Source organism: Pseudomonas sp. LRF_L74 (assembly GCF_965644255.1).
Lineage (GTDB): Bacteria > Pseudomonadota > Gammaproteobacteria > Pseudomonadales > Pseudomonadaceae > Aquipseudomonas.
The window spans coordinates 628755-685129 of sequence record NZ_CBFFRH010000002.1 but is presented as its reverse complement, the minus strand read 5'-3'; the positions used below and the strand labels follow the sequence as shown (position 1 = coordinate 685129).

General features: G+C 59.6%; 55 protein-coding genes and 2 pseudogenes (2 of these 57 cut by a window edge). 42 read left to right on the top strand and 15 right to left on the bottom strand.

Features of this window, described 5'->3' with window-relative positions; translation table 11 throughout:
- Together clpA and clpS are read right to left on the bottom strand one after the other, a co-directional pair.
- A protein-coding gene (clpA, locus tag ACSZPK_RS08025; RefSeq protein ID WP_437880905.1) for an ATP-dependent Clp protease ATP-binding subunit ClpA crosses the window boundary here: on the bottom strand, positions 1-202 show its start. Its footprint begins 2069 nt before the window's first position; the window shows 202 of its 2271 coding nt (coding positions 1-202); it begins with the start codon at positions 200-202; its stop codon lies off the left edge, out of view.
- A 28-nt stretch (positions 203-230) separates the two neighbouring features.
- On the bottom strand, positions 231-593 hold the full coding sequence (gene clpS, locus ACSZPK_RS08020) for an ATP-dependent Clp protease adapter ClpS (protein WP_437880904.1): 363 nt from the start codon (positions 591-593) through the stop codon (positions 231-233).
- A 231-nt stretch (positions 594-824) separates the two neighbouring features.
- Between clpS and cspD the strand changes: the two genes are divergently transcribed.
- From cspD to ACSZPK_RS07925, 19 genes are all read left to right on the top strand, one after another.
- On the top strand, positions 825-1094 hold the full coding sequence (gene cspD / locus ACSZPK_RS08015; RefSeq protein ID WP_437880903.1) for a cold shock domain-containing protein CspD: 270 nt from the start codon (positions 825-827) through the stop codon (positions 1092-1094).
- 474 nt (positions 1095-1568) lie between these two features.
- Positions 1569-3797, top strand: a complete 2229-nt coding sequence (locus ACSZPK_RS08010) for an NADP-dependent isocitrate dehydrogenase (RefSeq protein WP_437880902.1) — start codon at positions 1569-1571, stop codon at positions 3795-3797.
- 69 nt (positions 3798-3866) lie between these two features.
- Complete coding sequence (locus ACSZPK_RS08005) at positions 3867-4319, top strand: NUDIX hydrolase (RefSeq protein WP_437880901.1); 453 nt, start codon at positions 3867-3869, stop codon at positions 4317-4319.
- 73 nt (positions 4320-4392) lie between these two features.
- Entirely contained in the window at positions 4393-5511 is a 1119-nt protein-coding gene (mnmA, locus tag ACSZPK_RS08000; protein ID WP_437880900.1) for a tRNA 2-thiouridine(34) synthase MnmA, read from the top strand.
- On the top strand, positions 5508-6128 hold the full coding sequence (hflD, locus tag ACSZPK_RS07995) for a high frequency lysogenization protein HflD (RefSeq protein WP_437880899.1): 621 nt from the start codon (positions 5508-5510) through the stop codon (positions 6126-6128). Before mnmA ends, hflD begins: the two co-directional genes overlap by 4 nt.
- A 466-nt stretch (positions 6129-6594) precedes the next feature.
- The gene (gene purB / locus ACSZPK_RS07990) at positions 6595-7965 is read left to right on the top strand and encodes an adenylosuccinate lyase (protein ID WP_437880898.1); all 1371 of its coding nucleotides are present in this window, start codon (positions 6595-6597) and stop codon (positions 7963-7965) included.
- 78 nt (positions 7966-8043) lie between these two features.
- On the top strand, positions 8044-9210 hold the full coding sequence (locus ACSZPK_RS07985; protein WP_437880897.1) for a JmjC domain-containing protein: 1167 nt from the start codon (positions 8044-8046) through the stop codon (positions 9208-9210).
- Positions 9203-9628 (top strand): GNAT family N-acetyltransferase, encoded by a 426-nt coding sequence (locus ACSZPK_RS07980; protein WP_437880896.1) that lies wholly within the window; start codon positions 9203-9205, stop codon positions 9626-9628. Before ACSZPK_RS07985 ends, ACSZPK_RS07980 begins: the two co-directional genes overlap by 8 nt.
- 55 nt (positions 9629-9683) lie before the next feature.
- Positions 9684-10298, top strand: a complete 615-nt coding sequence (locus tag ACSZPK_RS07975; protein ID WP_437880895.1) for a histone acetyltransferase HPA2 — start codon at positions 9684-9686, stop codon at positions 10296-10298.
- A complete protein-coding gene (locus ACSZPK_RS07970) occupies positions 10295-11101 on the top strand; it encodes a secretin N-terminal domain-containing protein (protein WP_437880894.1) in 807 nt (268 codons plus the stop codon). Before ACSZPK_RS07975 ends, ACSZPK_RS07970 begins: the two co-directional genes overlap by 4 nt.
- A 470-nt stretch (positions 11102-11571) precedes the next feature.
- Positions 11572-13167: an isocitrate lyase gene (locus ACSZPK_RS07965; protein WP_437880893.1), complete on the top strand. Its 1596-nt coding sequence runs from the start codon at positions 11572-11574 to the stop codon at positions 13165-13167.
- A 446-nt stretch (positions 13168-13613) separates the two neighbouring features.
- The gene (locus tag ACSZPK_RS07960; RefSeq protein ID WP_437880892.1) at positions 13614-14522 is read left to right on the top strand and encodes a LysR family transcriptional regulator; all 909 of its coding nucleotides are present in this window, start codon (positions 13614-13616) and stop codon (positions 14520-14522) included.
- A 179-nt stretch (positions 14523-14701) separates the two neighbouring features.
- A complete protein-coding gene (locus ACSZPK_RS07955) occupies positions 14702-16357 on the top strand; it encodes a thiamine pyrophosphate-dependent enzyme (RefSeq protein WP_437880891.1) in 1656 nt (551 codons plus the stop codon).
- A 32-nt stretch (positions 16358-16389) separates the two neighbouring features.
- Entirely contained in the window at positions 16390-17328 is a 939-nt protein-coding gene (locus ACSZPK_RS07950; protein ID WP_437880890.1) for a hydroxymethylglutaryl-CoA lyase, read from the top strand.
- Positions 17329-17357: 29 nt separating this feature from the next.
- Positions 17358-18536 (top strand): CaiB/BaiF CoA transferase family protein, encoded by a 1179-nt coding sequence (locus ACSZPK_RS07945; protein WP_437880889.1) that lies wholly within the window; start codon positions 17358-17360, stop codon positions 18534-18536.
- A 53-nt stretch (positions 18537-18589) separates the two neighbouring features.
- Entirely contained in the window at positions 18590-19888 is a 1299-nt protein-coding gene (locus ACSZPK_RS07940) for an OprD family porin (RefSeq protein WP_437880888.1), read from the top strand.
- 69 nt (positions 19889-19957) lie between these two features.
- Positions 19958-20947 carry a TRAP transporter substrate-binding protein DctP gene (dctP, locus tag ACSZPK_RS07935; protein ID WP_437880887.1) on the top strand — a complete coding sequence of 330 codons (990 nt, stop codon included), beginning with the start codon at positions 19958-19960 and terminating at the stop codon, positions 20945-20947.
- Positions 20948-21023: 76 nt separating this feature from the next.
- Positions 21024-21596 (top strand): TRAP transporter small permease, encoded by a 573-nt coding sequence (locus tag ACSZPK_RS07930; RefSeq protein WP_437880886.1) that lies wholly within the window; start codon positions 21024-21026, stop codon positions 21594-21596.
- Entirely contained in the window at positions 21596-22873 is a 1278-nt protein-coding gene (locus ACSZPK_RS07925) for a TRAP transporter large permease (RefSeq protein WP_437880885.1), read from the top strand. The genes ACSZPK_RS07930 and ACSZPK_RS07925 overlap by 1 nt, the downstream gene beginning before the upstream one ends.
- Positions 22874-23176: 303 nt before the next feature.
- On the opposite strand, the gene ACSZPK_RS07920 is transcribed toward ACSZPK_RS07925, so the two are convergent.
- A complete protein-coding gene (locus tag ACSZPK_RS07920) occupies positions 23177-24349 on the bottom strand; it encodes a hypothetical protein (RefSeq protein ID WP_437881020.1) in 1173 nt (390 codons plus the stop codon).
- A gap of 172 nt (positions 24350-24521) precedes the next feature.
- On the opposite strand from ACSZPK_RS07920, the pseudogene ACSZPK_RS07915 reads away from it, so the two are divergent.
- Together ACSZPK_RS07915 and ACSZPK_RS07910 are read left to right on the top strand one after the other, a co-directional pair.
- A pseudogene (locus tag ACSZPK_RS07915) lies at positions 24522-24732 on the top strand (site-specific integrase); the annotation flags it as partial.
- Positions 24733-25077: 345 nt separating this feature from the next.
- On the top strand, positions 25078-25344 hold the full coding sequence (locus tag ACSZPK_RS07910) for a hypothetical protein (RefSeq protein ID WP_437880884.1): 267 nt from the start codon (positions 25078-25080) through the stop codon (positions 25342-25344).
- Between the two features lie 46 nt (positions 25345-25390).
- Here the strand turns inward: ACSZPK_RS07910 and ACSZPK_RS07905 are convergent, their stop codons facing one another.
- Positions 25391-25897 carry a DUF2514 family protein gene (locus ACSZPK_RS07905; protein ID WP_437880883.1) on the bottom strand — a complete coding sequence of 169 codons (507 nt, stop codon included), beginning with the start codon at positions 25895-25897 and terminating at the stop codon, positions 25391-25393.
- Positions 25894-26277: pseudogene (locus ACSZPK_RS07900) on the bottom strand (lysozyme). Before ACSZPK_RS07900 ends, ACSZPK_RS07905 begins: the two are co-directional and overlap by 4 nt.
- Positions 26278-26418: 141 nt before the next feature.
- Between ACSZPK_RS07900 and ACSZPK_RS07895 the strand changes: the two are divergent.
- Positions 26419-26886, top strand: a complete 468-nt coding sequence (locus tag ACSZPK_RS07895; RefSeq protein ID WP_437880882.1) for a hypothetical protein — start codon at positions 26419-26421, stop codon at positions 26884-26886.
- Between the two features lie 29 nt (positions 26887-26915).
- On the opposite strand, the gene ACSZPK_RS07890 is transcribed toward ACSZPK_RS07895, so the two are convergent.
- The 3 genes from ACSZPK_RS07890 to ACSZPK_RS07880 form a co-directional block, all read right to left on the bottom strand.
- On the bottom strand, positions 26916-28220 hold the full coding sequence (locus tag ACSZPK_RS07890) for a tail fiber domain-containing protein (RefSeq protein WP_437880881.1): 1305 nt from the start codon (positions 28218-28220) through the stop codon (positions 26916-26918).
- A gap of 271 nt (positions 28221-28491) precedes the next feature.
- The gene (locus tag ACSZPK_RS07885) at positions 28492-28923 is read right to left on the bottom strand and encodes a hypothetical protein (RefSeq protein WP_437880880.1); all 432 of its coding nucleotides are present in this window, start codon (positions 28921-28923) and stop codon (positions 28492-28494) included.
- A 303-nt stretch (positions 28924-29226) separates the two neighbouring features.
- Positions 29227-31218 carry a phage tail tip fiber protein gene (locus ACSZPK_RS07880; protein ID WP_437880879.1) on the bottom strand — a complete coding sequence of 664 codons (1992 nt, stop codon included), beginning with the start codon at positions 31216-31218 and terminating at the stop codon, positions 29227-29229.
- 65 nt (positions 31219-31283) lie between these two features.
- Between ACSZPK_RS07880 and ACSZPK_RS07875 the strand changes: the two genes are divergently transcribed.
- Both ACSZPK_RS07875 and ACSZPK_RS07870 read left to right on the top strand, forming a co-directional pair.
- The gene (locus ACSZPK_RS07875; RefSeq protein WP_437880878.1) at positions 31284-31919 is read left to right on the top strand and encodes a PD-(D/E)XK nuclease family protein; all 636 of its coding nucleotides are present in this window, start codon (positions 31284-31286) and stop codon (positions 31917-31919) included.
- A 5-nt stretch (positions 31920-31924) separates the two neighbouring features.
- The gene (locus tag ACSZPK_RS07870) at positions 31925-33670 is read left to right on the top strand and encodes an AAA family ATPase (protein WP_437880877.1); all 1746 of its coding nucleotides are present in this window, start codon (positions 31925-31927) and stop codon (positions 33668-33670) included.
- A 146-nt stretch (positions 33671-33816) separates the two neighbouring features.
- Here ACSZPK_RS07870 and ACSZPK_RS07865 read toward each other — a convergent pair whose 3' ends face one another.
- The gene (locus ACSZPK_RS07865; protein ID WP_437880876.1) at positions 33817-34602 is read right to left on the bottom strand and encodes a hypothetical protein; all 786 of its coding nucleotides are present in this window, start codon (positions 34600-34602) and stop codon (positions 33817-33819) included.
- 82 nt (positions 34603-34684) lie between these two features.
- Between ACSZPK_RS07865 and ACSZPK_RS07860 the strand changes: the two genes are divergently transcribed.
- Complete coding sequence (locus ACSZPK_RS07860; RefSeq protein WP_437880875.1) at positions 34685-35800, top strand: DNA-methyltransferase; 1116 nt, start codon at positions 34685-34687, stop codon at positions 35798-35800.
- Positions 35801-35811: 11 nt separating this feature from the next.
- Here ACSZPK_RS07860 and ACSZPK_RS07855 read toward each other — a convergent pair whose 3' ends face one another.
- Positions 35812-36489 (bottom strand): hypothetical protein, encoded by a 678-nt coding sequence (locus ACSZPK_RS07855; RefSeq protein WP_437880874.1) that lies wholly within the window; start codon positions 36487-36489, stop codon positions 35812-35814.
- Positions 36490-36622: 133 nt separating this feature from the next.
- Between ACSZPK_RS07855 and ACSZPK_RS07850 the strand changes: the two genes are divergently transcribed.
- The 3 genes from ACSZPK_RS07850 to ACSZPK_RS07840 are packed head-to-tail and all read left to right on the top strand — an operon-like array spanning position 36623 to position 37780.
- Positions 36623-37342 carry an HNH endonuclease signature motif containing protein gene (locus ACSZPK_RS07850; RefSeq protein ID WP_437880873.1) on the top strand — a complete coding sequence of 240 codons (720 nt, stop codon included), beginning with the start codon at positions 36623-36625 and terminating at the stop codon, positions 37340-37342.
- Complete coding sequence (locus tag ACSZPK_RS07845) at positions 37314-37538, top strand: hypothetical protein (RefSeq protein WP_437880872.1); 225 nt, start codon at positions 37314-37316, stop codon at positions 37536-37538. Before ACSZPK_RS07850 ends, ACSZPK_RS07845 begins: the two co-directional genes overlap by 29 nt.
- Complete coding sequence (locus tag ACSZPK_RS07840; RefSeq protein ID WP_437880871.1) at positions 37535-37780, top strand: hypothetical protein; 246 nt, start codon at positions 37535-37537, stop codon at positions 37778-37780. The genes ACSZPK_RS07845 and ACSZPK_RS07840 overlap by 4 nt, the downstream gene beginning before the upstream one ends.
- Here ACSZPK_RS07840 and ACSZPK_RS07835 read toward each other — a convergent pair.
- Complete coding sequence (locus tag ACSZPK_RS07835) at positions 37762-37989, bottom strand: hypothetical protein (protein ID WP_437880870.1); 228 nt, start codon at positions 37987-37989, stop codon at positions 37762-37764. The genes ACSZPK_RS07840 and ACSZPK_RS07835 overlap by 19 nt on opposite strands.
- 92 nt (positions 37990-38081) lie before the next feature.
- On the opposite strand from ACSZPK_RS07835, the gene ACSZPK_RS07830 reads away from it, so the two are divergent.
- Entirely contained in the window at positions 38082-38321 is a 240-nt protein-coding gene (locus ACSZPK_RS07830; RefSeq protein ID WP_437880869.1) for a hypothetical protein, read from the top strand.
- Complete coding sequence (locus tag ACSZPK_RS07825) at positions 38318-39280, top strand: hypothetical protein (protein WP_437880868.1); 963 nt, start codon at positions 38318-38320, stop codon at positions 39278-39280. The genes ACSZPK_RS07830 and ACSZPK_RS07825 overlap by 4 nt, the downstream gene beginning before the upstream one ends.
- A 39-nt stretch (positions 39281-39319) precedes the next feature.
- On the opposite strand, the gene ACSZPK_RS07820 is transcribed toward ACSZPK_RS07825, so the two are convergent.
- Entirely contained in the window at positions 39320-40117 is a 798-nt protein-coding gene (locus tag ACSZPK_RS07820; RefSeq protein ID WP_437880867.1) for a hypothetical protein, read from the bottom strand.
- Positions 40118-40172: 55 nt separating this feature from the next.
- Here ACSZPK_RS07820 and ACSZPK_RS07815 point away from each other — a divergent pair, with 55 nt between their 5' ends.
- The 4 genes from ACSZPK_RS07815 (at position 40173) to ACSZPK_RS07800 (ending at position 44191) form a co-directional block, all read left to right on the top strand.
- The gene (locus ACSZPK_RS07815) at positions 40173-40823 is read left to right on the top strand and encodes a hypothetical protein (RefSeq protein WP_437880866.1); all 651 of its coding nucleotides are present in this window, start codon (positions 40173-40175) and stop codon (positions 40821-40823) included.
- Between the two features lie 76 nt (positions 40824-40899).
- Positions 40900-41163 (top strand): hypothetical protein, encoded by a 264-nt coding sequence (locus ACSZPK_RS07810; protein WP_437880865.1) that lies wholly within the window; start codon positions 40900-40902, stop codon positions 41161-41163.
- A 225-nt stretch (positions 41164-41388) separates the two neighbouring features.
- A complete protein-coding gene (locus ACSZPK_RS07805; protein ID WP_437880864.1) occupies positions 41389-42570 on the top strand; it encodes a tyrosine-type recombinase/integrase in 1182 nt (393 codons plus the stop codon).
- A gap of 34 nt (positions 42571-42604) precedes the next feature.
- The gene (locus ACSZPK_RS07800) at positions 42605-44191 is read left to right on the top strand and encodes an ABC-F family ATPase (protein ID WP_437880863.1); all 1587 of its coding nucleotides are present in this window, start codon (positions 42605-42607) and stop codon (positions 44189-44191) included.
- A 48-nt stretch (positions 44192-44239) separates the two neighbouring features.
- Here the strand turns inward: ACSZPK_RS07800 and ACSZPK_RS07795 are convergent, their stop codons facing one another.
- Together ACSZPK_RS07795 and ACSZPK_RS07790 are read right to left on the bottom strand one after the other, a co-directional pair.
- Complete coding sequence (locus tag ACSZPK_RS07795; protein ID WP_437880862.1) at positions 44240-45301, bottom strand: AI-2E family transporter; 1062 nt, start codon at positions 45299-45301, stop codon at positions 44240-44242.
- A gap of 196 nt (positions 45302-45497) precedes the next feature.
- The gene (locus tag ACSZPK_RS07790; protein WP_437880861.1) at positions 45498-46706 is read right to left on the bottom strand and encodes an ammonium transporter; all 1209 of its coding nucleotides are present in this window, start codon (positions 46704-46706) and stop codon (positions 45498-45500) included.
- 341 nt (positions 46707-47047) lie between these two features.
- Between ACSZPK_RS07790 and ACSZPK_RS07785 the strand changes: the two genes are divergently transcribed.
- The 7 genes from ACSZPK_RS07785 to ACSZPK_RS07755 all read left to right on the top strand — a co-directional run bounded on the left by ACSZPK_RS07785 (position 47048) and on the right by ACSZPK_RS07755 (position 54829).
- Positions 47048-47365: a DUF883 family protein gene (locus ACSZPK_RS07785; RefSeq protein WP_437880860.1), complete on the top strand. Its 318-nt coding sequence runs from the start codon at positions 47048-47050 to the stop codon at positions 47363-47365.
- Between the two features lie 3 nt (positions 47366-47368).
- The gene (locus tag ACSZPK_RS07780) at positions 47369-47761 is read left to right on the top strand and encodes a phage holin family protein (protein WP_437880859.1); all 393 of its coding nucleotides are present in this window, start codon (positions 47369-47371) and stop codon (positions 47759-47761) included.
- Positions 47758-48075 carry a hypothetical protein gene (locus tag ACSZPK_RS07775; RefSeq protein ID WP_437880858.1) on the top strand — a complete coding sequence of 106 codons (318 nt, stop codon included), beginning with the start codon at positions 47758-47760 and terminating at the stop codon, positions 48073-48075. Before ACSZPK_RS07780 ends, ACSZPK_RS07775 begins: the two co-directional genes overlap by 4 nt.
- 79 nt (positions 48076-48154) lie before the next feature.
- A complete protein-coding gene (locus tag ACSZPK_RS07770) occupies positions 48155-49318 on the top strand; it encodes an EAL domain-containing protein (RefSeq protein ID WP_437880857.1) in 1164 nt (387 codons plus the stop codon).
- Positions 49319-49413: 95 nt separating this feature from the next.
- Positions 49414-50745, top strand: a complete 1332-nt coding sequence (locus ACSZPK_RS07765; RefSeq protein ID WP_437880856.1) for a deoxyguanosinetriphosphate triphosphohydrolase — start codon at positions 49414-49416, stop codon at positions 50743-50745.
- A gap of 4 nt (positions 50746-50749) precedes the next feature.
- On the top strand, positions 50750-51808 hold the full coding sequence (locus ACSZPK_RS07760; protein WP_437880855.1) for an FUSC family protein: 1059 nt from the start codon (positions 50750-50752) through the stop codon (positions 51806-51808).
- 36 nt (positions 51809-51844) lie between these two features.
- A complete protein-coding gene (locus ACSZPK_RS07755; RefSeq protein ID WP_437880854.1) occupies positions 51845-54829 on the top strand; it encodes an HD domain-containing phosphohydrolase in 2985 nt (994 codons plus the stop codon).
- Positions 54830-54879: 50 nt separating this feature from the next.
- Here ACSZPK_RS07755 and ACSZPK_RS07750 read toward each other — a convergent pair whose 3' ends face one another.
- Complete coding sequence (locus tag ACSZPK_RS07750) at positions 54880-55221, bottom strand: YggL family protein (protein WP_437880853.1); 342 nt, start codon at positions 55219-55221, stop codon at positions 54880-54882.
- Between the two features lie 265 nt (positions 55222-55486).
- On the opposite strand from ACSZPK_RS07750, the gene dacB reads away from it, so the two are divergent.
- Positions 55487-56375: the 5' portion of a D-alanyl-D-alanine carboxypeptidase/D-alanyl-D-alanine endopeptidase gene (dacB, locus tag ACSZPK_RS07745; RefSeq protein ID WP_437880852.1), read on the top strand. It continues 548 nt past the right edge of the window; the window shows 889 of its 1437 coding nt (coding positions 1-889); the start codon lies at positions 55487-55489; its stop codon lies beyond the right edge, outside the window.

Sequence of the window (56375 nt, the reverse complement as noted above, 5' to 3'; positions counted from 1 at the left end):
GGGGGGTGGTGGAGTCGATGAACTCCTGCAAATCGTGGCGGAGCTTGTCCAGATTCGCTCCGCAGGCACGTAGTACCGTGGCTGCCGCCTCATTGTCCAGCAGTGCGAGCAACAGATGCTCGACCGTCATGAACTCATGGCGCTTGGCGCGCGCCTCCTTGAAGGCAAGATTGAGGGTGACTTCGAGCTCTCGGTTCAACATGGCTTCACCTCTTACCAAGCGGCCGGAATTAACCGTCCTTCTCTATTTCACAGAGTAGCGGATGCTGGCTTTCCCTGGCGTACTGATTGACCTGCATGGCCTTGGTCTCGGCGATGTCTCGCGTGAACAGGCCACACACCGCCCGACCTTCCGTGTGAACGGTCAGCATCAGCTTCGTAGCCAGCTCCCGATTGTGACCAAAAAAAACTTCCAGCACTTCGACGACGAAATCCATGGGGGTGTAGTCGTCGTTATACATCAATACCTTATACATCGGTGGTGTCTGCAGGATCGGCTTGGCCTCCTGCACCGCGACACCAGAGGCATCATCCTCTCGATGGGTCGGGCGATCCTGATTGAATGTTAGACGAATCTGCTTGGTTGCATGCATACGAATGTGAATGCTTCATGATGGCTGTGCGAAGGAATGTTCAGGCAAGCTTATGACCCGCTTCTCAGCCAGTCGCCGGATTGCCTTGACTATCGGTAAAACGATGTTAAAAACATTCATACCCTGTTTCGGGGTATCGGGGTTCCACGCCCTTGCCAGCCAGTTGGTTCAACGTGGAACTGGATGTGGATGATACTCCAGTGATGGAGTCCTTTGCAGAGGGATATCAGCATGCTAAGCGGTAAGGTCAAGTGGTTCAACAACGCCAAGGGATACGGTTTCATCGTCGCCGAAGGCCGAGATGAGGACCTGTTTGCTCATTATTCGGCCATTCACATGGAGGGCTACAAGACTCTGAAGGCCGGCCAACCGGTGAGTTTCGATATTATCCAAGGGCCCAAGGGCCTTCACGCAGTGAATATCAGTCCGGTCCTGGCAAACACCAGCAACGAATCTCCAGCAACGAGCAGTACGACTCAAAGCCGCCCTGTCGAAGCCTGATGATCCCTTGCAACAAAAAAGCTGCCGATCCGACCGCTTAGGAACGATCCGAACAAGCAGCCCACCAAACGCCCCGATAAATTCGGGGCGTTTACGTTTATGGCTCCCTGAGACGCCATTCGTCAGATAATCGAACTCATCGTTGCCTGGAAAGCAGCCTTGCCCTTGATCACAGCCCACGATTCCAATCGTCCATTGGTCTATGAACGCCACCACAACGCGATACCCACAGAGAGTGGTATACTGCGCGGCGTGACTAAATAGTCATGGTGCCGAGGCGCTCGAATGAGGCAGACCCGGCATCCACGGTCGATATCCACCCATCTGGAACGACCGAAGAACGCTCTAACTGGTGCAACCAACATCATCGCGGCAAATTCTCGACCTTCGGCTCATGTCCGGCATGGGCGAAAGCGCCTACCAGCGCATATCGAGATACTGTGCACGCCCAGCAAAGAAGAGAGTTAATCCTAGATGTCTACCCGCTCGAAGATCACCTATACCTTCACCGATGAAGCGCCCGCTCTTGCCACCTACTCGCTTCTTCCCATCGTAAAAGCCTTCGCCGCCTCCGCCGACATAGACGTCGAAACCCGCGACATCTCTCTCTCCGCTCGTATCCTGGCCGGCTTCGCCGATCGCCTGGGCGACAAGAAGATCGAAGATGACCTGTCCTACCTCGCCGTTCTCGCCACCGCACCGGACGCCAACATCATCAAGCTGCCCAACATCAGCGCCTCCGTCCCCCAGCTCAAGGCCGCCATCGCCGAACTGCAGGCCCTGGGCTACGGCATCCCCGACTACCCGGAAGACCCGCATAGCGAAGAAGACAAGGAAACGCGCGCGCGCTACGCCAAGATACTGGGCAGCGCCGTAAACCCGGTTCTGCGCGAAGGCAACTCCGACCGCCGCGCCCCGGCCGCGGTCAAGGCCTATGCACGCAAGCACCCACACTCCATGGGCAAATGGAGCATGGCTTCGCAGTCCCACGCCGACTACATGCGCGGCGGCGACTTCTTCTCCAGCGAACAGTCGATCACCATGGCCAAGGCCGGTGACGTGCGCATCGAGTTCGTCGGCAAGGACGGCAAGGTCGAGGTCAAGAAACAACTCGCCCTGCAGGAAGGCGAAGTGTTCGACAGCATGTTCATGAGCTGCCGCAAGCTGCGCACCTTCTTCGAGAAGACCCTGCAGGACTGCAAGGAAACCGACGTCATGTGGTCCCTGCACGTCAAGGCGACCATGATGAAGGTCTCCCACCCGATCGTCTTCGGCCACGCCGTCAGCGTCTACTACAAGGACGTGTTCGACAAGTACGGCGAGCTGTTCAAGGAACTGGGCGTCAACCCGAACAACGGCATCAGCAGCGTCTACGACAAGATCAAGTCGCTGCCGGCCTCGCAACAGGAAGAAATCCTCCACGACATCCACGAGGTCTACGCCCATCGCCCGGAAATGGCCATGGTCGACTCGGTCAAGGGCATCACCAACCTGCACATTCCGAGCGACGTCATCGTCGACGCCTCGATGCCGGCGATGATCCGCAACTCCGGGCAGATGTGGGGCAAGGATGGCAAGCAGAAAGACACCAAGGCCGTCATGCCTGAGAGCACCTACGCGCGCATCTATCAGGAAATGATCAATTTCTGCAAAACCAACGGAGCGTTCGACCCGACCACCATGGGCAGCGTACCGAACGTCGGCCTGATGGCGCAGAAGGCTGAGGAATACGGTTCCCACGACAAGACCTTCGAAATGACCGCCGACGGCATCATGCGCGTCGTCGACGTCGCCGACGGCAGCGTGCTGATGCAGCATGAGGTCGAGGCCGGCGACATCTGGCGCGCCTGCCAGGCCAAGGACGCACCGATCCGCGACTGGGTCAAGCTGGCCGTCACCCGCGCCCGTCAGTCCAACACCCCGGCGATCTTCTGGCTGGACCCGGAGCGTGCCCACGACCGCGAGCTGCAGAAGAAGGTCGAACTGTACCTCAAGGACTACGACCTGAGCGGCCTGGACATCAGCATCACCGACTACAACTCGGCGATCCGCATCAGCATGGAACGCCTGATTCGCGGCAAGGACACCATCTCGGTGACCGGCAACGTACTACGCGACTACCTGACCGACCTGTTCCCGATCATGGAACTGGGCACCTCGGCCAAGATGCTGTCCATCGTTCCACTGATGGCCGGTGGCGGCATGTACGAAACCGGCGCCGGTGGCTCGGCACCCAAGCACGTCCAGCAACTGGTCGAAGAGAACTACCTGCGCTGGGACTCCCTCGGTGAGTTCCTCGCCCTGGCCGTTTCCCTGGAAGACACTGGAATCAAGACCGGCAACGCCAAGGCCAAGATCCTGGGCAAGACCCTCGACGAAGCCACCGGCAAGCTACTGGACAACAACAAGTCGCCCTCGCGCAAAGTCGGCGAGATCGACAACCGCGGCAGCCACTTCTACCTGGCGCTGTACTGGGCCCAAGCCCTGGCCGCGCAGAATGAAGACGCCGACCTGAAGGCACGCTTCGCCCCGCTCGCCAAGGCCCTGACCGAGCAAGAAGCGACCATCGTCAGCGAGCTGAACGCCGTACAAGGCAAGCCTGCGGACATCGGTGGCTACTACCGCTCGAACCCGGAGCTGACCAGCAATGTGATGCGCCCGAGCGCCACGTTCAACGCAGCAATCGACGGCCTGCTGAAGTAATTCGCAACACGTGAACCACAGAATCCCCGGCCCATGCCGGGGATTCTGCTTTTAAACGGGAGAAAACCCATGACGTGGCAACCCCACATTACCGTCGCCACCATTGTCGTGGATGAGGCCGGCCGCTTCCTGCTGGTCGAGGAACAGCCCGCCGGGCTTGAACACAGCGTCCTCAACCAGCCCGCCGGGCACCTGGAGGCGAATGAAAGCCTGATCGAAGCAGCCATACGCGAAACCCTGGAAGAAACCGGCTGGGAGGTCGAGCTGACCTCAGTGACAGGCATCTACCTGTACACCGCGCCAAGCAACGGCATTACCTACCAGCGCGTGTGCTTCGCCGCCCGTCCGCTTCGCCACCTGCCCGACAGCCCGCTGGACAAAGGCATCATCGGGCCGCACTGGATGAGCCGCGAAGAGCTCCAGGGGCAGCCTCATCGCTGGCGCAGTCACCTGGTCATGCGCTGTATAGACGATTATCTCGCTGGCGAGCGGCATGCGCTGAGCCTGATCCGCGACCAGTAACATCTGCCATTGGCCGCTACCCCGCAAGCACTGGTAATATCGGCCGCTTTTCCGCAGACGTACCCTGAAGCCCATGCGCGAACCAGCCAATACCCGAGTGATCGTCGGCATGTCCGGCGGCGTCGACTCATCCGTTTCCGCCGTCCTGCTGCTTGAGCAGGGTTACCAGGTGGAAGGCCTGTTCATGAAGAACTGGGAGGAAGACGACGGCACCGAATACTGCACCGCCATGGCCGACCTGGCAGATGCCCAAGCAGTTTGTGACCGGATCGGCATCAAGCTGCACACGGCCAACTTCGCCGCCGAATATTGGGACAATGTCTTCGAGCACTTCCTCGAAGAGTACAAGGCCGGGCGCACACCGAATCCGGACATCCTCTGCAACCGGGAGATCAAGTTCAAGGCTTTCCTCGACTATGCCCTGGGCCTGGGCGCCGACCTGATTGCCACCGGCCATTATGTGCGCCGCCGCGATGTAGACGGTCAAAGCGAACTGCTCAAGGGCCTGGATGCGAACAAGGACCAGAGCTATTTCCTTCATGCCGTGGGTGGTGAGCAGATCGGCCGCACCCTGTTTCCCGTCGGCGAACTGGAAAAGCCCGAAGTCCGCGCCATCGCCGAGAAACACGGCCTGGCCACGGCAAAGAAAAAAGACTCCACCGGGATTTGCTTCATTGGCGAGCGCCGCTTCAGCGATTTCCTCAAGCAGTACCTGCCCGCGCAACCCGGCGATATCGAAACCGTTGAAGGTGAAGTCATTGGCCGTCATCACGGCTTGATGTATCACACCATCGGCCAACGCCAAGGCCTCGGCATCGGCGGCCTCAAGGATGCCAGCGACGAGCCGTGGTACGTGCTGGCCAAGGACCTTGAACGCAATGTACTGCTGGTGGGCCAGGGCAACGAGCACCCCTGGCTGTTCTCCCGCGCCCTGCTCGCCTCGGAAATATTCTGGGTCAACCCGGTCGATCTCGACAGCCCGCGCCAGCTGACGGCCAAGGTCCGCTACCGGCAGAACGACCAGCGCTGCACCCTGGAACAGACCGCCGAAGGCTACCGCGCAGTATTCGACGAGCCGCAGCGGGCTGTTACGCCCGGCCAGTCCGTGGTGTTCTACGACGGCGAAATCTGCCTGGGTGGCGGCGTGATCGAAAGTGCCCAGCCTTGGTTCGAAGGAGCAGGCCTGGTATGACGCCCGTACAGGAACAGCTCATGGCCTTGGCTGCGGTCTTCGAGGCTGCCACCCTGGTCGACAAGATCGCCCGCACAGGCCAGGCCAGCGATGCCGACATCAGATGCCTGATTGGCAGTCTGTTGGTACGCGATCCGAAAAATACCCTTGAGGTGTTCGGCGGCGATGACATCAATCTGCGCGAAGGCTACAAGGCGCTCGCCGCAGCGCTGGAACGCAGCCCAGCGGCCCTGCAACGCGAGCCCCTGCGCTATACGCTGCAACTGCTCGGGCTCGAACGCCACCTGGCCAAACGGGAAGACCTGCTGCGCACCATCGGCAATCGCCTCGACCAGATCCAATCCCAGGCCGACCACTTCGGCCTGACTCACGAGAATGTCATCGCCTCGTGCGGTGGGCTGTACCAGGACACCATCAGTACCTTCCGCCAACGTATCCAGGTACATGGCGACATGCGTTTCCTGCAGCAACCCAACAACGCAGCCAAGGTGCGCGCCCTGCTACTGACCGGCATTCGCTCGGCACGCCTGTGGCGTCAGTTGGGCGGGCACCGCTGGCAACTGGTGTTCAAACGTAAAAAGCTGCTCAGCGAGCTGTATCCACTGTTACGCGGCTAAGAACCTGTTCACGATATTTTCGACCCCGTCTAAATGGCTGCATCAAGGTAATCGTGGATACAAGCCGCAGCAGGTTGAGAAAGTTCGTCATTCCCGCGAAGGCGGGACAGCGGCTCCATCGCTGAACAGCGCTTGCGCTGGCCCGCAGGGGAATAAACCAGAAGCCCCTAAGCATCTGGGCTCCCGCCTTCACGGGAGTGACGGCCAAACACACCGCGTAGGAACGGTTATCGCACGAACATATCCACCCCTCGAAGCAGACTGAAGAGTCACTTTAATGACGCTGACATCTGAGATCGTGAACAGCTTCTAAGACAAAGAGGTGCTGGAAGCCCAAACCTTCCAACCTCATCATTCAACAAACGACGAACTGCCTGCACCTTTCACCCGAAGCCTACAGCCTGAGACAGGCTGCTTCATGTATGATGTGCGCCCTTTTCGTTGACCGACTGCCCGAGACTCCTCCATGCAGCTCTCCTCGCTCACTGCGGTTTCCCCTGTAGATGGCCGCTACGCCGGCAAGACCAGCGCTCTGCGCCCGATTTTCAGCGAATACGGCCTGATCCGTTTCCGCGTACTGGTCGAGGTCCGCTGGCTCCAGCGCCTGGCCGCCCATGAAGGCGTGGCCGAAGTGCCGCCGTTCTCCGCCGAAGCCAACACCATTCTCGATGCCCTGGCCAATGACTTCGCGGTCGAGCATGCAGAGCGCGTCAAGGAAATCGAACGCACCACCAACCACGACGTCAAGGCCGTGGAGTACCTGCTCAAGGAACAGGCCGCCAAGCTGCCAGAGCTGGCCAACGTCAGCGAATTCATCCATTTCGCCTGCACCAGCGAGGACATCAACAACCTGTCCCACGCCCTGATGCTGCGCGAAGGCCGCGACGGCGTGCTGCTGCCACTGATGAGACAGATCGCTGCAGCCATCCGCGCGCTGGCGGTGAAATTCGCCGACGTGCCGATGCTCTCGCGCACCCACGGCCAGCCGGCCTCGCCGACCACGCTTGGCAAGGAACTGGCCAACGTGGTCTACCGGCTGGAGCGCCAGATCGCCCAAGTCGCGGCGGTGCCCCTGCTGGGCAAGATCAACGGCGCGGTGGGCAACTACAACGCCCACTTGTCGGCCTACCCACAGATCGATTGGGAAGCCAATGCTCGCCAGTTCATCGAGAACGACCTGGGCCTGGACTGGAACCCCTACACTACCCAGATCGAACCGCACGACTACATCGCCGAGCTGTTCGACGCCATCGCGCGCTTCAACACCATCCTCATCGACTTCGACCGCGACGTCTGGGGCTACATCTCCCTGGGCTACTTCAAGCAGAAGACCGTTGCCGGCGAAATCGGCTCCTCGACCATGCCGCACAAGGTCAACCCGATCGACTTCGAGAACTCCGAAGGCAACCTGGGTATCGCCAACGCACTGTTCCAGCACCTGGCCAGCAAGCTGCCAATCTCGCGCTGGCAGCGCGACCTGACCGACTCCACCGTGCTGCGCAACCTCGGCGTCGGTTTCGCCCATAGCGTCATCGCCTACGAGGCCAGCCTCAAGGGTATCGGCAAGCTTGAACTGAACGAGCAACGCATCGCCGCCGACCTGGATGCTTGCTGGGAAGTCCTCGCCGAGCCGATCCAGACCGTAATGCGCCGCTACGCCATCGAGAATCCCTACGAGAAGCTCAAGGAGCTGACCCGTGGCAAAGGCATCAGCCCGGAAGCCTTGCTGGCATTCATCGACGGGCTCGACATGCCGAGCGCCGCCAAGGAAGAACTCAAGCAGCTCACTCCGGCACGCTACATCGGCAATGCCGTTGCCCAGGCCAAGCGCATCTGAGTGCAGCCAGTCTTGCCAACGCCCGGCTGAGCCGGGCGTTTTTATTTTAGTTATTTATTGTCCTTCAAGGTCTTACCAATGAATCCTGATACTCCTCTGCAGCTGTTGGGCGGCCTCACTCCACGCGTATTCCTGCGCGATTACTGGCAACAGAAACCCCTCCTGATCCGCCAGGCGATCCCCGGCTTCGAGAGCCCGATCAGCGCCGACGAGCTGGCAGGCCTGTCCCTGGAAGATGAGGTTGAGTCGCGCCTGGTACTGGAACATGGCGAAAGCCCATGGGAACTTCGTCGCGGCCCCTTCGCCGAAGATGCCTTCAGCCAGCTCCCGGAGCGCGACTGGACCCTGCTGGTGCAAGCTGTCGACCAATTCGTCCCGGAAGTGGCCGAGGTACTCAAGGACTTCGGCTTCCTGCCCAGCTGGCGCATCGACGACCTGATGATCAGCTTCGCCGCACCTGGTGGCAGCGTGGGCCCGCACTTCGACAACTACGATGTGTTCCTGCTGCAGGCCGAAGGCCAGCGCCGCTGGAAGATAGGCCAGATGTGCGACACCGATAGCCCGTTGCTGCAACATGCCGACCTGCGCATCCTTGCCGACTTCGAACAGACCGACGAGTGGGTACTCGAACCCGGCGACATGCTCTATCTGCCGCCGCGCCTGGCCCACTACGGCATCGCCGAAGATGACTGCATGACGTATTCGGTAGGCTTCCGCGCCCCCAGCGCAGCCGAAGTGCTGACCCACTTCACCGACTTCCTCTCGCAGTTCCTGCCTGATGAAGAGCGCTACAGCGACGCCGGAATGCAGCCGATCAGCGATCCGCACCAGATCCAGCAGGATGCCCTGGATCGCCTGAAAGCCCTGCTCGCCGAGCACATGAACGACGAACGCCTGCTGCTTACCTGGTTCGGTCAGTTCATGACCGAGCCGCGCTACCCGGAACTGGTGGCAGGCCATGACATCGAAGAAGACGAGTTGCTGGCAGCCGTCGGCGACGGCGCCATCCTGGTACGCAGCCCAAGCGCCCGGCTGGCCTGGAGTGAGGTCGATGTAGGCCTGGTGCTGTTCGCCAGCGGCCAGAGCCGCTTGCTGCCAAGCAACCTGAAAGAACTGCTGCGCCTGATCTGCGCCGCCGAAGCGCTGCACAACGAGAACCTGCAGCCATGGCTCGCCGACGAAGACGGGCGTAAGCTGCTCAGCGAATTGATCAAGCAAGGCAGTCTGGAGTTTGCCGATGAGTGACATCGAGGTTCGCCTGGCCGACTGGCACAAGGACAATGCCGACCTGCGTCGCATTCGGGAAACGGTGTTCATTGCCGAACAGGCGGTTCCACCGGAGCTCGAATGGGACAGTGAAGATGCCGATTCCGTGCATTTCCTCGCCTGCGAAGGTGATTATGCGGTCGGCACCGCCAGGCTGGCTCCGGACGGGCAAATCGGCCGAGTATCCGTACTCAAGGACTGGCGCGGCCTGAAGATCGGTGACGCGCTGGTCCAGGCGGCTATCAGCGAAGCCGAGCAGCGTGGGCAGCGCGAACAGAAACTCAGCGCCCAGGTGCATGCCAGCGCGTTCTACGAGCGGCTTGGCTTCAGTGTCCAGGGCGGCGAATACCTCGAAGCAGGCATTCCCCATGTCCTGATGGTTCGTCACAGCCACTGACCGCATTGCGCCTTCCATTGCCGGGCGCCCGAGGCGCCTTTGCCCCGGAGCCCCAATGAACGACGACAAGCAGGAAGTCGATCTACCGGCCATCGACTTCCAATCTCCCGGCCGCTTCGCCGTGCTCAACCCAGGCAGCGAGGCCATTGCGCCACAAAACCGTGAGCCCGCCCCCTTCCAACTGGGCCGGCACCCTCACCTGGAGCGCTTCCAGAGCGCTGAGCAATGCCAGCCTCACGTCCTGGCGTTGATCCAGCAAGCTCGCCACAGCCTGTGCCTGTACAGCAGCGATCTGGAGCCCCTGCTGTACGACCACTCCAGCATCCAGGAAGCATGTACGGGCTTTCTGCTCGCCCATCCGCGCAATCGCTTACGCATCCTCGTTCGCGATGTGAGCAAGCCAGTCAAACAAGGACATCGCCTGCTGTCCCTGGCCAAGCGCATTACCAGCAACCTGCATATCCGCCGAATCAATGACGGCAGCGAGGAAGAACAATCGACCTACCTGCTGGCTGACGACTGCGGCCTGCTATTGCGCGCCAAGCCTGAAAGCTATGTCGGTTACGCGCTCTACAATGACAGCAGCCGGGCACGTCGCCAGCGAGTGGCGTTCGACCAGGCATGGGAAACCGGGCTACAAGACCCTGACTTGCGGAGCTTCCTGCTATGAAAAAGCCCTTTGCCTTTCTGCTCCTCGCCCTGCTGAGCGCACAGGCCCTGGCCGCGACCGAATTGATCCCGCTCAACTACCGCAGCGCCGACGAGATGCTGCCAATCGTCCAGTCGGCACTGGAAGGTCAAGGCAAGGCGAACGCCCATGGCAACCAGTTGATCATCAATGCAGCCCCAGAAAAGATCGCGGAAATACGCACCCTGCTGCAGCAACTCGACACTCCAGCGCGACGCCTGCTAATCAGCCTCGATACCAGCGAGTCAGGACAGACCGATAGCAGTGGCTACTCGGTCAACGGCTCCGCCCGTATCGGCAGCGTGGACATTCAGACTGGCCGCGGTGAAGTCGGCGGACGTGACCAGGTACGCATCATCAATCGCTCGACCGCCAGTCGCGATGGCGGCTTCCAGCAGATACAAGCCACCGAGGGCTATCCGGCACTCATCCAGGTCGGCCAGAGCGTACCACTGACCAGCACCAGCGTCGGCCCGTACGGCCAGGTCATCAGCAACACCGAGTATCGCAACGTCACCCAGGGCTTCTACGTCACCGCAACGCTGACAGGCCAGACCGTGCACCTCAGCGTCAGCAGTAACAACGACCGCCTGAGCCGCAGCCAACCCGGCGTGATCGACGTACAGAGCAGCGATACACGCGTCAGCGGCCTGCTAGGCCAGTGGATTCCACTCGGCGGCGTCAGCCAGCAGGTACAACGCGACCAGCGAGGCACCCTGCGCAGCTACTCGACCCAAGGCGGCAATGACATGAGCATGCGCATCAAGGTCGACGTCCTCGACTGAATAACCATCATATAAAAATGGTTTTGTAGTGCTACGAAAGTATCACTACAAAATCGTTGACGAAGCTTTTCCACCACTGCATGATGGCCTCGCTCCCGCTAACCAGGGGTCCTTGACCGGCCTCCTGATCGCTCCGTAACACCATTCGGATCGATCCGTGTTTTAACAGCCCACAAGGCGTTTCAACGAGGTTGCGACTGGAACGAAAGTTGTCCTGAGGGACGGGGAAGCCTTAGCGTAATCAGTCAGACAGCAAGTCTTGAAGCGTCTGGCCCAACGGCATCCACGAGCCGGCAAGCCATGCGTCTACGATCAAGACAGTGCGTCTCGCCCCCCCGCCTCTCGCGACACCGTCGCCTGGTCAATACTTCGAAGTTCCGTTGCGTGATGCCCGTAACAACAAGCTTGTGCACGTTGGTTCTGGGTGGGAAGTCGGTGCTAACCAATCTCATACTTTGAAGGATTGACCCATGTCCGCTTATCAAAACGACATCAAAGCCATTGCCGCCCTCAAAGAAGCCGCAGGTAGTAGCTGGAGCGCGATCAACCCTGAATCCGTTGCCCGCATGCGTGCCCAGAACCGCTTCAAGACCGGCCTGGAAATCGCCAAGTACACCGCCGCCATCATGCGCAAGGATATGGCCGAATACGACGCTGACGCCTCTGTCTACACCCAGTCCCTGGGCTGCTGGCACGGCTTCATCGGCCAGCAGAAGCTGATCTCGATCAAGAAGCACCTGAAGACCACCAACAAGCGCTACCTCTACCTGTCCGGTTGGATGGTCGCCGCCCTGCGCTCTGACTTCGGCCCGCTGCCGGATCAGTCGATGCACGAAAAAACCGCGGTTTCCGGCCTGATCGAAGAGCTCTACACCTTCCTGCGCCAGGCCGATGCCCGTGAACTGGATCTGCTGTTCACCGCCCTGGACGCTGCCCGCGCCTCTGGCGATCGTGCCAAGCAGGACGAAATCCAGGCACAGATCGACGGTTACGAGACCCATGTCGTGCCAATCATCGCCGACATCGACGCCGGCTTCGGCAACCCCGAAGCCACCTACCTGCTGGCCAAACGCATGATCGAAGCGGGTGCCTGCTGCATCCAGATCGAAAACCAGGTCTCCGACGAGAAACAGTGCGGTCACCAGGATGGCAAGGTCACCGTTCCGCACGAAGACTTCCTCGCCAAGATCAATGCCGTCCGCTACGCCTTCCTCGAACTCGGCGTCGATGACGGCGTGATCGTCGCCCGTACCGACTCCCTGGGTGCAGGCCTGACCAAGCAGATCGCCGTGACCAAGCAACCAGGCGACCTGGGCGACCAGTACAACGCCTTCCTCGATTGCGACGAAATCAGCGCTGCCGAACTGCAGAATGGCGACGTGGTGATCAATCGTGGCGGCAAGCTGCTGCGTCCGAAGCGCCTGGCCTCCAACCTGTTCCAGTTCCGCAAGGGCACTGGTGAAGACCGCTGCGTGCTGGACTGCATCACCTCGCTGCAAAATGGTGCCGACCTGCTGTGGATCGAGACCGAGAAGCCACACGTTGGCCAGATCAAGGCGATGGTCGACCGCATCCGTGAAGTCATTCCGAACGCCAAGCTGGTGTACAACAACAGCCCGTCGTTCAACTGGACCCTGAACTTCCGTCAGCAAGTGTTCGACGCGTTCGTTGCCGAGGGCAAGGATGTATCCGCCTACGACCGCGCCAAGCTGATGAGCATCGACTACGACGAGACCGAACTGGCCAAGGTCGCTGACGAGAAGATCCGTACCTTCCAGCGTGACGGCTCTGCCCATGCCGGCATCTTCCACCACCTGATCACCCTGCCGACCTACCACACCGCCGCACTGTCGACCGATAACCTTGCCAAAGGCTACTTCGCCGACCAAGGTATGCTGGCCTACGTCAAAGGCGTCCAGCGCCAGGAGCTTCGTCAGGGTATCGCCTGCGTCAAGCACCAGAACATGGCCGGCTCGGACATCGGCGACAACCACAAGGAATACTTCGCCGGTGACGCCGCACTGAAAGCCAGCGGCAAAGACAACACCATGAACCAGTTCCACTGAGAAACAGCCTGAGCCAAAGAACCCCGGCACCTGCCGGGGTTCTTTTTTTGGGTTCATCCAAGGCATTGGCGTTCGCCAGGGAATACGCAGAACCTAGGGCAAGGCAAAGAAGCGCCTTCCATCGTCTCTCGGCATCGGGTCGATGACTCCCAGTGTCGGCGCGATCTTGAAAACGTATACCTGCAAACGCTTGCCGAGCGCCCCGAGTAGCGCCCTCCTCACCCGAAAACCCTCACCGCGCGGGACAACATGCTCGATGGGCGGCTAGGGCCTGGCAAAGTAGCGCTCATCATGTGAGCACTGGCGCTCGGACTGGTGTTCAAACCGCTGATTAACATGTTATCAATCGCAGCCGTCGAGCGGCCCAGAAGAATCGGGCGTCATGAGGCATTGGCCATGAACAATCGCTGTGGCTGATCCAAGCTACCACCGTCGGAGCGAATAACATGTGGAAAATAGATCCGGTGTCCTTGCGCCTGTTCATTGCGGTCTGCGAGGAAGGTTCTATCACCAAGGCGAGTGAGCGTGAGTTCATCGTCTCCTCGGCAATAAGCAAACGAATTGCCGACATCGAATCGGCCTACGGCATAACCCTGCTCACACGCGGCCAGCGTGGCGTCTCGCCCACGGTGGCGGGCGAGACATTGTTGCGCCACGCGCGCTATCTGATGCGCAGCCTCGAACGCCTGCATGGAGACCTGCTGCAACACGCATCGGGCAATCGCGGCCGGGTGCGGATTCTGGCGAACATTTCCTCGATCGTTGAATTCCTGCCTGAAGAGCTCAGTGAGTTCATTCTGGCCAACCCGCATATCCAGGTGGATTTCGAGGAGCGCTTCAGCCCCGAGGTCATTCGTGGCGTGGCCGAAGGGCATGCCGATATCGGCGTGTTCCGCGAGTCGCAGCTCGACACGCAATCCTTGCAGTTGCTTCCCTATCGCCAGGATCACCTGGCAGTGGTGACGACCTCCGATCACCCGCTGGCCGGCCGTAGTTCCATCACCTTCGAGGAAACCCTCGATTACGAACACCTCAGCCTGTCGATCTACGCCACCATCAACAACAAGATGCAACGCCTCGCTGAACAGATGGGACGCGAGATGCGTTGCCGCACGCATGTGTCGTCCTTCGACCCGGCATTCCGCCTGGTGCATAACGGGGTCGCAATTGGCATCTTCCCCCGAGAGGCTGTCGGGCGTTACGCCAAGCTCTATGGCCTGAGCGTGATTCCTCTGCTGGATGAGTGGGCATTGGGGCGTTTTCAGATCTGCATACGCGACCACGAGTCTCTTTCGACACCAGCCAAACGGCTGCTGGAACACTTGCTCAGCCGGGTGTCGGTCGCCGCTGCCTAAGGCCGTTTTTCTGCCATCTCGTTTCGCGATGGACACCCTCTTGGATGGTTTCTTGTCAGCCTTTTCCAGGCACTCATAGACTCCCGGCACGCCCTCGAAGCACCGCTTCGAGCGAATAAAAAGAGCCCTTTCCTCTCTCCCGGAGCGGGCTCGAATAATCGCTGCTGCTGGAGACTCACATGCCTCACCAACTCTCGCCCTCCTCCCATTCACCCGAGCCGATGACAGGTGGCGACGCCATCGCCGATGCCTTGCTGCGGCATGGCGTGGACACGGTCTTCGCCCTGCCGGGCGCCCAGATGTACGGCCTCACCGATGCCTTCGCCCGCCGCGCGGATCGCCTGCGCACCCTGGGCGCTCGCCATGAGCAGACCTCCGCCTACATGGCTTTCGGCTATGCCCGGGCCAGCGGCAGGCCTGGCGTATTCAGCGTGGTACCTGGCCCCGGTGTACTCAATGCCTCCGCGGCGCTGCTGACCGCGCACAGCACCAATACTCCGGTCCTGGCCCTGACCGGCGACGTCATGTCGGATTTTCGCAACCGTGAACGCGGGCAACTGCATGAGTATCGCGAGCAGTTGGCGACGCTTCGCACCCTGACCAAGCATGCCGAGCACATCGAACACCCGAGCCATGCTCCGCAACAGGTCGCCACTGCGTTCCAACGGATGAACTCGGGCCGCAAGGGCGCCGTGGCGCTGCAGGCATCCTGGGACTATTTCACCCAGCGCGCATGCGTGACACCCGCCGAGCCGCTATCCCTGACCAGCACCCCACTGGCCGACCCAGGCGTCATCGAAGAGGCGGCGGCCATTCTGGGCAGTTCGCAGAACTGCATGATCTTCGTCGGCTCAGGCGCGCTGGATGCCAGCGCCGAGGTCACCGCTCTCGCCGAAGTACTGGGCGCTCCGGTGGTCAGCTTTCGCGGCGGTCGCGGCGTCGTGCCCGACGATCACCCCTTGGGCTTCACCGTCGCGGCAGGCCAGCGCCTGTGGCAGCAAACCGATGTGGCCCTGATCATCGGTTCGCGCTTCGAGCTGCTCGATATCCGCTGGAATCACCGCCCCGAGGGTGTGAAGCTCATTCGAATCGACATCGATCCAGCTGAGTCGCGCCGACTGCCAGCCGCCATCAATATCGTCGCCGACGCAGCGCAAGCCAGCCAAGCCCTGGCATTAGCTGTCGAACGTCGTGGTGTACCTTCGCGACGCGATGGCATCCTGGCCGATACCAAAGCCAGTGCCGAAGCGGCGATACAAGTCGTACAGCCACAGATGGATTACCTGCGGGTCATCCGCGACGTCCTGCCCAGGGACGGTTTCTTCGTCGACGAACTGTCCCAGGTCGGTTTCACCTCGATTTTCGGCTTCCCGATCTACCAGCCTCGTCATCTCGTCACCTCTGGCTATCAGGGCACACTGGGTTTCGGTTTCCCCACGGCACTCGGGGTCAAGGTCGCCTTTCCGGACAAAGCAGTCGTATCGATTTGCGGCGATGGCGGATTTCTCTTCGCCGGGCAGGAACTGGCGACCGCCGTGCAGTACGGCATCAACCTAGTGACCATCGTGTTCAACAACGATGCATACGGCAATGTGCTGCGCGACCAGCAGAACGGTTTTGGCGGGCGCCTGATCGGCTCCGAGCTGGTCAATCCGGACTTCGTCAAGTTCGCCGAATCGTTCGGTGTACAGGCATTTAGGGTCGACAGCCCGCAAGCGCTGCGCCCGGTTCTGCAGCGCGCTATCGAGGCTGATCGTCCGGTGCTGATCGAAGTCAGCATCGGGCGCGGGCGCGATGGTAATCCCTGGCCATTCCTGCATCCGTCCTTCAAATGAATGCGTGCCTGAAACGATAAGAGAAGCCTGAAATGACCGCGGATAAAACAAAGATCGTCATCAATGAAGTCGGCTTTCGTGATGGCCTGCAAAGCATCGAACGCATCATGTCCACCGATGACAAGAAACGCTGGATCGACGCCAGTTATCACGCCGGCGTGCGCCACATGGAGGTCGCGTCCTTCGTGCCGCCACGGCTGCTGCCACAAATGGCCGATGCCGCCGAAGTCGTGGCCCATGCGCTGCAGTTGCCTGGCCTGCAGGTGACCGGTTTGGTACCGAACCTGCGCGGCGCCGAGAACGCCCTGCAGGCCGGTGTGCAGCGGATCGTCGCCCCCGTGTCGGTGAGCCCGGCGCACAGCCTCGCGAACGTGCGCAAGACCCCGGAACAGATGGTCGAGGAAATGGCACGCATACGCGAGCTGCGCGACGACAGTGGCTCGTCCGCAGTATTACTGGCCGGCATGTCGGTGGCGTTCGGCTGTACCCGCCAGGGCACGGTGCCGCTGAGTGATCTGTGTGCCCTGGTACGCCTGGTCATCGAGGCCGGTGTCGACGAAGTTTCGCTGGGCGACACCACCGGCCAGGCCACCCCCAGGCAGGTCGGCGAAACGCTGGATGCGGTGCGCGAGGTCGCGGGCGACAGGCTGAGATCCGCCCACTTCCACGACACCCGGGGCCTGGCCCTGGTCAACAGCCTGGTGGCGGTGCAACACGGCGTGCGCGAGTTGGATGCGTCTCTCGGCGGCCTGGGTGGCTGCCCGTTCGCCCCGGGGGCTTCGGGCAACACCGTCACCGAAGACCTGGCATTCATGCTGGAAAGCATGGGCTACGAGACTGGTATCGACCTGCGCAAGCTGCTCGACGCGCGCCAGGTCATGCAGGCCGGGCTGCCGGGCGAGCCGGTGTACGGCTACATCGCCCGCGCGGGCCTGCCGCTTGGCTATCAAGGCGCCTGGGTGCGCTCCTGACGTCATCATATCTTCACGGAGAACACTGCATGTCGACTCTACCTCTCGACGGCATCCGCGTCGTCGAGCTCTCGCATATGGTCATGGGCCCTACCTGCGGCATGATCCTGGCCGACCTGGGTGCCGAAGTCATCAAGGTCGAACCCCTGAAAGGGGATTCCACACGTCGCCTGCTCGGCGCTGGGGCGGGCTTCTTCCGCACCTTCAACCGCAACAAGAAGAGCCTGGCGCTCGATCTCGACCAGGAACAAGGGCGCGACGCCCTGCTGCGCCTGGTCGATCGCAGTGACGTGTTCATCGAAAACTTCAAACCAGGTCGCATGCAGGCGCTGGGGCTGGACTACCCCAGCCTGCGCCAGCGCAATCCCCGCCTGGTCTACGCCTCACACAAGGGATTTCTGCCGGGTCCCTACGACCAGCGCCTGGCCCTCGATGAAGTGGTGCAGATGATGGCCGGCCTCGCCTACATGACCGGTCCGGTCGGGCGCCCGCTACGAGCCGGCAGTTCGGTGAACGACATCATGGGCGGCATGTTCGGCGCCATTGGCGTGCTGGCCGCGCTGCAGGAACGCCAGCGCAGCGGACAGGGGCGCGAGGTGCAGAGCGCCCTGTTCGAGAACTGTGTGTTGCTGGCCGCTCAGCACATGCAGCAATACGCGGTGACGGGCACGCCCGCCGCTCCCATGCCGGATCGCATCAGCGCCTGGGCGGTGTACGACGTGTTCAGCTTCGCCGGGGGCGAGCAGATGTTCGTCGCCGCCACCGGCGACGGGCAGTGGGCAACGCTGTGTCGGCTGCTGGACCAGCCTTCGCTGCTGGCTGATCCGGGCCTGGCCAGCAACAACGACCGGGTGCTGCAGCGCCCTCGTCTGCTCGCCAGGCTGGCCGAGATATTCAAGGAACATGATGCGGCGACCCTGGCCAGGCTCTTCGAGGCGAACGGCATTCCCTTCGCACCGATCCGCAAGCCTGAAGAGCTGTTCGACGATCCGCACCTTCTGCAGAGCGGCGGCCTGGCGAAGCTGCAAGTCGAAGACGGCTCCAACACGCTGATGCCGCTCCTGCCACTGGCCCTGGATAACCAGCGCCTGCAACCTCGCTGGCCTATCGCCCGTATCGGCGAACACACCGATACGGTACTGAGCGAACTGGGTTACAGCGCAAGTCAACTTCAGGAGCTGCGCCGCACTGCCACGATCAGCGCCTGAACCATGCAACCCACGTTTTCGTGGGGCACTACACCCTGTGGATGAATATAACAATGACAATAAAAGCTCCCTCCAACCGCCTGCTCACGGTGAGCACGGCGCTGTCCACGCTATCCCTGCCGTTGTGCGTGCAGGCCGCTTTCATCGACGATGCCAAGGGCTCTCTGGAGCTGCGCAATTTCCACTACATTCGCGATTTCCGCGATGAACAGCCGTCCCAGTCGAAACGCAACGAATGGGCACAAGGGTTCATTCTCAACCTGAAGTCCGGCTATACAGAAGGCGCGGTCGGCTTCGGCCTGGAAGCGACCGGCATGCTCGGCCTTAAGCTGGACTCCAGCCCGGACCGCACCTCCACTGGCCTGCTGCCACGCCACGATGACGGAAGTGCGCCGGACAGCTATGGCAAAGCCGGCCTGACCGGCAAGGCGCGCCTGGGTGAAAGCGAGCTGCGGGTGGGTACGTTGAGCCCGGCGCAACCCCTGCTGCGCAGTAACGACGGACGTCTATTCACTCAGCTGTTCGAGGGTGCGGAGCTGGTCAGCCGTGACCTGGATCGCACGACGCTTACCCTCGGTTGGCTTGAGTCAGTCAAACAGCGCAACTCCAGTGATTCGGAAGACCTGTCGATGATGCGCCTGCACGGCACCTACACCATACCGAGCGGCCAGGGATCGGACCATTTCGCCTATGCAGGCGTGAGCTACGCCGCCTCACCGAACGTGACCCTGCAGTATCAATATGGAGTATTGAAGAACTTCTTCCGCAAGGATTTTCTCGGCGTGACGGCGAGCACGGCCCTGGGACCCGGCAAGCTATTCGCCGAGGCTCGCTACTTCGACAGTCGCGAGGATGGCCGGCAGTTCGCCGGAGAGGTCGACAACCGCACCCTGAGCAGCAATATCGGCTACAGCTGGGCGGGCCACACCTTCAGCGGCGGATACCAGAAGGCCTGGGGTGACACGGCGTTCGCCTATGTCGATGGAACCGATACCTACCTGTACAGCGAAATGCTGGCCAGCCCGTTCACCATGCCCAACGAGCGGGTATTCCATGCGCGATATGACTTCGACTTCGCCGCGCTGGGCATCCCCGGCCTGCGTTTCAACTGGCGTTACGTCAAGGGCGACCAGGTAGACGTCGCCACCCTGACCACACGCGAAGCCCGCGGGCTGTCCCTGCGCGGCAAGTACGGACGCGAACGCGAGTCGGGTATCGATCTTTCGTATGCGATCCAGTCCGGGGCGCTGAAAGGTGCCGGTATTCGCTGGCGCAGCTCGGTCATGCATTCGAGCTACGCCAATGACGCGGATGAAAGCCGGTTGACGCTGACCTACAACATTGCATTCTGACGGCGCCCGGGCTGGCGAAATCGCCCCGTTGCCGCTGCGAAGACGATAACGACAAAAAGGAAATGGCCCATGAAAACCCTGCTTCGGCTGACCTGTTTCTGCTCCCTGTTCAGCCTGCCCCTACTCCCTGCCCAGGCTGCCGACTACCTGATGCGCGTGAGTCATCAGTTGCCCAATAGCCACCATGTGGCCAAGGCGCTCGAGACGTTCGCCGACGAGGTTCGGCATGAGAGTAAGGGCAAGATCGATGTGCAACTGTTCGGCGGAGAGCAATTGTTCAAGGCTACGCAGAACCACATGGCCGTCGCGCGTGGCCAGGTGGAATCCGCCCTGGTAATGAACATGCAGTGGGGCGGCACCATTCCGGAGATGCAGGTATTCAGCGTGCCCTACCTGATCACCCAGCGAACGCAACTGGAACACTTCCCCGACTCGCCCGCCGCGCAATTGCTGGAGCGCAAGCTGGCCGCCAAGGGCGTCACCAATATCGGCTGGCTGCTGGACGCCAGCAACATGCTGTTCACCTCGCAGAACAGGCCGTTGCAGAGCCCAGCCGACTTCAAGGGCGTGAAGATTCGCGGCCTGAGCAAGATTCTCGACAGCGGCCTCATCGCCATGGGCGCGGCGCCTTCCACCATGCCCGGCTCGGAGGTCTACCAGGGGCTGCAGACAGGCGTGATCGACGCCGCCGGCAGCAGCGTCGGGGCGGTCTACTCACGGCGTTATTTCGAAGTGCAGAAATATGGCTTCGCCACCTCGATGCTGACCGTCTACGACAACCTGGTGGTCAATCCGAAATGGTGGAACGCCTTGCCAGCCGACATGCGCCAGGTGGTCATCAACGCGGCAAAGAACGCTGAGCACAGCCTGATACCAACGAGCGACGAGATCGATCCGGCAGGCATACAACGCTTGCGCGATGCCGGCATGAGTATCGAAATCGAGACCCCGGAGCAAGCCAGGGCATTGGAACTGGCAACCCGGCCGGCAGTACTCGGCGAGTTTCTCAAAAGCAGTCCGGACGGACAGACACTGATCGATTTGATCAGCCAGCAATAACGCTTTCCGTACGTCTGTTTTCAACTGCGGCCTGCTCGTCAGACTTCGAAGGAAGGGCCGCCTGAGGGTGATTTTCATGAACAACTCCGTGGCCAGTCGTTCTGGCATCCAGCATCTGCAGCAAGTCCCCCTGTTCTGTCGCATCAGCGACCGGATCATCGACGTCCTCACCAGGTTTTTCCTGGGCCTGGCCGCGCTTTGCGTACTCGGCGCCCTGTGCGTCATCGCCTACTCGGTGGTCTGCCGCTACCTGCTCAACCAGCCTTCGCTCTGGGTGGACGAAGTGGTTGGCTACCTTGTCCTGGGCATCGTGATGTTCGGCTGCTCCGCGGCATTGCGCGAAGGCCGGCACATCGGCGTCGATCTCCTGACCGAGCGCCTGCGCGGCAAATGGCGCACCCTGGCCACTGCCTGGGGACATGCCTCGGTCCTGGCTGTTGCGATCTTCCTGGTGAGCAATGGCTGGCAGACCGCGCAGTTCTCCCGCGAGATGGATATCGTCAGCAATGGCCACCTCGAACTGCCGATGTTCTGGCTGCAGATGCTGATGCCCCTGGGCGGCGGCATGCTCGCGCTGGTCTCGCTCGACAGCCTGTTGCGCCTGGCCTGCGGCCTGGCTCCGAGAACCTCGACACAAGGTGCGCACTGATGCTGCCAATAACCCTGATCCTGATCGGCCTGGTGCTGTTGCTGCTCACCGGCATGCCCATCTTCGCCGGGCTGTCACTGGCTGGCGGCGTATTGCTGCTCGGCGAGCCGGGCGCCATCGACGCCCTCTCCGACATCATTTTCTCCAAGGTGAGCATGTACGCGCTCGTGGCCATTCCGCTGTTCGCGTTCATGGCCCACGTGATGATTCGCGGCAAGGTGGTGGACGACCTCTATGGCACCGCCTACACCTTGACCCGCCATTTGCCGGGCGGCGTCGGCATCGCCACGATCATCGCCTGCATGATCTTTTCCGCGATCTGCGGCTCCAGCGTGGCCACGGCCCTGACCATCGGTGCCGTGGCGATACCGCAGATGATTCGTTACGGCTATGAGCCCAAGGCCGCCTACGGCCTGGTTGCCGCCGGTGGCACCCTGGGCATCCTGCTGCCACCCTCGGGGCCGATGATCCTCTATGGCGTGGCCACCGACACCTCCATCAGCGGCCTGTTCATGTCAGGCGTACTGCCCGGCCTGCTGCTGGCGCTGCTGTTCATGCTGCATACGGCCTACAGCCAGCGTCATGGCCTGCGTCAACCGCGCGCCAGCCTGAAGGAAACCGGCGTGGCGATCTACCGGTCCGGCTGGGCGCTGCTCTTGCCCCTGCTGGTGCTCGGCGGCATGTACCTCGGCATATTCACGGCCACCGAAGCCTCGGCGATTGGCGCCTTGCTGGCGATCATCGTCGCGGCCCTGATCTATCGCAGCATCGCCTGGCGCGACCTGTGGGACTGCGCGCTGGATGCCAGCCGTACCTCGGCCATGCTGTTCATGATCCTGGGCGGCGCGTCGGTGTTCGGCTATGCGCTGACCAACCTGATGATTCCGCAACAGATCGTGAAACTGGTGCTGGACATGCAGATCGGCCCCTATGGTTTCCTGCTGGCGATGATGGCGATGCTCTTCGTATTGGGCATGTTCCTCGAGTCGATCGCCATCATCCTGATCACCTCTCCAATCGTCATGCCGGTGATGATTCAGCTTGGCATCAACCCGATCTGGTACGGCGTACTGCTGGTGATCAACCTGGAAGTGGCCCTGATCACACCACCGGTGGGCATGAACCTGTTCACCATCAAGGCAGTGACCCACGCACCGATCGGCCAGATCATTCAAGGTGCACTGCCCTTCGTGCTGCTGATGATCATTGGAATGACTCTCGTCATCCTGTTTCCACAACTCGCACTGTGGCTGCCAGGCACCATGGTCAACAAGTGAACGATTCGGCTGGGTTATCTCAAGTCTGTTTATAACGAACTGCATAAGCTCGATGTGATCGACTTTCCTGGCCATTTCAGCCGTACCAAGCCAATTCGGTTGCAGGAAAAGCATCTTTCCTGCCTCACAAAACCCAGATCACAGAGCGGCCCGATGGAGACTGAGTGTTCGAGGGCGGTGAATCGGCAAAAAACCTTGGCGGTTAGGTTGTCGCGCGCCCTGATCATGTGTGATGGCGTCTAACAGTTGCCGCTCGAGTGTAAGCGATAGCGGGCACTCGCGGCCCGCCATGGCTCCAGTCGGCTAGATCTTATCCGCGACCTTCTTCACCGCATCCGGCGCGGCATCGGTATTGGCCAGTTGGTTGGTGTAGGCGCCCAGGATGGCCTGGAACGGGTTGATCTTGCCCTTCTTCAGCCCGTCGAGCGCGCCTTCCAGACCTGCTGCGATGGTGCCGAAGTAGCCGCTCAGGCCGCCCTTGATCGCACCACCCAAGCCGTCCTTGGATTCGCCGATACCTACCAGGGTGTTGCTCACGAAGGGGATGAACCACAGCTTCTTGCCGACTTCACCGGCAAACCATTGGAAGTTGTCTTTGTTGGTGCCATCAGCACGCACGTGGGTATCTTTAGTCTTGTCCAATCGGTGGTCATCTTTCAGGGCGCTGTAACCTTTCTCGGTGAAGTCCTTCCAGTTACCGGCCGGGGTTCCGTGGCGCGCATCGCCATCCTTGGTTATGCCGTACAAATCACCCTTGCCGCTGACCTCGCTGCGGTCCTGGCCATCGGCACCCTCTGAGCTATCGATCCAGTTGAGCACCTTGGCCGCGTTGTAGGCCGCATCGGCACGGCTTTGCGGGTCCTTGTTCTTCTCGGTCCAGTCACCCAGTTGTTTATAGGCGCCTTCGCGGTTGATGTCCTTCTGGTCCCCGAGGTTCTTGAGGATCGGGTTGGCATCGATGATTTCCTCGGCACTACGGGTATCCCCTTTGGGGCGTCCGGTCGCTTCAGTCGGTTTGCCATCAATATCCTTTTCGGTCGCGCGAATCGAGCCGTCGGCATTGACCACGCTATTGGATTGCACTGCCTCTTTCTTCTCCAGCTTTTCACCGCCCGCGGTCGGCAGTGCCGGTGCGCTGCTTTCACTCGACGGCTGCTTGAGGGCATTCTCAGCAGGCGTCTGTTTCTCATTGGCAGCCAGCAGCCGTTCGGATATCTGGCCGAGCAGCGTCTGCACGATGCCTTGCGCCATCTTCTGAACCATTTCGTTGTCGTTGCGCGACGGGCTGTTCTGCGGCATTGACGACGGCTTCTGGCCGCCTCCGAACGACAGCGCGTTATTGGCATTGCCAAAGGCTACTCCGCCATTGTTTGCCAGGGTCTTGGGTGGAGTCTGCTTCGCCAGTTGTGTGGAGTCGGCTGGTGACGGCAAGGTCTGCTGTGGCTTCATGGCCGTCATGTTGGGTAGTAGTCGCATGGTTAGGCTCCTGTGCATCGCTGGATGTCAGGCCCGAGTGGTTTCCTGCCCGCGCGCTCAGACCTTTGGTTTTCGGGCCGGTAGGTGGGTGGCATTAGCGTTCGCAATGGTTCCTTTATGGAATGTCACGGCGCTTAAGTTACTGCCTTGGGATTAGCAAAATACCCGGTGCATACGTTATCGGCCGCCGTACAACTGCCGCCGCACCTATGCCACAATATGCCCCATGTCAGGCATGAACCCCGCGTTCATCGCAAGCCAGCTCGGTCATAGCGTCCAGATGCTGCTGTCTACTTTATGCGCGCTGGATCAAATCCCGCTCCGGCTGGAACGAGATGGCCAAGCTTCAAATTGGCCCAGAAATGGCCCCGCCGCCCGAATAAATCTCCTAACTTATTGATTGGTAAGCCCTTTGATTTCCACCGCAAACATCACCATGCAGTTTGCGGCGTGGTTTATTGGGTGGCGATGAGTGGATTTATGAGGGTTTCAGCCACCTCAACCCACCAATAAAACAGCAGGTTGCCCCAAAAAATGCCCCAAGACTTATGAGCGCTTGCCGCCTACGTAGAGACATTTCAGCCGGCTCAATAAGCCGGGTGGATAGTCGCAGCGCTTGCGACGTTCGGAAAGCAATGCGCGCTCATTTGCCTTCAAGCAGCCTGCCTTGACCGAGTGAAATCAACATCTAATATCACATAGCCATAACATTAACGGAGGAGTGCATCATGGCAATCGATGTTGATGAAACAGGTTACGTAGGAGTAAAAAACATTGTTGAGTTCTTTCGTTTTTTGCTAGACCAAAAACTTGAGGAGGCAGCTGTCGAGCATCTTGAGAAGCAAGGAGTGGTAGATGTCTTGATGAGCAAGCAAGCTATCGACAGTGTAAAGAATTTCCTTGGCCAGGAACTTTCGGCGCGAGGAGAGCACACCGCTGCCGCACAAGCGGTTACGCAATGTATCTGCTGCAACGCAGGCTGTAGGAACAAATAGGAGGCTGAGGGAGCCATCGAGCATCGGCTCCCTCGGCACCAATAAGTTAATGCACTGCGCCATACGCCTTTTCGCATGATCTCCCCGCTACTCCACGCCGGTCAGCCTCTGCCGCCATAGCTCGACCTTCTCGCTCCACTTCGCTGAACAGGTCGGCGAGCACGTCGAAGGCACTGTTGGTTGCCTGGCCTCGCTGGGCAGCGATGGCATCGCAGGTGGCGCCACGGGAGGCTCGTAGACGATCGACTTCTCGCTGCAGCCCGTCAGCGCGCTCATCAGCACGACCAGCATCAGCACGTGCATCTTCCAACTCCCCTCTCGCTTCATCTCGAACCCCATCAATTGCTTTCTGCTGTCGTTGTTCTTCTGCCCTGGCGTCGGTCTCGGCTTTCGCTACGGCGGCCTTGTCCTCGGCGAGGTGATCGCTGAACGCCTTCTGCTCGAGCACCAGGTCAACCTGCAGGCTGCTGACCCGCAGTTGCTGGCCACCGCCAACCGCGATAAGTGCCAGCACCCACCAGAGCCAGGCCGGTACTGCGGATGCCCAACTCATGGCCTCACCATGAACAAAATCCGTTCGGCATTGCGGCGCCGAGTCAGACCATCAAGGATCTTGCCGCCAGCTTTGTTCCAGCGCGGGAACTGATCGGACGCCTCAGAGAACATTCCTTTGTTGAGCAAGCTCAGCAGCGTCGAAGACGCTAGGTTTGCGGCGCCAAGGTTGTATACAAATGAGATCAGGGCATCCCATTAGTTCTGGTTGACCTGCACCTTGAGCAATTTCGCAAGTTCGCCCTCGAACGTGGCCACATCGGCGCGCAGCAGTTCCTCAGCCTGCTCAGCCGTGATCGCCTGCCCGGCCTTCACGCCACGCGTCGTGCCGTAGCCTATGGTCCACACGCCCACCGAGTCCTGATACGCGGCCAGCCGCAAGCCCTCGAACTGGCGGATCAGCGCCAGGCCTCTTTCTGATGTTCTCAATTTTTTCTCCGGACAATAAAAAGCCCGCACTGGGCGGGCTTGGTCTATGTTTGAAATTCGTCTACAAGCGAGTAAAGCAAGGGAGCGCTTCAAATGGACTTTGACTTCGATTTTGACGATCCACCCCACAGAGGTGGAGGCCCGGTACCAAACTCAGATAAGCGGTCCGAAAAATCTGGAATTACATTTGAGGCAGTCAAGCTGATACTGATCAAGAGCGTACTTCTTCGGGGAGCAAACCGAACTGTCGGTACACACCACGAAGTCCTTGTGGTACTTGCCAATGACATAAATATCCGAGTATCAAGAACAAACGGACAAGACACTCTACAAGTTGGCGCGTTAGTAGAAGGTGGTGGAACTTACGAAATGCCAACCTTGCTAGAGCTTAAGCCAAAGGGTGGTCTTATGGCGAAGGATGTCGAAACAGCCTACGAAAAAGTTAGAGGAATGTTCCCAAGTTACGAGCACGCGGATTGCCAGACATTTGCAGCTTACGTAGTCCTGGAGCTTACAGATGTGAAAAAGCAAAATATTGGAGTCGAGGAGGACTTCATGTGACAACATGATATCCCCGCAAAGTGAGGATCTCAGTGAGTGATATTGAGAGCCAGCTCTATCGCGGCGAGCCGCGCTCGGTCACGGCGCCCTTGCTCGGCGAGGCCGGCGATGATGAATGCTTGAAGACCTTCACCACGAAACGAGTAGCGATCACCCTCGGTTTGAACAGTTTCAACCCATGCCTCAGAGATTAATTCCCCTTGCTCGGTATGCTCTGCTACAAGAAGATTGCCTTGTTCGTCGTAGGTAGCCGGTACAATATTGATTTCATACTGAGCAGCGTGTTCGATGGTTTTAGTTGGCCATTGGTCAAAGCAGATAAATCCATAGTTAAATGGTTCCAGACCAAAAGATTCACCAAGTTCAATAGCACGTTGAACCGTCATGCCAATGTGATCGCGTGCCCAATTACCTTTTTCTTCAATGGCATACAACCACTGATACGCGCCGATCTCATCTGCAAGCGCGATAGCCCAATTAAGTTCGGCCTCTGTCAGTTTGCGAACTTCTGTTTTCTCGCGAGCGTCTGAAGTGCCGATTGTTGCTGTCGCAGCAAAGTATTGAGTGAATCGCAATGCTGCGGTGGCCATAGAAATTGTGTTATCTGCAGCAGGGGTTGGGCCTTGGTTAAATTGGAGTCCGCCCCCGGACGAATCAAGGGGTATTCTCATAACTGCTGCTATTGCGGTGCCCCAGCCTGCTACGCGACGTTGCCACGCAAGATAGCCGCCGTTGACGACGTTCCATATACCCGGGGTTGTACTTTCATCTTGTTGATACCATACCCCGCCAGCAGCATTCAGTATTCGGATGCCTGCAGAAGTGAATGTATTTAGCCCAGATACAGTGTTTGTGCCGTTCAGCAGCGGCACAGTCGCGCCTGACGTTCCCGTGCTTGCTGTCGAAGCAGTACCTAGCCCGAGTGCAGTACGGCCGTTCGCAGGGGTATCTGTGAAAACAGTCTTGCCGCTTGCACTCGCGCCCAAGTTGTCAAGAGCAACACTGGCGGAAGCTGCATATGCCCAGAGCTGCATTGCTGAAAGCTGAGTTCCCCAGTTCAGACGGATTGTATTGAATGCGTCCGACAGGTCTTTGTCGTAGCCCAGCATCGGCGCAACGCGATACGTTTTGCCGCTGCCAGCCGATCCAGCATATGCAGGGGCAAAGGTCAGCACCGTATCACTTGTGACGCCGGTTACTTCATGTTGAGCATTGCTGCCGGCAATTGTAATACCGTCGCCGACGCGGACATTCCCAAGGAATGCCGTTCCGCTGCCGGTCGCAGTGGTGCCGCTTGCCGCTACAGTAACTGTTCCCGTCGAATACCAAGCCATTTAATTCTCCAAATCAGTAATTTGTAACGTCAACAACAAGGCCGCTGTTGTAGGTATTTATATTCGCCGACGGGGTCGGCCAGAACGCCCCATTAATCACCTGTAGCGGAAGGTTTTTCATCTGATAAACACCGTTCGAAGGTGTACTTACTTGTCCGCCGTAAACCGTTATAACCCCTGATGGCTGCTGCTCTGTGCCGCCTCGCGTCGCTCTTATGCCATTGGCTTGCACACAAGGGATTACTGCCAATTTAGGACTACCCGAAACTGTTCATTGGAACGTTCCATTTTCCTCGATTGTCGTTCCAAAATAAGCAGCGATGCGCATGTACTTTTTCGCACTATCGAAAACCTCCAACCCATCGCTACCGAACACTTGCAGACCGTAAGTCCCGGTTACTCCTGAATACTCTGGCTTATCGAATATGAAGTATTCAAAATCAAGCGAAGAGCCTGCCGTAGAAGACTCCGGTATTCCCCTGACGCTAAATCCATCTGACTGAGCGAAAACCGCAACCGAGCCGCGTGTATTAAACGCAATCATTGCAGTCGGCCTAGATGAGACAGGGTAAGAGATCAGATAGGTAGGATTGTTTGATGGGACAAAAGAAACCGAGCCCTTACTTATCAAACATAGGTTTTTAAAACCACCGTCTATCTGGAGAATGCCAGAGTCGTTTATTACTTGAAGTCCAGCCTGCATTACCATAACCCGTAAATTAAAGTTCCGCCTTGAATGGGCCAGTCAGTAGGGCCGACGAATGCCCAAGATAGGGTAGTTCCTGAAATGGTCGTTTTAATAAGCCTGGTGGCATCTCCTATTGAGTTGAATGAGTTGGCCTGCTGAACACACACCCAGGCATCACCTGTAGCGAACTCAGGAACTTGTATAGAGCCATCCGACTCACCAGAATATACAGTCCCGATTATTCTGGTGAGCCGATTGGTTACATCCAACACCAGATTCCCCGCCGCGTCCCATACTTGCAGTCCTTGGGACATATCATTAGCTCCAAATGCCTAAGCGCACTCTGAGAACTCCGTTTGTATCCCACACTTGCAGAGTCTGATTATTGAGCGTCATTCGGCCGCCGCCAGAAACCGTAGCGTTAATTTCCAGCGTTCCGTTTTTGGACAGTTTCCAACCGGTTTGCCCGGAGACGTAGTTTGTCGACTGAATGTCGTCGCTGATCTTTGCGAAGTTAATCGTCGCGTCTCCAATCACCGCGCTACTGATGATTGTTTGCCCGCCCTGGACAACAAAAGGCACAACTGCGCCTTCGCCAGAGTTGTTCAAGATCGCAAATCGATTCGCACGCACAAGGAACTGCGACTGCAAACTTCCGGCTACGTTTTCAACGCCCAGACCGATCCCGGCATATTCATACTGCCATGCCGAGTTGATCTGAACTTTTACCGACCACATGGCCGATAGCGCGCTGCCTTGATCGGCCTGGGCCTGGGCAACCGTCTGCACGGACGCAGAGGTGGCCAAGGCGCCGCTGCCGCTGGGCATGCGGACTTCTATTGTTGTTGTTCTCGACGCCAACGCAGTGTCCGCAGTTGCGCGGGCCGTTGCCTCGTCCTGTACAGCCGCGCTGGTTGCCAGCGTCCCAGTGCCTGACGGCATCCTTGCTTCGAGCGTTGTCGTGCGGGTAGCCAGGGCCGCATCGGCAGTTGCACGCGTGCTTTCTTCAATCGTCAACCGGGCATCAACGCTGCCGACGCTCGCGGTCAGTTGCGTGTCGCGTGTGACGCTGGCTTCGTTGTTCGTTGCGACTGTTTTGACCTGTTGCGCGTATTGCGCTTGGGCATACCAGCCCCGAAGCGAGTCCGCCTTGTCACCACTGGCGCTGACTGGGCGGGCAGCAGCGCGGAGCGCCGTTAAACTGCTGGCCTGGGCCTCGACGCTGCCGTCAAGCTCGGAGATATCAGCGGTGTTCTGCGCTACCTGCAGAGCCAGGCCGTTTGCCGTTTGAACTACTTGCCCGATATCGAGCCAGTACGTCGCATTCGGCGGCGGCGTGTTGACCGGGACCGCCTGCAAAGCCTGGTACAAGCGCCTGCCGTTCGGATCACCACGCACGGTATCGCCAGCCGCGTAGGTGCTTTCAGGATCGTATGCCAGCGCATCCTCAAACTCAGCTACAGCCTCGCTGATTCGCTCGTTGACAGACCCCGGACCATCGCCGTCGATCAGATCGATGCGCTCTGCCAGGTGTTGGCCCAGCGCCGTCTCACCGATCTTCTCTGCGAAATATGCGTCGTACGCGCTGACATCGGTGCTGCTGATGCCGTCCACCCACGACGTCCACGGACCGACGTTGCCCAGCCGGTCGACCAGCCTCGCGCGGAACCAGAAGCGCGTGCCGGCTGCCAGGCCATGAAGCTCGTGCTCGCTCTGCGGGTATGCGAAGTCGCCCAGCTTCAGCGAGTCCTGGCCAGTGGCATTGTTCGCGTATTCGAACTCGGTGCGCTGAGTGTCCTCTGCGCCGTCCGGGAACAGCCAGTTCAGACCGATGCCGAAAATCAGCGGCGTGGTGGTCAGCGAGGCCAGGGCCGGTGGCGTGCCGACTTTCCCCTCCAGCGTCGTCAAGCTCGACGTGGCCTGTACTGACGAAACGTCCATGACGTTTACAGCTCGCACGCGCGCGAGGTAAGCGCCAGCGTAGATGCCGACCTCGGTGTTCCCCGTACGCGGCAACGATATCCAGTCGCCGCTGTCCCGCTTCCACTCAACTTCGTACGCCACGGCGTTCGCCGGCGCATCCCACTGAATGGTTGCCGTGGTGACCGCCAGGCCCTGGGTTATCGCAGTCGTGGCGATGATCCGGACGTTCGTCGGCGGCGCCTGGACGCTTGGCGGAATGACGCTGATCGGGCGATCTTCGAGGCGCGCGCCCGTATCGATTGAGTCGTACTTGCTCGGCTCGTGCTGGCTTGCGCTGATCGTGAACAGGTGCGGCTCGTCGCGGGTACCCGGCAGTCGTGGACCCAAGAGATGAAGATGTCGAGCCGAAGTAGCTGTACGACTTCGTCGCCGTCGAGCTGACAACCACGCCGATGCAGATCGATTGTGGCAACGGCATCGTCATCCTGCTGACCGGCCAGCTCGACCGCGCGCGGGTCAAGCGCGACAGCGACGGATTGGGCATCGCCGATGTGAAAACCGGCGGTGCAGCTGTTTCCCAAGGCGTGGCAAAGACCAAGGGGCACGCGCCGCAGATCGGCACCTACGAGCTGCTCTACGAGCACACCACCGGCGAACGGATCACGGCGCCGGCGGAAATCATCGGCCTGAAGACCAAAGGCGCCCCCGAGGTCGGCACAGGCGAGATAATCGAACGGATGGAGCGCGAAGGTGTTGTCACCGCAGCCGACAGCAATGGTGGCCGCGAAGTACTTGATGCAGCTGTTGTCGACGCCGAGTTCGAAGAGATCAAGGCGATCGGCGTCGAGCGCTTCGCCGGTCACACCCTCGGCGAGATCGCCATCGGCGCGGCCACCAAGAAAGACGTCTTCGACCTGGGCTGGCTGCAATCGCGCTTCGCGCTGACCAGCGACGAAGGCGAGCGCGTGATTCTGCAGTTGCTCGACCAGGGCGTGATCGTGCTCGAAGCCGAGAACGCAGACGACCGCAAGCTCAACACTTACCGCATCGTGAAGAAACCAGGGGAAATCGCCCTCGACTTGGAGTGACGGCCATGCGCATCACCAACATCGATATCAAACACTTCCAGGGGCTGCAGAACGCAGCCCTTGTTGTTTCTGCTCCCCTGCTGCTGGTCGCCGGTCCGAACGGCGCCGGCAAGTCATCCTTGCTCGACGCCGTCAGCATGGCCATGACCGGCCTGCCGCGCCGAGTGAGCCTGAAGAAGGACATGGGCCAACTGGTCACCGAGGGCCAGAAGAAAGGCGAAGCGCACGTAACTTGGCGTGACGCTGCCGGCGAAGAGCAGGTGTCCTGGGTGATGCTGCCGAAAGGCAACACCGCGCCCTTGTATGACTCGCCTTACCTGCCCTTTGTTCTGGACGCCAGCAAGTTCGCATCGCTGGAGAGCAAAGACCGCCGGCGCCTGCTGTTCGATCTTGCCGGTGCCAAGGCCAGTCCGAACGAGTTCGGTACCCGCCTGGAAGCCAAGGGCGCCGATCCGGCGCTGGTCGAGAAGATCAAGCCGATGCTCAAAGCCGGTCCCCAGGCTGCGGCCGACCAGGCCAAGGAGTACGCAAGAGAGGCCCGCGGCGCCTGGAAAGCACTGACCGGCGAGAACTACGGCAGCGACAAGGCCGAGGGCTGGGAACCTGAAGCGATCGAGGTCGGGAGCATCACCCAGGCCGATATCGACGTGGTCGCCAAGCAGGTCAGCGAACTTGATCAGGATCTGGCCGAGGCTCAACAGACCTTGGGCGGGCACAAAGCCAAGGCCCAGGCAGCCGGCCAGCGTCAGGGCCAGCTCCTGAACCTGCGCGAGATTGCTGACCTGATCGATCGTCGTCGCCTGAAGCTGGAGGCCGACAAGGTCCGTCGCGATGAGTGGGACGGTAAGCTGGCCGAGGCCCGCCGGGCTGCCGAGGGTGATACAGCACACGATCCGCTGGCCTGCCCTCACTGCCAGGGGCGTGTTCTGGTGAAGGCCGGCACGCTGGTCGCCTACGTGGCGCCGGAGAAAGTTGCCGACCCGGAGGCCGCCAAGCGTGTCACCGAATACGCCGGCTACCTCGAAAGTGCATTGCGCGCGATCGAGGCAAGTCAGCGTGACGTGAAAGCCAGCGAGGATGCCATCACTCAGCTAGCCGTGCTCGAGCAGGAGGCAGCAGGCACTCCGGACGCAAACGCGATCGCCAACGCCGAGCAGGTTATCAACGACCTGCGCCAGGACCGCGACAAGCTGCAGGCCAAGCGCAATGCACTGCAAGAGGCCTTCGGCGCGGCTGCCGGCCGTACCAAGCTGGTGGCCGACGCGGCGAAGCTGCATGAAGAGGTCCAGGCCTGGACGGTGATCGCAGACGCACTGGGTCAGAACGGTATTCCCGCCGAGATACTGAGCGGCGCCCTGGGCCCGATCAACAAGCTGCTCGCCAGCCACTCAGCTATCACCGGTTGGAGCCAGGTGCAGATCAGCACCAGCATCGAGGTCACATTCGGCGACCGTCTCTACGGTCTGCTGTCTGAGTCCGAGAAATGGCGCTGCGACACTCTGCTGACGATCGCCATCGCCATGCTGTCCGGCCTGAAGTTCGTCGCCATCGACCGCTTCGACGTGCTGGACATGAGCGCCCGCCCGCAGGGCCTCAACCTGCTGCGCCAGCTCACTGCCGACGGCAGCCTCGAATCGGCAATCCTCGCCGGCTCACTCAAGCAGCCGATGCTGAACCCGCCCGCCGGCATGCAGGCGATCTGGATCGAGTCCGGCGCCATCGCCCAACCAGAAGCCAAGGCCGCTGCATAAGCGGCCTTTCCACTTTCAAGGAAGCCCCATGACCCCGTACATCTTCGACACTTAAACGACCGGTACCGACCACGAAAAGGACCAGGTCATCGAAGCGGCCTGGTTGGAAATACGCCATAGCCGCTCAAATCAGCTGTACTTGCCAATTAACTTTTGGAAGAGATGCCTTCCGCAAAAACAAATTGTGAATTTGGATGAGATCTCTTTAATTCAGACTCAAGGATTTCATTTGGGATACCAGCCTCCTTTGCAAAACTATAGATACTTTCCACTGATACTCCTGACTTTATGTACTTGCGCAACGCACTCATAAGTGAAGGCGGTGCGAAGTATTCAGATTCCGCATTCTTCTCAAGACGGCTAATGCGGGTGGACAATGTCCGCGTATGTCCAAGAATTTCCTCAAGAATGCTGCTCTCGGACCGAGGCTCGACTGCCTCCTGCTGCGGTGTGTCATCAATAGCCTTTTTGAACTTTGTAAAAAATTGGTTCCAGTACGTATTGAAAACTTCACTAAGAATTCTTTCGTCCAGAGCCTGATCATTCATAGACGAATTCAAGGAGCGGACAAGAGCCCACATTGAGTCTCGCTCAGGAAGAGTGTGATTGAACTGGGCAAGCGGGTCTTCAATATCGGATGGAGTTAAATCAATTAGTAGTGTGCATACGCGACTAGTGCTTAGCCCTTTTGCCAGTGCGCCAGACTCAAACAGAATCCATGGTTTATTTTTATTCTCCTGCGTCAAGCAAACGATACCAACAACTGTATCCTTCAGTTGATCTGATATTTCAGTAAACCATATAGACCCTCGATCAATATCACGAGTTGATATCCAGGGTCTTGAGGCTTGTAAAACGCACTTAATCCAATCACTCAATAGCTCTGCAACGAGCCGACTGCGGCGCCCTGACCAACTGATAAAAATCTTCATTACTGCTCCTTATGACGGCTCCTTGCCGCTCCGCTTGACCCTACCCAAAAAAAACTTTCAGCGCCACTGGCGAGGATCAAACGTGCAGCAACATAGAATCCTGATCGGAAATTGCATCGATCAGCTCCGCACCCTGCCCGGCCAGTCGGCGCATTGCTGCGTGACCTCCCCACCCTACTATGGCCTTCGTGATTACGGCGTAGACGGCCAGATCGGGCTGGAAGAGTCTCCCGCTGAGTTCATCGCAGCCCTGGTCGACGTGTTCCGTGAAGTGCACCGAGTGCTGCGCGATGACGGCACCTGCTGGGTGAATATGGGCGACAGCTATGCCGGATCATGGGGCGCTCAAGGAAGGCCCCAAGGAAATGGGCAGATGTCAGGACGGGCAGTCACAAGTGCTCGCCAGATCAACGCTCATCCTTCCTTTCGATCCAATACCGGTGTTCGTGGCCGCGAGCTAGGGCTCAAGAAAAAGGACATGATGGGCATGCCATGGCGGCTTGCTTTCGCGCTTCAAGATGACGGCTGGTACCTCAGGCAGGACATCATCTGGAACAAGCTGAACCCCATGCCTGAGAGCGTGCGCGACCGCTGCACCAAGGCACATGAGTACATTTTCCTGCTGAGCAAGTCGCCCAGTTACTACTACGACCAAGATGCGATTCTCGAACCCTGTTCACCCAATACGCATGCCCGACTGTCTCAGGCTGTACAGGATCAGATCGGCAGCGAACGTGCGAATGGTGGAGCGAAAACCAACGGAAATATGAAGGCGGTCGCCAGGAAATCGAACGGTGTCGGCTGGGGTCACGGCACAGATGGAGAACAACGCCAGCGAGGGCGAGTTAAGGGCAACTCCTCAATGGACAGCGCCCTGGCGATCATGCCGGACAACCGCAACAAGCGCAGCGTCTGGACAGTATCGACGCACAGTTTCAAAGGCGCTCACTTCGCGACTTACCCGCCTGACCTGATCAGGCCGTGCATCCTGGCCGGCTCGCCTCGTGGAGGCCTCGTCCTCGATCCATTCGGCGGCGCCGGCACCACCGCCTTGGTCGCAATGCAGGAAGGTCGACGCTCTGTTCTTTGCGAACTCAATCCTGAATATGCCGCCATCGCTCAGGCCCGACTTGACGCGGCAAAGCTCGACGGTGAAAGCCAGATGGATATCTTCAAAGACATGTTCAATAGCTGCTAATCATAGCGACGCTAGCTACCGGCGATTAGAAACGGATGTTTCTTGACGACATAGGTGTTCTCGCATTCCCTATTATCTGCGTAATGGCTCATAGAGAATCGCTGGACATTTTGGACTCCACTTCTAGTTAAATACTGAATTGAAACCTCGAAATTCCTCCACTCGTATATATCATCAAAAACAAAACCTACGTTCCCATCGCCGAACAAGCATCCGACACTAACTGTTTGATTGGCAACGCCATCCTGAGTCATTAAAATTAGTAATCTTTCACAGTAATCGCCCAGATTATGAACTGACATAGAGCAGTAGAAAATCCCTTCTCTCCCCCACCCAGCATCGACACAACTTACTTTTAGCAGTGGCTCTACTGAGCTAGCATAATTTTGTAAGTTCTTATGCTGTGCCTTTACGCTTTCAACTTGTTGATCGACTGAGTTCCTTAATTCACTAGCCTGAAGTTTCAAGGCTTCATTGCTGTTTCGTAACTCCTCACCCTGCTGGAAGAAACCAAGCACAAGCCAGAGGAACGCAAGGGGCGCAAAGGCTCCCGCCAGAAAGTCTCCTACTTCATTTATATCCGTTTCGCTGCTCCATAAACTCGGTATTCGATACCAAGTCATGGCTAGCACTATGACCATATAAATGGCAGTTCCCGCAAAACCAATTCTTGCCAACTTCTTATCCATTTCAATTCCCTGAAAATAAAGGCGTCGCAGATGATAGGGCGTGCCCTTTGCCACTTCCACCTTTGCTGCAGTCGGCTTGCTACGAGGCCGGCGAATCAGCCCTGCCACTGCTGTTCGTTTGAGGTATTCGTAAATGAACCGGATTGCTGAAGAAGCGTTGGCCAGAGCGCGCGAGCGTCAGGGGCGCCGTTCCTTCTGGTCGCCCACAGAAGATGCTGAACTGACCGAACTGTACCCAGATACGCCAATGCCCGAGATTGAAAAGCGCCTTGGGCGATCGGTCAGCAGCATCTACCAGCGAGCACGGACGCTTGGTCTGAAGCGCTCAACAGAATACCTGGCCACTGAGCACGCAGGGCGCCTCAAGAAGGGACACCAAGCTGGTAAGCCGACCCAGTTCGTGAAGGGCCAAAAGCCTTGGAACACTGGCCAGAAAGGCTGGACCGCCGGCGGACGATCCGGAGAGACCCGCTTCAAGCCTGGAACGCTCAATGGGACAGCAGCTGAAAAGCTCAAGCCAGTTGGCTTCGAGCGGGTCACCGACGACGGAATTTTGCAGCGCAAGATCCGAGACGACGGTCCGCCCCACAAGCGCTGGAAGGCTGTACACGCGATCCTCTGGGAGGAAACGCACGGACCAATCCCGGCCGGCCACCTGGTGGTATTCAGGGACCGTAACCGCAAAAACATCCAGCTCGACAACCTGGAGCTGATCACACGCGCCGAGAACTGCCGGCGCAACTCAATCCACCGCTACCCACCCGAGCTGAAGGAACTTATACGCCTGCAGAAGAAGCTCGAACGTGAAATCAGGAGACAAGCCGATGAAGAATCAGATGGTCGATCTGCGTAACCACCTTTTCGCCGCCCTTGAGGCGCTGCATGACCAGGACAAACCGATGGAGATCGAGCGGGCCAAGGCGATTGCCGATGTGGGGCGCGTCCTGGTCGAGACAGCAAAGGTCGAGGTGGCCTTCCTCAACGTCACCGGCGGTGATGGGACTGGCTTCATCGAATCGACGCCGGCGCTGCCAGGCCCTCGCTCATGAGCAAGAATCATCCCTTCTACAGCGGCACCTACAGTGGTCACGACTGCTACTGCATGACGGTCGAGGATCGAGTTCAGCGAGTGGCTGAGTTCGACCTGGCTGCCTGCGATGCAGCCCTTCAGATTGAAGGGCTACAGGCCACCGTTCGCAAGGCTATCGAGCGGCGCATAAAAAGGCTGGAAGCAGCTCAAAAAAACGAACTGCCTTCAAGCCCACCAGCCTATCACTTGAATGAGATATGACCGGGAGCGCCAGCCCTGGCTAGCTCGACCACCTGATTGGGCATCACGCCCTTAACTCCGGTCAGAGTCAACACGCCGCCCCCCTCCTTTGCGGCACGCGCTAGCTGAATCCACTCATGCATCAACCGCCCCATAAAAGCCAATTCCACCGAAGCGCCTGCTTTCAAGACCATTACAAGCTGCTGGGTTTGCATCGATTGGAAGTACATCCCTTGCTCCTCAATGAATTGCCGCTGGCCACTCGCCAGCCCGCCAAAAGCTAACGCACACAAATCCAATCTGCCAGTAAGGCGAGTCCCCAATGCCCCCAACTCTGCGAGCCCTCGGCCTTGCGGCTTTGCTGCTCGGCTGTTCGAACATCGATCCCAATAACCCGCTGAAGCTGCAGCACGAGCGAGAGCGCCAGCAGCGGAACGACTGCCGGCCGCTCGATACGCCGGGGATGCGCACCGGCAGCCCCAACAGCAACTTCGACTTCGTGTGCCGACGGCCAGATAACCAGGCCAGCCCCGAACAACCCCGCCCCGAGGTGACACAGTGACCAACCCCTACGGCCTCGATGCCGACTACTTCAACCGGCTGTTTGCCCGCGAACTTCACCCCAGCGTCGTGCACAACCAGTCGCCTGACTGCTTGGCCCGTGTGCTTGCCCGGGCAGCCCGAACCGCCAGCTCATCCGTCCTGGCTGAGTCCGAATTCCAGTTCAACCACCTGGTTCGCCCTGGGCAGATCGAGGTCGGTGACGAGCTGCGCTTTCACGTCGCCGGCGAACTGGTCAATGCCAAGGCTGAGCAAGTACTTCACCCTGGTAGCGAACAGGAGGAAGTGGTCTGGGACAGCAGGCGCAACCACTACTTCAATACCTGCATGGCCATCGACGGCACCAGCTCGCATAAGCAGGTGCTGATCCGCATCAAACCAGGTGTTGGGCCTGAGCCGCGTACAGCGCTGGACGACGATGCGATCCTGCAACTCTTCGCCGACAACGCCGAGCACAGCGAGCTGGGTGACCAGAACGGCTACTGCATCGTGCGCCAGCGCCACGCTATAGCGATTGCCGGCGCTCTCTTCGCCTCGATGCCCGTCCACCACGCGGCCTACCGGGACGCCTACCGTGGAGCCCGGGAAGACCTGGCAGGCTGGAAGCGCCGTGCTCTCGAAGCCGAGGCTGCGGTGCGCCAGAAAGACCAGATCATCCAGGAGCTGGCGGACGACCTGAACAATCTCAACGGAGCGACCTTCGTCGGCGAGCTGCGTGCAGGTGCCGATCCGGAGCAAGTCCCCGACTCAGTGTTTACCGAGCAGTTCATGGCCTGGTGGGAAAGCGAGGGCCAGTACTGCCGCTCTGGCGGCGGCAATTACGAGCGGGTCTTCGCCTTCCAGGCGTGGCGGTATCTCTACCCGCTTGTACTTCGTGCTCGAGCAGCGACCTCACAAAACCAGCAACAGCCCGAACCACCACCACTCGGAATCGACTCGGAGGGCGGCAGCCATGATTGAGATATGTGCAATCACACCTTCCACGGAGGATGGTATGTCTCAGATAGTAGTTATGTATTCAGGCTCAAACAAACGCTTAATGCGCGGGGGTTCATTACTAATCACAGGGCAAACGCCAAAATCTCTTGCGTAATAATAATCATGGGACTCTTTGATCGCACACCTATTCATAATCGCCAACTCTGAATAGGTAAGAAATGAGTTCTCTTGGCCTGCTGCAAGAATTATCTGCGGCGTCACTGGAACTATCATGAGTGTTGAGTAACAGTCAGGAGCTATAAATTCGCCTTCAGCGGAACGTAATACCCCCCAATTCAAGCCTCGAACTGATTGCCGAAATATATCTTGGCTTCGAACGACTCGAATACCGGCCATAAAGCGACCCGGCATTATACCGTCTGGTCTTGCGAAGATGACTCCCTTGCTTTCAAGAACGGCTTCCTGCTCTTCATTAAGATCGGTTCCGGAAATTCCATTCATAGAAATGTCTGGTAAGCCCTGCACCTTAAAATCATGCCTTACACACCAAAGAGAGTAAAAGTCTTCAACTACAGTTTTCTCAAAATGGCCAATAACTGTAGTGCTTCCAGAAATTATACTTCTGGCAAGCCCCTGAAATTTGTCCTCAATCTGTTTCCCAATAACTGTTTCAGTTCTCTCATCCCATACTCTTCTAACAATGAAAATAGGATTATTCCTATTTGCCGAAAAGCTCTTTCCTAGATTTTTGCTGAAGACCCGAACACCCGTCTCAGACTCAAAACGCTTGATGCTAGCTGCCGGAAAGACATGCTGCTTCAAAGTAAACCTTGGTGGCCTTACCAATTCTTTACCCATCCCATTCCGATCCATCTGGCAACCAGATCATGGCACGAAGTGCCGAGGGCTCCCTATGTCCAAAGAAAGACCCATCCTGTTCAGCGCGCCGATAGTCCGCGCCATTCTCGAAGGCCGGAAGACAGTCACGCGGCGCGTCGTGAAGCCGCAATATTCCGATGCGTCATGGACCGTAAAGCCAGCAACTGATCCAGGGCACCCGTGCCATAGCCATGACTGGTGGCTGCCCACTGGCTCACGGCCTTATTCGGCATTGCCCGCCTGTCCATACGGCGAGCCTGGCGATCGGCTCTGGGTCCGTGAAAGCCTCGGCTACGACTGCGAATATGGGCACTACTTCAGCGCCGGCGGGAAGCACGGAGAAACGGTCTATCTGTGCTCGCTGTTCGACGATCAGGAGGCGCAGACCGGCTACAGCTACGACGGGCTGCTCCCAGAGCGGTCTGTGCCAAGTATTCACCTTCATCGTCGTTACAGCCGCATCCTGCTTGAGGTAACCGCTGTGCGCGTCGAGCGCCTGCAGGACATCACGCGGGGCGATGCAATGGCTGAGGGATGCCCTTTCCCCAATCTCAACGGCCCCGCCGTTGGCAAAACCGATCCTGTCGGCTGGTTTAGCGAGCTGTGGGAATCCATCAACGGCCCAAGCAGCTGGAGCGCCAACCCCTGGGTCTGGGTCGTCGAGTTCAAGCAGGTGACCGTATGAACGCCCCGATCTACTGCCGCAGCTGCGCCAGGCGCGCCGGTAACTGCCAGTGCCCTCCTCACCCGGAACTCCAGCCATGCTCAAAGAAATAAGCAGAACACCAGGCACTGCCTGCGAGGGCGATGAAGTGATCTACGAGCTGCGTAGAACACCAACATACCCCGACCTCAGGCCAACCCATCACCTCGATGCCCAGGGCGAACCGTTCGCCTTCGTGGGCGGCCTGACCGCTCTCGCGGGCTCCCTCACACCAGACCAACTAGACGCACTCGCGCGCCAGATCAAGCAAATCGCAATCGACTGCCGTCGCCACGCCGCCGAACAGAACGAAGCCGTTTAACCCCCTTTCGCCATGATCACCTGCTGGCCACGCCGGCGGAGGTAACGCTATGCCCGCAATACAAGTAGCCGAGCCACTCGACAAACTCACCGAAAAGCAAATGGCTGAATACCTTGGCACAACGCCACGCTCGCTCGAGGCCAAGCGAGCCAGGAAACAGATTCCTGAAGGAGTCTGGAAAAAAATTGGAAGCCGAATTTTCTACAGCATAAAGAGATATAACGAATGGCAAGAAAGCCTCTGGTTCTGCCCGCCGGAATTGAAATTCGACAATCTGCAATCCGCATCCGATTCAAGTGGAACGGAAAACGCTGGTCAGAGACGCTCGGCTATCCCACGACGCAAACGGGGATCAATGCTGCATCCCGCCTACGTGATCAAGTAATACAACTGATAAAGCTCGGCATGTTCGATGAAAAGAAACATGCCGAACTTTTCCCGAACTCTCCTAGCAGTATATCTGGCCAAACTTGTGCTTTTGGTCAGTATGCCCAGACATGGCTGGATAGCCGAACGCTGGCAGAGGGCACGCGAGATAACTACAAATCGGTCCTCAATGTCTGGTGGATGCCCTATCTGGCGACTACTCCCCTGGCCAATCTAACTCCCGCTTTTATGCGGGGATTGCTTGCACAGATCGACTGGACCAGCAATGGAGTGAAGTCCAGCGCGATGAGCAAGATAAGCACCATCCTTGATTCAGCTGTTAGCGACAGACTTCTCAGTGAAAACCCAATGGCTGCGCTTGAAAAGTCCAGCAGGGAGAATAAAAAGATTGATCCGTTCTACCAGGCCGAGGGCGATCGCATCATCGAAGCTCTTTATTCAGCCGAGTACTGGCCTATACGAATATACGGAGCGTTCTTCGAGTTTGCCTTCTATACCGGAATGCGTCTTGGTGAGATTTCTGCGCTGCGCTGGGAAGAGGTAGATCTGCAGAAGCGAGTAGCTTTTGTTTGTCGGGTTGTGGCCAAGAAGAAAATCGTCAACCGGACCAAGACGAAGAAGGATCGATACGTTCTCCTCAATGAGCGAGCGATTCACGCCCTAGAGTACGCAGAAAAATACGCAGAGCGGCGAGCCGCGGGGCCAGGAAAGCACGACGAGTTTCCTTACTGCTTCCCGCCCAGCAAGAATTCCCTTTACGTCCAACAGACGAGTGACCTGCATCATCAGTGGCGACCAATCCTAAAGGGGCTGGGTATTCGCTACCGCCCCCCGTACAATGCGCGCCACACATACGCGACCATGTGCCTTATGGCAGGGATGGCTCCGGCCTTCATTGCCAAGCAACTGGGTCACTCGGTGCAGATACTCCTTACTCGCTATGCCAGATGGATTGATGGCGAAGGAGACTGGGCGGAGATGGGAAAACTAAAAATTGCCCCAAATTTGCCCCAGGACTAAATCAACCCCTTTGAAACGTGCGAGATAGACAGCTTTGATTTCCACCGCAAACATCACCATGCAGTTCGGCGCAAAGCCGCTGTTCGAGAACGTTTCCGTCAAGTTCAACAACGGCAACCGCTATGGCCTGATTGGCGCCAACGGCTGTGGCAAGTCGACCTTCATGAAAATCCTTGGTGGCGACCTCGAGCCCTCCGCCGGCCAGGTCATGCTCGAACCCAACGTGCGCCTCGGCAAGCTGCGTCAGGACCAGTTCGCCTACGAGGAATTCACCGTGATCGACACCGTCATCATGGGCCACGAGGAGTTGTGGAGGGTCAAGGCCGAGCGTGACCGTATCTACTCGCTGCCGGAGATGAGCGAAGAAGACGGCATGAAGGTCGGTGAGCTCGAAGGCGAGTTCGCCGAGATGGATGGCTACACCGCCGAGTCCCGTGCCGGCGAGTTGCTGCTCGGCCTGGGTATTCCGCTGGAACAGCATTTCGGCCCGATGAGCGAAGTCGCGCCTGGCTGGAAGCTACGCGTGCTGCTGGCCCAGGCGCTGTTCTCCGATCCGGAAGTGCTGCTGCTCGACGAACCGACCAACCACCTGGACATCAATACCATCCGTTGGCTGGAAAACATTCTGGTGCAGCGCAACAGCACCATGATCATCATTTCCCACGACCGTCACTTCCTCAACTCGGTCTGCACCCACATGGCCGACCTGGATTACGGCGAACTGCGCCTGTTCCCCGGCAACTACGACGAATACATGACCGCCGCGACCCAATCGCGCGAGCAACTGCTGGCCGACAACGCCAAGAAGAAAGCCCAGATCGCCGAGCTGCAGACCTTCGTCAGCCGCTTCTCGGCCAACGCCTCGAAGGCCAAGCAGGCCACCAGCCGGGCCAAGCAGATCGACAAGATCCAGCTGGCCGAAGTCAAGCCGTCCAGCCGCGTCAGCCCGTTCATCCGCTTCGAACAGACCAAGAAGCTGCATCGCCAGGCCGTGACGATCGAAAAGGTCTCCAAGTCGTTCGATGACAAGGTACTGTTCAAGAACTTCAGCTTCACCGTCGAAGCCGGCGAGCGCGTGGCTATCATCGGTCCGAACGGTATCGGCAAGACCACCCTGCTGCGTACCCTGGTCGGCGAGGTGAAAGCGGATGGCGGTGAAGTGAAATGGACCGAAAGCGCCGAGGTCGGCTACTACGCCCAGGACCATGCCCACGACTTCGAGGATGACGTAAGCCTGTTCGACTGGATGGGCCAGTGGACCACTGGCGAGCAAGTCATTCGCGGCACCCTGGGCCGCATGCTGTTCTCCAACGACGAGATCCTCAAGTCGGTCAAGGTCATTTCCGGCGGTGAACAGGGGCGCATGCTGTTCGGCAAGCTGATCCTGCAGAAACCCAATGTGCTGGTGATGGACGAACCGACCAACCACCTGGACATGGAGTCCATCGAAGCGCTCAACCTGGCGCTGGAAAACTACCCGGGCACGCTGATCTTCGTCAGCCACGACCGCGAGTTCGTCGGCTCCCTGGCCACTCGCATCATCGAGCTCTCGGAAAACGGCGTGACCGACTTCAGCGGCAGCTACGACGACTACCTGCGCAGCCAGGGCGTGATCGTCTGACCCACGGCCACATAGAAAAGGGCATCCATCAGGATGCCCTTTTTCGTTTCAGGGCAATTGCCCCCTCGACCGGCTGCTGCGATACAACTCCCACGACGAGATGAACAGCGCCGCGATCAACGGGCCGATGACAAACCCGTTGAGGCCGAACAGCACCAGCCCGCCCATGGTCGAGATCAATACCAGGTAATCCGGCATGCGCGTGTCCTTGCCGACCAGAACCGGGCGCAGGAAGTTGTCCACCAGGCCGATCACCAGAACGCCCCACAGAACCATGACCACGCCCTGCCAGATACTGCCATTGAGCATCAGATACAGGGCCACCGGCACCCAGACGATACCGCAGCCAACCGCGGGCAACAGTGACAGGAAAGCCATCAGCGTGCCCCACAGCAATGGGCTGGATATACCGAGAATCCAGAAGATCAGCCCGCCCAGCGCGCCCTGGACGATCGCAACGATGATGTTGCCCTTGACCGTCGCCCTCACCACCCGCGTGAACTTGATCTGCAGGCGGCGCTTCTGCCGGTCCTCCAGCGGCACCGCATCGCGCACGGTACGCACCAGCTCGCGACCGTCACGCAGGAAGAAGAACAGCATGTACAGCATCAGGAAGAAGCTGATGATGAACTGGAACGTGTCCTGGCCGATGGAGAACGCCTTGGTCGCGAGGAACTGGCTGGCTTGCAGCGCCCCCTTGCCAATGCGCTCGCGCAGGCTGTCCATGTCGTCCAGGCCGACACGGCCAAGCTGGTCCTGTACCACGCCTGGCAGCATGTCTCGCCCCTTGGTGGCGTAGGCACCGATGTCCAGTTGCCCGGAATCGATACGCTGGTAGATTTGGCTGCCCTCGCTGACCAGCATCGCGGTAACCGCGATCACCGGCAGAATCGCCACCAGCAGACAGATGCCCAGGGTGATCAGCGCCGACGAATTGCCCCGCTCGCCCATGCGCCGGGCGATGCGCCGCTGCATTGGCTCGAACAGCACCGCCAGGACTACGGCCCAGAAGACCGCGCCGTAGAATGGCCAGAGGATCCAGCCGAAGGCCAGGGTAACGATGACCAACAATAAGGTGAAGGTCTTCTGCTCGAGGGTAGGGAGCGACATGGGCGTCCTTGCGGAAGGAGGGATGATTCCTCTTAGTCCGCCAGTGGCCCGGCAAAGTGCCAGCTATTCTTTTCCATTCCGCCATGAAGCTCAGGCGCTGCGGTTGCTCGTTGCGTAGTCGATTGGTCAGCCTCGCAACAATTTCACCAAGGCTATCGACTACGCCACCGGCATGTGGTCCACAGGCAGCGCGCGCTCAGTCCTGGCTGTTGGCGCCGATCTTGTGCAGCGACAGGTCCGCCCCGTAGAACTCCTGCTCTTGGCTGAGGCGGATACCGGTCACTGCCTTCAACAGGCCGTAGACGACCAGTCCGCCAACTAGAGCGACGATCACCCCCGCAGCGGTACCGACCAGTTGGCTGGCCAGGTTGACGTCCCCGAGTCCACCAAGTGTTTGCTGGCCGAAGATGCCACAGGCGATCCCGCCCCAGACACCGCACAATCCGTGCAACGGCCAGACACCCAGAACGTCGTCCAGCTTCCACTTGACCTGGGTGGCGATGAACGCCCAGACGAACAGAGCGCCCGCGATGGCTCCAGTGACCAGCGCACCGACTGGATGCATGAGATCGGAACCGGCACAGATCGCCACCAGCCCGGCCAACGGCCCGTTGTGCAGGAAGCCCGGGTCATTGCGGCCCACCACCAGGGCGGCAACCGTGCCCCCCACCATCGCCATCAGCGAGTTGACCGCCACCAGGCCGCTGACGTTACCCAGCGTCTGCGCACTCATCACGTTGAAGCCAAACCAGCCGATGATCAGGATCCACGATCCCAGCGCCAGGAACGGAATGTTCGACGGCGCGAAGGCCACCAGGCGTCCCTCGCGATAGCGCCCCTTGCGGGCGCCCAGCAACAGCACCGCGCCAAACGCCAGCCAGCCGCCCATCGCATGTACCACCACCGAACCGGCGAAATCGTGGAAGGCCGCGCCGAATCGCTCGCTCAGCCAGGCCTGAAAGCCGAAATTGCCATTCCAGATCATGCCTTCGAAGAACGGGTAGACAAAGGCAACGATCAGCAAGGTCGCGCACAACTGCGGGCCGAACCTGGCACGTTCGGCGATGCCACCAGAAATGATCGCCGGAATGGCTGCGGCGAAGGTCAGCAGAAAGAAGAACTTGACCAGGGGATAGCCATGATCTTCGGTCAGCACCGCTGCCGGCTCGAAAAAACTGACGCCATAGGCGATCCAGTAACCAACGAAGAAATAGGCCAGGGCCGACATGGCGAAGTCCGAGAGAATCTTCGACAGTGCGTTGACCTGGTTCTTGTGGCGAACCGTACCGACCTCGAGGAAGGCGAAACCGGCATGCATGGCCAGCACCATGATCGCGCCGAGGAGAATGAACAGGGTGTTGGAGCCATGGATCAGATTCTCCACGGCACTATCGAGGTTTTCCATCTAACGGCTCCGGCAGCAGCTAAAAGCACCAAATACGATCACCAACGCAAAACATCGCACCAAGATGAAACATTCACGAGCCGATGCTTATCAGGAGATCGCGCCATTTCAATGCGAAAGTTTGTCAGCGAGGAATGATCTTGAAATTTATTTTCTTTTATTTTCAATGATTTGAAACGAAAAACGGGGCGCCTTCCGGCAACCCGGATCGCCCCATTCATGCGCGGTCGAACCATGAAACGCACCACGAAAATGCAAGTGCTGTACCAGAGATTTCTGTTGAACCATACTCGGGGGGCTTACTCCTAGCTTCAGCACATTCGTAACCTGGAGAACGACCGATGGCGCGCAAGACTTCGACCCCGCGTACGCAAGACGATCTGGTAGCCGACTTCAAGGCCCTGGTAGCGGATACCGAACGCCTGCTGCAACACACTGCGGAACTGGCTGGCGATCAGGCCGACGAACTACGCGGCCAGTTGCTGGAAAACCTGGAGCGTGCCCGCGACTCGCTGCGCGTTACCGAAGAAGGCCTGCGTGAGCGCGGTCGCCAAGCGGTTGACAGCGCCGAGAGCTATGTACAGCAACACCCATGGCAGTCGATCGGCGTGTCCGCTGGTGTCGGCTTTCTCCTGGGCCTGCTGTTCTCGCGGCGCTGACCGATGAGCGACGGCACGGAGCCAAGCCCGCCACCAGCGGGCCAGTCACCGTCGATCCCACGCCTGAGCGCAGCCTTCCTCGGGCTGCTGCATGGTCACGTCGAACTGTTCGGCATCGAACTGCAGGAACAGAAAGCCAACAGCCTGCGCATCCTGCTATTCGCCGGTTTTGCGCTGGTCTGCGGCCTGTTGTTGCTGCTCAGCCTATCCGTACTGGTGCTGATCGCACTGTGGGATAGCTATCGCCTGCAAGCGATCATCGGTCTATGCCTGTTCTACGCTGTAGCGACACTATTCTGCGCATTGCGCCTGAACAGCGTACTCCGGGATGAAGCCTCGCCCTTCAGCGCCACCCTGGAAGAACTCTCCCGCGACCGCGAGCAATTGATGCCATGAACCTTCCAGAGCTGCCCCGCAATGCCTCCAGGCAAGAGATGCGCAAAGCGTTGATCCGCATGCGCCTCGAACTGCATCGCCAGGAACTGCGCCACGAGACCAACCTGGTACTGCGTCCGATCCGCCAGGCCAAGGGCATGGCATTGGCTTTGCCGCAAAGCCTCGGTCTCAAGCACGCTCCATTATGGGGCGTGGCCGCCGCCACCGCGGCCGGTTTCTTCGCCGCACGCAGTGGCGGCCTGCAAAGCTGGATCACTCATGCCAGCCGCTACTTGCCATTCATCACCCGCTATCTGAACAACCGAAAACCCTGAACTGGCCACATTCTTGCTTTGCCCGACGGGCCACCCTGTAATTCGGTGGCCATGTGACATTCAGACTAAGGATGTATCCGTGATCGACGGGCAACCGCTCGCCAGCTTCCAACCTTTCATCGACACCGCAACCGGCCGTATCGCTGGCGTCGAGGCATTGGGCCGTCTACGCCAGGAAGACGGCAGCCTGCTCTCCGTCGGCCCTCTGTTCACTGATCCGCGCATCTCGCCCACGGCGCTCAGGCGCCTGGATCGCAGCATTCGCGAAGATGCCTTGCGCCGTTTGCGCGAAGCACCGGAGGACTGGTTTCTCAGCCTCAATATCTCGCCACGCTGGATCAGCCGCCTGCGCCCCAACCAGACGCTACCCAGCCTCAAGCAACTGAAGGAATCAGCGGTCGCGGCCGAGCGCATCGTCTTCGAGATCACCGAACTGGGCGGCAGCAGCCAGAAGCTGTACGACGTGGTAGCCCGTTATCGCCAGGCTGGCGCCCGCATCGCCATCGATGATTTCGGTGCCGGCTACTCGCAACTGGATCGAGTGCTGGCCTTGCAGCCGGACATTCTGAAACTGGACATGCGCCTGTTCCAGGAGGCGGCACGTGGCGGTCCGAGTGGCGAAGTGGTCAAGGCCCTGGCGCAGATGGCCGAGAAAACCGGTTGCTGGATCATCGCCGAAGGCGTGGAAACCGAGGCCGAACTGGACTTCGCTCTCGAGTGCGGCGCCCGCTACGTCCAAGGCTATCTGTTCGCCAGGCCGGAGCTGGAGTTCTTCGCCGCCGATGCATTCGTCGCCGAGTTCGCGCGCCTGCGCGACCGCTATGTGCAGAGAAAGCTTGCTGAGCGCGCGCGCCTGATGAATCTGCGGCAACAGCTCGTCGAACTGATGAACCTGCTGAAGCCCTGGGCCGAAGGCCTCGCCAACGTCGATGCCCTGCCAAGCCTGACGCAATACCCCTGGTTGTTGCGCATCTACCAATGCGACCGCCATGGCACCCAACTGACCCCCAACACGGAACGCGGCCAGGACGGCTGGAAAGAAGACACCCGCTATCTGGAACACAATTGGTCCTGGCGTCCCTACTTCTATCAACTGCTGGCGGAAGGCTGGGAAGAGCGTCGCTTGACCCTGTCTAGCACTTACCGTGACGCGACGACCAACCAGTATTGCCTCACCGCTGGACAGTTCATCGCCGGTGGCAGCCGCCTGTTACTGCTCGATATCGATGCCGCGGGCCTTTGATTCGACCGGCATGAGCGCTGCTCGACCATCGGAGTGCTTGCAGGGCGGAGGCGGAAACGAGAAGCTACGGCGCATCCCACCGGCGAGGACAGCCCTTGGACTGGCAAACCCTGCTTACCCGCGAACGCCTTGGCAAGCCCGCGCACAGTTCGGACGAATTGGGTCGTAGCCCGTTCCACAAGGACCACGACCGCATCATCTTCTCCGGTGCGTTCCGCCGCCTGGGACGCAAGACCCAGGTCCATCCGGTCTCCAGCAACGACCATATCCACACGCGCCTGACCCATTCGCTGGAGGTCAGTTGCGTCGGCCGCTCGCTGGGCATGCGTGTCGGCGAGATGCTGCGTGACGCGCTGCCACAGTGGTGCAGCCCCGCCGATCTCGGCGTGATCGTGCAGTCGGCCTGTCTGGCCCATGACATCGGCAACCCGCCGTTCGGCCATTCCGGCGAAGATGCCATCCGCCATTGGTTCCAGCAGGCCAGTTCGCGTGGCTGGCTGGATGCGATGAGCGATGCCGAGCGCCTGGACTTCCTCAATTTCGAGGGCAACGCCCAGGGCTTCCGTGTTCTCACGCAACTGGAGTACCACCAGTTCGACGGCGGCACACGCCTGACCTACGCCACCCTCGGCACCTATCTCAAGTACCCGTGGACCGCGCGCCATGCCGAGGCCCTCGGCTATAAGAAGCACAAGTTCGGCTGCTACCAGAGCGAACTGCCGTTGCTCGAACAGATCGCAGCCAAGCTCGGCTTGCCGCTGCTCGAAGAACAGCGCTGGGCTCGCCATCCACTGGTCTACCTGATGGAGGCGGCTGACGATATCTGTTATGGCCTGATCGATCTCGAAGACGGCCTGGAAATGGAACTGCTCGACTACAGCGAAGTGGAAGCACTGCTGCTCGACCTGGTCGGCGACGACCTGCCGGAAACCTATCGCCAACTGGGCGCCAGCGACTCACGCCGACGCAAGCTGGCGATCCTGCGCGGCAAGGCCATCGAGCACCTGACCAATTCGGCCGCTCGCGCCTTCGTCGCCCAGCAGCACATCCTGCTCGAGGGTGGCCTGCACGGTGACCTGGTCGAGCACATGCATGGCCCGGCCAAGGACTGCGTGCAACGAGCCAAGGCCATCGCCCGGGAAAAGATCTTCCAGGACAAGCGCAAGACCCTGCACGAGATCGGCGCCTACACCACCCTGGAGATCCTGCTGAACGCTTTCTGTGGCGCGGCGCTGGAACAGCATGGCGGGCGCACGCCATCGTTCAAGAACCGGCGCATCCTCGACCTGCTCGGGCACAATGCACCCGACCCGCAGTGGCCGCTGTACAAGGCCTTCCTGCGCATGATCGACTTCATCGCGGGCATGACCGACAGTTATGCAACGGAAATGGCGAGGGAAATGACCGGCCGCTCCAGCCCGGTGTAATGCAATGAACAATCTTCTGCGGCAAGCACTGAACTGGCACGCGGGGCCGCCCGCCTGGGGTCCTGCGATCATCGCCGGGCTGGGCTGCGCCCTGCCCCTGGTGCTCGGCCTGTTCAGCGGCCATCCGGGCTTTCTCTGGGCCTCGGCCGGCGCCTTCCAGGCCGCCCAGGCCAATCCGCTGCATCGCTTCGGCATGCTGCGCATGCTCCTGCTGACGCTGCTCGGTGCCTGCAGCGCGGGGTTGGGCTACTGGTCCGGCAGCCATCCGCTGCTCAGTCTCGGCCTGTTCGCCGCCTACGGCTTCATGCTCGCCTGGCTGCAGCGCCTCGGCGTGGAGGCTGGCAAGCTGGGCATCGGCCTGGCCGTCTGCCTATGCCTGGGACAAGGTCAATACGGCGTCGGCAGTTTCAGGAACCCGGATGCGGTTGCGGCCCTGTTCATCCTCGGCGGACTCTGGGTCGCCCTGCTCGCCTTCGGCCTGCGCGGCGTACACGGCCTGCGTACGTGGCCGCACATGCCGCGCCTGGTGGCCATTCTCAAGGTGATGATGAAGCATGCCAAGCGCCTGCCCGAGCAACGCTGGCGCCTGCACGCATTGCGCTGCACCCTGGCCTTCGCCCTCGCCGGCCTCATCGTCAACCTGGCAGCGCTGCCACGTGGCTACTGGCTCACCATCGCCCTGATCGGCACCTTGCAACTGGAATTCAAGGTCAGCCTGGTGCGGGCGCTGCAATCCTGCCTGGCGAGCCTGTGCGCCGCAGCGCTGCTAATCTACTTCGGGCACAGCCTGCAAAGCCCGCCGCTGATGGTCGCGACGATCCTGCCGCTGATCGTCCTCAGCCGGGCCTTCCAGGCCCACAACTATGGTTTGTTCGTTCTGCAAGTCACGCTGAGTTTCATGCTCTTGACGGAAAGCCTGTCGCAGGACTGGCACCTGGTCCAGACTCGCCTGTTCAACACCCTGATCGGCGTGGTCCTGGCCATGTCGGTGGCACTGATGATCTACGGCCTGGAGCAATGGCTGATCCGGCGACAGGAGCGCAAGTCGGTTTCAGACGCCTGAGCAAGCATGCGCTGTGCATATTAAGGGAATGAGGACATGCCGTTGAAAGAGCGCCGTTTTCCGTTCCACGTCCACATCAGTGTGCTGCTTACCCTGTTGCTGCTGGCCACGGGCATGGTCCTCGGCTTCTTCAACTACCGGCAGACCAGCCAGATCATCCTGTCCGGCAGCCAGCAGTTGTTCGGCCAGATCATCGAAAACGTCGAAGCCGACCTGCAGAATACCTATCAGCCGATCCGCCACTTGCTCGACCTGCTCCTGCTGGATGAACGCATCCAGGGCAGCGATACACGACAGCGCCTCGCGCTGCTGCCGGTGTTTACCCGCGCGCTCAACGATAATCCGCGCCTCTCCTCGCTTTATCTCGGCTATGCCGACGGCGATTTCTTCATGGTCCGGCCGTTGCGCAACGAAACCCTGAGACGCACCTTAACACCTCCCGAAGACGCGGCTTACCAGGTCTGGAGTATCGAACATGACGATTCCGGGCAGATCGTCTCCAACTACCTCTACTACGACAGCCGACTGAACGCCCTGCCGACCAGCAGCAATCCCGCTGAGCGGTACGACCCACGCACACGCAGTTGGTACCGTACAGCCTTGGGCAGTAACCGGCAGATCACCACTGAACCCTATGTGTTCTTCTCCTCCGGCGATATCGGCACCACCCTGGCCGTACCCGGTCGCAACGGGACGGTACTGGCCGCCGACCTGACCCTCGCCGACCTGTCGGCAACCCTGGCCCGGCATCGCATGACCCCCTCCACCGAACTGGTCCTGTACCGGCCGGATGGCGCTGCGGTCGCCTACCCCGGCCTGCCCCGGCAGTTGCATCGCGTCGATGACCGGGTCCACCTGACCCCGGTTCGGCAACTGAGCCCGGTACTCGGTACGCTGTTCGAGCGCGGCTTGCAGAATGACCGACGCGGCAGCATGCGCTTGGGCAACAAGGACTGGCAGGTCGCCTATACGGAACTGGCCGAAGGCGGCCCGAATGGCCTGCGCCTGGCGGTGCTCGCCCCAGAAGAGGAGTTACTGGCGGATGCCCGGCGCATTCGCTGGCAAGGTGCGGTGCTGACGCTCGCCCTGCTGCTGTTCTGCGTGCCGCTGGGCTGGTTCATGTCGCGCCTGCTGGTACGACCGTTGCGGGCACTGGTCAGTGAGGCCAAGGCAATCCGCAACTTCGACTTCTCGCACCCCGCCGCCGGGCACTCCCTGGTGCTCGAAGTGGACCAACTGGCGGTCGCCATGGGCCACATGAAGGACACCCTGTCCAGCTTCCTGGAAATTACTTCCAGCCTCTCCGCCGAAAAGCGTTTCGATACCCTTCTGCAGCGTATCCTGCGAGAAACCACGGGCTTCAGTGAAGCCCGCTGCGGCCTGCTCTATCTGCGTGACGAACAGAGCGGCGCGCTGACGCCCCACGGCCTGTTCATCGATGGCGAACTGCAGAGCCTTGCCCAGCACCAGATCGTCGCCTATCCGGCAGGCAGTGAATACGTGCCTGAATGGCTCGCACAGGTGGCGAACGGCGGTAGCACGCAAATCATCGACCTAGGTTTCGACCAGGCCCATGGCTTGCGCGGGCTGCTGCATGAACTCGACAGCCCGCGTGTCCACCTGGCCGCCACCGCCCTGCGCAACCGCCAGGGCGAGACGCTCGGGGTACTGGTGCTGGCGCATCCGGATAGCGGCGAACTCCCCACTGCCTTGCGCCCGGAACGCATCGCCTTCGTCGAAGCGCTATCCGGCGTGGCAGCGCTGTGCATCGAAAGTCAGCGCTTGCTGGATCAACAGAAAAACCTGCTCGATGCCTTCATCCAGTTGATCGCTGGCGCCATCGACGCCAAGAGCCCCTACACCGGCGGCCACTGCCAGCGGGTTCCGGAACTGACCTTCATGCTCGCCCAGGCCGCGGCGGCCAGCGACGAGCCGCCCATGCGCGACTACCAGCCGACGGCCGAGGACTGGGAAGCCCTGCACATCGCCGCCTGGCTGCATGACTGCGGCAAGGTCACCACCCCGGAATACGTGGTCGACAAGGCCACCAAGCTGGAAACCCTGTATGACCGCATCCATGAAGTGCGCATGCGCTTCGAAGTGCTCAAGCGCGATGCGCAGATCGACTACTGGCGAGGGCTGGCCAATGGCGAGGCCGTCGAGCACCTGGCCCAGGCCCGCGATGAACTGCTGGCGACCCTGGACGAGGAGTTTGCCTTCATCGCCCGCTGCAACCTGGGCGCAGAAACCAGTGCCGATAGTGACCTGCAACGTCTGCGGCGTATCGCCGGGCGTACCTGGCAACGCACACTCGACGACCGTATTGGCGTCTCCTGGGAAGAGCACCAGCGCCAAGCGCGCACACCTCCGAGCCCGCTCCCCGTGCTGGAACCACTACTGGCCGACAAGCCCGAACACATCATCGAACGCCCGCCGCACGAGATCATGCCAAGCGACAACCCCTGGGGCTTCAGGCTCGATCCGCCGCTGCACAAGTTCAACCGTGGCGAACTCTACAACCTTGGCGTGAGACGCGGCACCCTGACCCGCGAAGAGCGTTTCATCATCGGCGACCACATGGTGCAGACCATCCGCATGCTCAGCCACCTGCCCTTTCCGAAGCATCTGCGCAACGTGGTGGAAATCGCCGGAGGGCATCACGAAAAGATGGACGGAAGCGGCTATCCGAAGCGCCTCAAGCGCGAGCAGATGAGCCTGCCGGCACGGATCATGGCGATCGCCGATATATTCGAGGCGCTGACGGCCATCGACCGCCCCTACAAGAAAGGCAAGACCCTGAGCGAAGCGTTGAGCATCATGGCCAGAATGTGCCGGGAAGCGCACATCGACCCGGACCTTTTCGCCCTGTTCGTCCGCGCCCGCGTGCCGGAACTGTACGGGCAACGCTTCCTGCGACCGGAGCAACTCGATCAGGTAGACGAAGCGGCAATCCTCGCGGATGCGGGAATGCCTGAAAACGAAAAAGCGCGTCAGGCACAAAGGCGGACGAAAGATGCATGAATGCCCTTTAGTCCGGCCTCCGTCCGCAGCGCTTTTGCTTGAAGGCGGGATCAGGCCTGGTTGACCGGATTCTCCGGATACCACACATCCATCAACTGGCTCAGGGTGAATTCGCGCAGCTCGCTGCGGCTCTTCAGCCAAGCCTCGATCTGGGCGCGCTGCTCGGCGCTGACCGAGCCACGCTTGGCCAGGCAGACAAAGCCGTAGTCGTCACCGCCGACATAACCGAGGCCGTTGCCTTCGATGGCATCACGCAGGAACTCGTCAACGAACGTATCGGCCTGCTCGGCGGACAGCCCTTCGTTGAAAGTCAGGGTCAATTCGCAGCCCAGCTCCTGGAACTCGTCCACACAGAGCTTCTTGCGCAAACGACGGGAACGGTTGGTGGCCATGTAAAACTCCTAAAGCACTCATTCAATGACGGGCGGCACTCTAACAGAGAGTCGACGCCTGCGCATGAAAGAGCGTCTTGGGCCAGCCAGGGCAAACGCTTTTCGGACTCCTCGCGGGGCTTTTTTCGCTCTGACCCGTGGCTTGTGGCTTGCGGCTTGAAACAGCTCCTTCATAATGCGCAACATTTCTCATTATCCAGCGTGCGGCGTTGCTCACGGCGCCGCATTTCCTATCGCCCTTCATCTCTATATCTCGGGCCTGCCAATGATCAAATCGTTTCGCTCCATCGCCATCGCCAGCCTGCTTCTGCCACTCGCCCTTCCTCTCCACGCCGCCACCGTCACCACCCTGTCGCCGAAGATCCAACAGGCGCTGACGGCCAACAAGATCAGCCCCGCCAGCCTTTCGTTGATGGCCGTACCGCTCAACGGTCCCGGCAACACCGTCATCTACAACGCCGATGTCTCGGTCAACCCGGCCTCGACCATGAAACTGGTCACCACCTATGCCGCTCTGGAATTGCTTGGCCCGACCCACCAGTGGCGTACCGAGTTCTACACCGACGGGCAGCTCAAGAATGGTGTGCTCAATGGCAACCTGTACCTCAAGGGCGGTGGCGATCCCAAACTGAACATGGAAAAACTCTGGCTGCTGATGCGCGACCTGCGCGCCAATGGCGTGCAGCAAATCACCGGCGACCTGATTCTCGACCGCACTCATTTCAACCTGCCACAGCTGCCAGTGTTCAACGATGACGGCGGTGACCAGAACAAACCGTTCCTGGTCGGCCCCGACTCCCTGATGGTCAACCTCAAGGCCGTGCGCATGATCGTTCGCGCCGAAGGCGGCAAGAGCATCGTGCAGATGGACCCGCCGCTGACCAATGTACGCATCGACAATCAACTCAGAGTCGGCCCGGCCGCCAAATGCCCGGCATGGCCGGACGTGCGCTTCAACCCGGTGACCCAGTTCGACGGCACCAGCCTGGTGGTGACCGGCAAGATAGCCGAAGGCTGCTCGGGACAAAGCTACCTGTCGCTGCTGGACCACGCCGGCTATACCGCCGGAGCGGTACGGGCGATCTGGAAGGAACTGGGCGGTAGCATCATGGGCGCAGACCGCAGCGGCGAGGTGCCCGGCAAGGCGACACTGA

Excerpts from the sequence above, each read along its gene's own strand:
- ACSZPK_RS07785 (WP_437880860.1), top strand. The coding sequence starts at position 47,048 with ATGGCGCGCAAGACTTCGACCCCGCGTACGCAAGACGATCTGGTAGCC.
- ACSZPK_RS07835 (WP_437880870.1), bottom strand. The coding sequence starts at position 37,989 with ATGTACTTCCAATCGATGCAAACCCAGCAGCTTGTAATGGTCTTGAAA.
- ACSZPK_RS07865 (WP_437880876.1), bottom strand. The coding sequence starts at position 34,602 with ATGAAGATTTTTATCAGTTGGTCAGGGCGCCGCAGTCGGCTCGTTGCA.
- purB (WP_437880898.1), top strand. The coding sequence starts at position 6,595 with ATGCAGCTCTCCTCGCTCACTGCGGTTTCCCCTGTAGATGGCCGCTAC.
- ACSZPK_RS07805 (WP_437880864.1), top strand. The coding sequence starts at position 41,389 with ATGGCAAGAAAGCCTCTGGTTCTGCCCGCCGGAATTGAAATTCGACAA.
- ACSZPK_RS07910 (WP_437880884.1), top strand. The coding sequence starts at position 25,078 with ATGGCAATCGATGTTGATGAAACAGGTTACGTAGGAGTAAAAAACATT.
- ACSZPK_RS07965 (WP_437880893.1), top strand. The coding sequence starts at position 11,572 with ATGTCCGCTTATCAAAACGACATCAAAGCCATTGCCGCCCTCAAAGAA.
- ACSZPK_RS07975 (WP_437880895.1), top strand. The coding sequence starts at position 9,684 with ATGAACGACGACAAGCAGGAAGTCGATCTACCGGCCATCGACTTCCAA.
- ACSZPK_RS07795 (WP_437880862.1), bottom strand. The coding sequence starts at position 45,301 with ATGTCGCTCCCTACCCTCGAGCAGAAGACCTTCACCTTATTGTTGGTC.
- hflD (WP_437880899.1), top strand. The coding sequence starts at position 5,508 with ATGACGCCCGTACAGGAACAGCTCATGGCCTTGGCTGCGGTCTTCGAG.
- ACSZPK_RS07780 (WP_437880859.1), top strand. The coding sequence starts at position 47,369 with ATGAGCGACGGCACGGAGCCAAGCCCGCCACCAGCGGGCCAGTCACCG.
- dctP (WP_437880887.1), top strand. The coding sequence starts at position 19,958 with ATGAAAACCCTGCTTCGGCTGACCTGTTTCTGCTCCCTGTTCAGCCTG.
- ACSZPK_RS07840 (WP_437880871.1), top strand. The coding sequence starts at position 37,535 with ATGAGCAAGAATCATCCCTTCTACAGCGGCACCTACAGTGGTCACGAC.
- ACSZPK_RS07820 (WP_437880867.1), bottom strand. The coding sequence starts at position 40,117 with ATGGGTAAAGAATTGGTAAGGCCACCAAGGTTTACTTTGAAGCAGCAT.
- ACSZPK_RS07875 (WP_437880878.1), top strand. The coding sequence starts at position 31,284 with ATGCAGATCGATTGTGGCAACGGCATCGTCATCCTGCTGACCGGCCAG.
- ACSZPK_RS07970 (WP_437880894.1), top strand. The coding sequence starts at position 10,295 with ATGAAAAAGCCCTTTGCCTTTCTGCTCCTCGCCCTGCTGAGCGCACAG.
- mnmA (WP_437880900.1), top strand. The coding sequence starts at position 4,393 with ATGCGCGAACCAGCCAATACCCGAGTGATCGTCGGCATGTCCGGCGGC.
- cspD (WP_437880903.1), top strand. The coding sequence starts at position 825 with ATGCTAAGCGGTAAGGTCAAGTGGTTCAACAACGCCAAGGGATACGGT.
- ACSZPK_RS07775 (WP_437880858.1), top strand. The coding sequence starts at position 47,758 with ATGAACCTTCCAGAGCTGCCCCGCAATGCCTCCAGGCAAGAGATGCGC.
- ACSZPK_RS07980 (WP_437880896.1), top strand. The coding sequence starts at position 9,203 with ATGAGTGACATCGAGGTTCGCCTGGCCGACTGGCACAAGGACAATGCC.
- ACSZPK_RS07810 (WP_437880865.1), top strand. The coding sequence starts at position 40,900 with ATGCTCAAAGAAATAAGCAGAACACCAGGCACTGCCTGCGAGGGCGAT.
- ACSZPK_RS07925 (WP_437880885.1), top strand. The coding sequence starts at position 21,596 with ATGCTGCCAATAACCCTGATCCTGATCGGCCTGGTGCTGTTGCTGCTC.
- ACSZPK_RS07960 (WP_437880892.1), top strand. The coding sequence starts at position 13,614 with ATGTGGAAAATAGATCCGGTGTCCTTGCGCCTGTTCATTGCGGTCTGC.
- ACSZPK_RS07985 (WP_437880897.1), top strand. The coding sequence starts at position 8,044 with ATGAATCCTGATACTCCTCTGCAGCTGTTGGGCGGCCTCACTCCACGC.
- ACSZPK_RS07950 (WP_437880890.1), top strand. The coding sequence starts at position 16,390 with ATGACCGCGGATAAAACAAAGATCGTCATCAATGAAGTCGGCTTTCGT.
- ACSZPK_RS07845 (WP_437880872.1), top strand. The coding sequence starts at position 37,314 with ATGAAGAATCAGATGGTCGATCTGCGTAACCACCTTTTCGCCGCCCTT.
- ACSZPK_RS07760 (WP_437880855.1), top strand. The coding sequence starts at position 50,750 with ATGAACAATCTTCTGCGGCAAGCACTGAACTGGCACGCGGGGCCGCCC.
- ACSZPK_RS08005 (WP_437880901.1), top strand. The coding sequence starts at position 3,867 with ATGACGTGGCAACCCCACATTACCGTCGCCACCATTGTCGTGGATGAG.
- ACSZPK_RS07790 (WP_437880861.1), bottom strand. The coding sequence starts at position 46,706 with ATGGAAAACCTCGATAGTGCCGTGGAGAATCTGATCCATGGCTCCAAC.
- ACSZPK_RS07750 (WP_437880853.1), bottom strand. The coding sequence starts at position 55,221 with ATGGCCACCAACCGTTCCCGTCGTTTGCGCAAGAAGCTCTGTGTGGAC.
- ACSZPK_RS07870 (WP_437880877.1), top strand. The coding sequence starts at position 31,925 with ATGCGCATCACCAACATCGATATCAAACACTTCCAGGGGCTGCAGAAC.
- ACSZPK_RS07945 (WP_437880889.1), top strand. The coding sequence starts at position 17,358 with ATGTCGACTCTACCTCTCGACGGCATCCGCGTCGTCGAGCTCTCGCAT.
- ACSZPK_RS07815 (WP_437880866.1), top strand. The coding sequence starts at position 40,173 with ATGTCCAAAGAAAGACCCATCCTGTTCAGCGCGCCGATAGTCCGCGCC.
- ACSZPK_RS07905 (WP_437880883.1), bottom strand. The coding sequence starts at position 25,897 with ATGAGTTGGGCATCCGCAGTACCGGCCTGGCTCTGGTGGGTGCTGGCA.
- ACSZPK_RS07755 (WP_437880854.1), top strand. The coding sequence starts at position 51,845 with ATGCCGTTGAAAGAGCGCCGTTTTCCGTTCCACGTCCACATCAGTGTG.
- ACSZPK_RS07955 (WP_437880891.1), top strand. The coding sequence starts at position 14,702 with ATGCCTCACCAACTCTCGCCCTCCTCCCATTCACCCGAGCCGATGACA.
- ACSZPK_RS07885 (WP_437880880.1), bottom strand. The coding sequence starts at position 28,923 with ATGCAGGCTGGACTTCAAGTAATAAACGACTCTGGCATTCTCCAGATA.
- ACSZPK_RS07930 (WP_437880886.1), top strand. The coding sequence starts at position 21,024 with ATGAACAACTCCGTGGCCAGTCGTTCTGGCATCCAGCATCTGCAGCAA.
- ACSZPK_RS07830 (WP_437880869.1), top strand. The coding sequence starts at position 38,082 with ATGCCCCCAACTCTGCGAGCCCTCGGCCTTGCGGCTTTGCTGCTCGGC.
- ACSZPK_RS07850 (WP_437880873.1), top strand. The coding sequence starts at position 36,623 with ATGAACCGGATTGCTGAAGAAGCGTTGGCCAGAGCGCGCGAGCGTCAG.
- clpS (WP_437880904.1), bottom strand. The coding sequence starts at position 593 with ATGCATGCAACCAAGCAGATTCGTCTAACATTCAATCAGGATCGCCCG.
- ACSZPK_RS07890 (WP_437880881.1), bottom strand. The coding sequence starts at position 28,220 with ATGGCTTGGTATTCGACGGGAACAGTTACTGTAGCGGCAAGCGGCACC.
- ACSZPK_RS07895 (WP_437880882.1), top strand. The coding sequence starts at position 26,419 with ATGGACTTTGACTTCGATTTTGACGATCCACCCCACAGAGGTGGAGGC.
- ACSZPK_RS08010 (WP_437880902.1), top strand. The coding sequence starts at position 1,569 with ATGTCTACCCGCTCGAAGATCACCTATACCTTCACCGATGAAGCGCCC.
- ACSZPK_RS07940 (WP_437880888.1), top strand. The coding sequence starts at position 18,590 with ATGACAATAAAAGCTCCCTCCAACCGCCTGCTCACGGTGAGCACGGCG.
- ACSZPK_RS07855 (WP_437880874.1), bottom strand. The coding sequence starts at position 36,489 with ATGGATAAGAAGTTGGCAAGAATTGGTTTTGCGGGAACTGCCATTTAT.
- ACSZPK_RS07920 (WP_437881020.1), bottom strand. The coding sequence starts at position 24,349 with ATGCGACTACTACCCAACATGACGGCCATGAAGCCACAGCAGACCTTG.